Raw genomic sequence first — 56,943 nt, 5'->3', positions numbered from 1 at the left:
ATGACAGCAAACCGCATTAAAGCTGTAGCACTTTCTCATTTCGCACGCTACGGCTATGAAGGAACTTCATTGGCAAATATTGCTCAAGAAGTTGGGATTAAAAAACCATCGATTTACGCACACTTTAAAGGAAAAGAAGAGCTATATTTCATATGCTTAGAATCTGCTCTTCAAAAAGATTTGCAGAGCTTCACAGGCGATATCGAAAGCTTTTCCAATTCGTCCACTGAAGAATTGCTTTTAAAATTATTAAAAGGGTATGCAAAACGATTTGGTGAAAGTGAAGAATCAATGTTTTGGTTACGAACTTCTTATTTTCCGCCTGATGCATTTCGCGAACAAATTATTAATAAAGCAAATGTACACATTGAAAACGTCGGAAAACTTTTATTCCCTGTATTTAAAAGAGCAAGCGAACAAGATGAGCTGCATAACATTGAAGTAAAAGACGCCTTAGAGGCTTTTCTATGCTTACTCGACGGTCTTATGGTTGAACTATTATACGCAGGTTTAAATCGTTTTGAGACACGTTTAGACGCTTCTTGGAAAGTATTTTGGCGCGGACTTTCAAACTGACGGATTGCTCCTTTGCAATGCGTCGTTTTTAAGCCCTTTACCTAACGACTGGTAGGAAGGAGAAATGACATATGGCATGGATTTATGTAATCATCGCTGGTATTATTGAAATATTTTGGGTGATTGGACTAAAAAAAGCAGAGGCACCACTTGAATGGGCTGGTGTTGCTCTATTAATTACAATTAGTTTCGTCTTATTATTTAGAGCTTATAAAGATTTACCTGTCGGCACTGTATACGCAGTCTTTACAGGAATCGGAGCTGGTGGAATCGTTCTTACAGAGATTTTCATCTTCGGAGAACCTTTCTCTATCGTAAAAGTTTTATTAATCGGTTTAATCTTCTTCGGAGTAATTGGTTTAAAACGAGTAACAGAAGAAAAAGAAGCGAAGGAGGCCGCATAAAATGGCTTGGGTATTTTTAATTCTAGCTGGTATTTGTGAAATTATTGGTGTACTCTTTATGAAAGTAGCCACTGAAAAGAAAGGCTGGGCACCAAAAGTTATTTTAATCGCTAACTTCGGCGTAAGCTTCTTCTTCTTATCTCTTGCGATGAACACATTACCGATGGGAACTGCTTACGCAATTTGGACTGGAATCGGAACTGCTGGAAGTGCACTTCTAGGCATTCTCATTTTCCGAGAATCAGCGGATTGGCGTCGTCTTGCTTTCTTAAGCTGTATTCTATGCGGCGCTGTTGGCTTAAAACTATTAAGCTAACGTGAGGTGAATGTCATGTGGAAAGAACAAGGAAAGAAAATATTAGCATGGATCACACTTGGTATCGTCATTCTATTACAAATAAGTTTTCATATAATAGAATCATTGTTTCATAAAGTATTATCCATTCTCACATTCCTTCCTAACATGACACTTGAAATTATATCAATTGTTTGGTCCATTATCGCCTCCATTGCAATCGTCATTATATGGAGTATCGCCAAACTATGGAATAAGTTATTAAAAAAGGACAGTACTTCTGAAAAAGAGTAACTGTCCTTTTTTATATTCATTCAGACTTTCTGTAGAAGTTAGATGTGATAAGACAAAACAGACCAACTATGGCAATACTTATACCAACCCTTTTATGTAAACTTGGAAATAACGGTGGTATATCCGAGTAAACATTTGCTAATATGAGACCGATTGAAAATAAAAATATTCCTATTCTATATAACCATTTTCTTTTGTTCATCATTCTCCCCTCCTAACATTTTTCATACACTCCTTTCTTTTGGACATACTACCTAAAAAAGGAGTGGATAATATGCAAAATTCTATACATAAGCAAATTCTATTTTTATTTTTCCTCTTTCTTATTCTCGTTATCGTTTTCAGCTTTATATTACATACTCCAAAAGATGTACCAAATAGCGTTTCTTTTTATAAACTACTGCTCTCGTATTGTCGTTATTGAAGAAGGTGCCTTTTTTAAGGCACCTTTTAAAATTCTCTTTTTTCATATATTTTTACTGAAACAAAGGTAGATGCTATGAACATGCACATGGAACTAATGAATAACAAGCTGTTGTATAGTTGAATTTGTTCTAAGTTAATTTGAAACAAAGCTTCTAAAACAACTATCGGTGCCCTGAATATTACTATCGTAATGAAAATGGTTTTCTTATACCCTAGCCAAAAGGATATTGGTATAACAAAACTTAAATACAATAAAATAAAGCTAATACTAGCAACCATTGTCGTTTCAATAAATTCAAATAAGTTAACCCCACTCTTCATTCCCATCGTGAAACAACCGACCGTTACACTTATAAAAAGAATAATAATTGCTACTATATATTTCGCATACACAATTTGTTTTCTCAATATTGGTAAACTATTTACTATAACTTCACTCTCATTTTTACTATCTGCTTCAAATGTTTTTACTGTTGCCCCAATTGTAATAATTACTGACATAATTATGAACAGATTTTCCGTATCTGTTAAGGCCATATAAAAGAAAACAGGATACAGTATGTACCAAATTAAAAATTTCCATTGAATGATGAAATCTTTTAAAATTAGTTACTTGATCATGTATTACCCCTCCTAATATGAAAATGCCCCTTCTATAACTCTGCCTCCTGAAACATTTTCATTGAGAGAAACATTGATATGACTATACTTACTAACACTCCAATACCAAGAACACCCATTGCTAGTGTAGCCTCTTGAGAGTGGAGTACTTTTAGCATAATTGTTTTATCACCAAAAATATTGCACATAAGACCAATCATACCCATTAAAGGAAAAAGCATACTCAAATTTAAGACAGTAATAACTTTATATCCCCCAATGTAATTAGTCGGTATCGTTACTGCACAATAAATCAAAGTTGCTACTATTGCTGAAAATATTGCATACCCAGGCATAACTATATCTCTGTTCAATAAAATATTTCCTAATATTACGACTATAAAAGTTACACTCAAACCAGCCATAATAAATAATGAACTTGCAATATATTTAGCTATAACTATCTCTGTTCTCGTTATAGGCAAACTCACTAACACTTTTTCTGCTTTACTTTTCTCGTCATAATAAAAAGAAATATATATAATCGTACTACATGTTATAAATACTCCTATTGCAATCCCCATTGGTTCGACGGAATCCTTAAAAATAGATAAAATGGGTATTAAAAAATAGAAAGGAAACATCTTCTTCTGTAAGAAAAACTCCTTCAAAATCAATTGTTGCATATAAATTCTCCTCTCTATAAATCACGCGTTTCATAAATTTTAATTGTAAGAAACATAGAAACGATATAGACACTAGCTAATATCATTCCTCCAACTATAAATACACCAATATGTACTGAATTCATAATCCACTCACTGAATGAAGATGTTGTTTCATACAGCCCATCACTAATAAATATCCAAAGAATTACACCCACTCCTATTGATGCTGCTGATCCTATACTTCTTACTACCTTCGATTTTGTACCATAATAACTAGGGAAAAACGTGACAACAAAAAATGTGGCATAAACAGCTCCATTTATGACTTCATACCATGGAATTTCAATGTATAGATTAGGATGATATACACCGATATCACTAATAACCACAATACCCCTTATAAGAAAAACAACTAACATCGTAGAGAGAATGGCACCAACAATGAATATTGCACAGGAAATATATCTAGCAATTATGATATCCTTTCGACTTACCGGTAAACTATTTATAACAATGTCACTTTTATTTCTTTCATCCATAACGGTTAACGTCATAACCGATGAAAAGGTTATAAATAGACAACTCATTGGAAATAACAATTCACCACTTGCATCTAACATAAAGAACAAAAGGGGCATAACAAGATTCACTAACCAAATTACCCGAAAAAAGAACAAATCTTTATATACGAGCTGACGCATAGGCACCTCTCCCTTTCGCAGTGTAAACGATAATGTCATCTAATGTAGGCTTTTCTAGTACAACCTCATTTCCAAACCAATCGATAATTGTTTGTTTATCCTTCGCTAAACCTTCAAAACCAAATTTATTTTTTCGTAATCCAACAAATAGTTCTTTTCCTTCTCGGTCTAATAAATCATTACTTCCTTTTACGATTACGTAGTTCTCCATTAAGTCTTCTTTTTCACCAGTAAATATAATTTCTCCATCGTTGATAAACGTAATATAATCTGCAATGCGCTCTAAATCTGTTGTAATGTGCGTTGAGAATAATACGGATACTTCATCTTCCATTACAATTTCTTGCAACATATCAAGTAATTCACTTCGAACAACTGGATCTAACCCTGCTGTCGGTTCGTCCATAATAATAAACTCTGCGTGGTGCGAAAGTGCGATGGCAATCGCAAACTTCATTTTCATCCCTTTAGATAGCTCTTTAATTTTTTTATACTTTGGAACTTGCAATCTATGCATATACGATTGATACTGCTCTTCGTCCCACTTTTTATATAACGGTGCAATAATACGCTTCATTTGTTCACACGTTAAATCTTCGTAATAATGATTTTCATCATATACAAAACCAATATTTTGTTTTATGTCCTTTTCGGCTTTCTTATTGTCTTTGCCAAAAATTTTTATATCGCCGCTATCTTTTCTAATTAAATTCATAATCATTTTGATCGTTGTACTTTTCCCAGCACCATTTGGTCCGACAAACCCCATAATATATCCTCGTGGTAATGCAAAACTTATATTTTTCACTGCAAAATCTTGATAACTTTTACAAACATTTTTTAGCTCTAACATCTCTTATTCCCCCTTATATAAACACGCAATCATCTGCTGCAATTCTTCAAGTGAAAGCTGCAACACTTTACTTTCTTTTACGATTTCTTCAGCTTTACTTTCCAATAGGCGAAGCCTTTGTTCTTTTAATAGTTCATTATTTTTACGTGAAACATAAGTCCCCTTCCCAGCAACAGTTTCTATATATCCTTCTTTTTCAAGCTCCTCGTATGCACGCTTCGTTGTAATGACACTAATTTGTAATTCCTTCGCTAAGCTACGAATAGACGGTAATTGATCTCCACCCTTTAAACCGCCATTTAAAATAAGCTGGCTTAATTGTTTTCTTATTTGCACATAAATAGGGTCTTGGGAAGAATTCGAAATAATAATATTCATGTTTTCCTCCAGTGTGTGTATATACTGTGTATACCTTATATACACAGTATATACACACCATCCTATTTTTGGCAAGAAAAAAAGACCAACATTTTCCTGTTGGTCTTTCGTATATGTATCACTTTTCAAAGCGATCTAACATCTCGTCTCTCATTCCGAAACTTACTACTGCAATTCCTATATACATAAACAGAAGGAATGCCGGATGAACTGTGTTGTACCAGCTGCTGTCAACAATTAAGTAAATCGTTAATGCCACAACAAGAACAAACGCTAAGATAAACATATAAAAGTGTCTTGTACTACCCATGATAAACTCCTCTCTTCTCACTTCACCATTCAACAGTTTATTTTATCGAATAATTCGATATGACTCAAGGTTAACTTTCTGTTATGTAATCAAGTTCTACCTTTACAATGTCCTCACATGCTATTGAAATGATTGTTCCTTGTTTATCAATCGCCGTCACTTCTCTATTATCCATTACACGATTTGCTACTCTTTCTAACACTTTTCCTTGGTCTCGATAGCAAAATTCTTTTACATCTTTAATTGTTTCTCCATTTTCTAAATGGTATACCATTCTATAACATCGATATCCCACACTTTCACCCCCGTCTTGTTCGTTTTTTCACATATACATAAAAATGAGTAATCTTTGCCTCATCACATCTTCTTAATTTCAATAAAATTCTAACAAAAATAAATACTTTTATCAAACCGACTTTTTCAACAAAACTACCTATAAAACTACACCTTTACACCATTAGGAAACAAAAAATATATTTTTTTAACATTTTCTTCACTATTTCTGCATAAAGTGAAACTTTAATCAGTGGGGATTTTTGTTCATCCCCACTGATTATTAGTTGAACCAATCGGGCATTTACGGACAGTTTATCTCCCACCTGACTTCTTTGCACCAGCTAAGTTTTGAGTTGGAAGTTTACTGTCCGTTAATGCGGGACAAATTATCCATACAAAAAAAGAACCCGCCTCAGCGAGTTCTTCTTTTGTTATTCTAATCAAACTTGTACAGGAGCTGGCTTTGCATAACGTAAAACTGGTTTACGTGCAGCCATCGTTTCGTCTAAACGTTTAATGACTGTCGTATGCGGTGCTTCTTGTACAACTTCTGGATTTTCTTCTACTTCTTTAGCGATTTGAATCATCTTATCAATGAAACCATCTAATGTTTCTTTTGATTCTGTTTCTGTCGGCTCAATCATAATACATTCTTCCACATTTAATGGGAAGTAAATTGTTGGTGGATGGTAACCAAAATCAAGCAGACGTTTTGCAATATCTAATGTACGTACACCAAGTTTCTTTTGACGACGACCTGATAATACAAATTCATGCTTACAATGTCTATCGAATGGAAGATCATAGAATGGCGCTAATCTTCTCATCATATAGTTCGCATTTAATACAGCATACTCCGTTACTGCACGCAAACCATCTGGACCCATAGAGCGAATATACGTGTATGCACGAACGTTAATTCCGAAGTTACCATAGAATGGTTTCACACGACCAATTGCTTCTGGGCGGTCGTAGTTGAAGTGATAACCACTTTCCGTTTTCTCTAAAATCGGTTTTGGTAAGTACGGAATTAAATCAGCTTTCACACCTACTGGACCAGAACCTGGGCCACCACCGCCGTGAGGACCTGTAAATGTTTTATGAAGGTTTAAATGCACAACGTCAAATCCCATATCTCCTGGGCGTGCTTGGCTTAATACCGCATTTAAGTTTGCACCATCATAGTATAATTTACCGCCTGCATTATGGACGATTTCTGCCATTTCTAAAATATTTTCTTCGAATAGACCTAATGTATTAGGATTTGTTAACATAAGTGCTGCTGTTTCTTCGTTTACAACACGTTTTAAGTCTTCTAAGTCAACAAGGCCATTTTCATTTGATTTTACTGTAATTGTTTCAAAACCAGCTACAGTTGCAGATGCTGGGTTCGTTCCGTGAGCAGAGTCAGGTACAATTACTTTCGTACGGTTAAAGTCACCATTCGCTTCATGGTATGCACGAATTAACATTAAACCTGTCCATTCTCCGTGTGCACCAGCTGCTGGTTGTAAAGTAACAGTATCCATACCTGTAATTTCAATTAAATGCTCTTGTAAGTCGTACATTAATTCCATTGCACCTTGTACTGTCTTTTCATCTTGCAGTGGATGAATATTTGCAAATCCTGCGAAACGAGCTACACTCTCATTAATTTTCGGATTATATTTCATCGTACAAGATCCAAGTGGATAGAATCCAGAATCAACACCGTGGTTACGGTTTGAAAGTGCTGTATAGTGGCGCATAATATCAAGTTCAGATACTTCTGGTAGCTCTGCATCTTCTACTCGAATATAATCGCTCTCAAACACATCTTCTAGTTTCACTTCTTCTACATCTAATTTGGGTAAGCTATATCCTATGCGTCCTTCTTTACTCACTTCAAAGATAAGTGCTTGGTCTTGGTTCTTCATTGGATAGCCCCCATTTCGTTTACAAGTGTGTCAATTTCCTCTTTTGTACGAAGCTCAGTTACTGCTACAAGCATATGGTTTTCATGCTCTTTATAATCACGGCCTAGATCGTAACCACCGATAATATTCTTTTGTAATAATGCATCGTTTACTTCTTTCACTGGACGTTTGCAATCTACAACAAACTCATTGAAGAATGGTCCAGCAAATGTTACTGTGAAGCCTTTCGCTTCAAATTGACGTTTTGCATACTGTGCTTTAGAAATGTTTTGACGTGCCATTTCTTTCACACCTTGTTTGCCAAGTGCCGTCATTGCAACAGAAGCTGCTAATGCATTTAACGCTTGGTTTGAACAAATGTTAGATGTCGCTTTATCACGACGAATATGCTGTTCACGTGCTTGTAACGTTAATACAAATCCACGTTTACCATCTGAATCTACAGTTTGTCCAACAAGACGTCCTGGAATTTTACGCATAAATGCTTTCGTTGTTGCAAAGTAACCACAGTGCGGTCCACCAAACTGCGTTGGAATACCGAATGGTTGTGCATCACCGATTACAATATCAGCACCAAATTTCCCTGGTGGTGTTAATGCGCCTAATGATAATGGATTTGAAGAAACGATAAATAATGATTTTTGTTGATGAACGATTTTTTCAATATCAGCTAATTTTTCAACTTGTCCGAAGAAGTTTGGATATTGAACGATTACACAAGCAACTGTATCATCTACTTCACTTTGTAATACGTCTAAATCTGTTACACCATCTTTATGATTAATTTCAACAACTTCAAGATTTTGACCTTTTGCATACGTTTCAAGTACTGCTCTTGATTCTGGATGAACCGCGCTAGATACAAGAATTTTCTTTTTGCGAGTATGGCCAGCTGCTAACATTGCCGCTTCAGCTAAAGCTGTACCCCCGTCATACATAGAAGAGTTTGCTACATCCATTCCTGTTAATTCACAAATCATTGTTTGGAATTCAAAGATTGCTTGTAATTCCCCTTGTGAAATTTCCGGTTGGTATGGTGTATAAGCTGTATAAAATTCTGAGCGAGAAATAACATGATCTACAATTACTGGAGCATAATGATCGTATACGCCTGCTCCTAAGAAAGAAGCGTATTCTTTTAAGTTAGCATTTTTATTAGCCATTTGAGATAGCTCTTTTAAAAGCTCTGGCTCTGATTTTGCTTCTTTAATTTTTAAATCCCCTTTAAAACGAACACTCTCTGGAATATCAGAGAATAATTCATCGATCGTTTGAACGCCGATCGTTTGTAACATTTCTTTTTTGTCTTCTTCTGTCATTGGAAGATAACGATGCAACATGAAATCTACCCCTCTCCCCGTTACTTTGAACGTTTGTAAAATGGTGTTGGAACAACTACTGCTTTGACGCGTTTATTACGAATTTCAATTTCTACTTCTGTATCAACTGCTGCGTATTTTACATCAATTAGTGCTAAACCAATGCTTTTCTTTAACGTTGGAGATTGTGTACCACTTGTTACTTCCCCAATTTTTTCTTCACCAATAAATACAGGGTAATGCGTACGAGGAATTCCACGTTCGATTACTTCGATGCCGACTAATTTACGAGGCGCACCGTTTTCTTTTTGCTCTTTTAACGTTGCTTTTCCAAAGAAGTCTGCTTCTTTATTTGTTTTTACCGCAAAGCCAATTCCAGCCTCAATCGGTGTAATATCTTTTGATAATTCTTGTCCATAAAGTGGTAATGTTGCTTCGAATCGAAGTGTATCACGAGCACCTAAACCACATGCTTTTAAGCCCTCTTCTGCTCCAACTTCAAGAAGTTTCTCCCAAAGTTTTGCAGCATCTTCACTCTTACAGTAAATTTCGAATCCATCTTCACCTGTATAACCTGTACGAGATACAAGTGCTGGAATTCCATCTACAAGAATATCGTTTTTAAATTTAAAGAACTTAATTTCTTTCAAATCTTCTGACACAACTTTTTGTAAAATGCCTTCTGCTTTTGGTCCTTGAATTGCAAGCTGTGCAACTTCACTAGAAACATTGACTACTGTCGCATCGCCAATTACATGACTTGCTAACCATTCGTAATCTTTCTCGATATTTGATGCATTGATTACTAATAAATAGTCTTCTTCACCACGTTTGTAGATTAATAAATCATCTACTGTACCACCATTTTCGTAGCACATAGCTGTATATTGTGCGCCCCCTACCTTTAAGGTAGATACGTCATTTGTAACAACACGTTGTAAAAATGCTAAACTATCTACACCTTTTACTTCAACTTCTCCCATATGAGACACATCGAACAAACCTGCAGCTGTACGTACAGCTTCGTGTTCTTCTTTAATGCTTGAAAATTGAACTGGTAATTCCCAACCACCGAAGTCGATTGTTTTCCCACCATACTTCGCGTATACATCAAATAACGGTGTACGTTGTAATGTAATCATGCTCTCTCCCCCTTATGCTTTGACAAATCAATAAAAGTTGCTTCCCTTTTCTAAACATTTTCATTCTGAAAAGATAGGATATACGGAATCTCATTATATTTTTTTATGAAAGCGTAAATAAAAAATCACTTTCTTGGATAAAATACGAAAGATTCCACACATTTCACACCATTATCCTAACATCATTCGCTATATTTCATCAATATTCTAGCATAAAAAATAATTTAGAATTTTTTATGTTAAAACACAATAAATACAGCTTTTGAGATTTAATACTTTATTATTGTCTATCATATAGCCTTTAATAACGATAATTATGCCTTCTTTTAAGGCAAATCATCATACATTAAAAAATAATTACTTTAGTTTATAAAAGGTGGGAGAGTCGTAATGAATGTCGATATTTCAGTAGATCGGACGTGGCAAAACAATTTTTTAAATAGAATTGATGAAGATGGTCCTTGGACAAACTGGGATTTATATCACTTAGCTTATGAAACAGAAAAATCGTTACTTGTTCCTACTTTTGATGGACTACAAGCACCGAAACATTTATCCCATTTCACACCGCTTCCGCATCAATTAGAAGTCGCTCAAAATGTAATTGAACAAATGAATGGTAAAGCGATTCTAGCAGATGAAGTAGGTCTTGGAAAAACAATCGAAGCTGGACTTATTTTGAAAGAATACATGGTCCGCGGGCTTGTGAAAAAGGTACTTATACTTGTCCCAGCTTCTCTCGTATCACAATGGGCATACGAGCTGAATACAAAGTTTTTCATTCCCGCTGTAGCACAAAAGAAAAGCTACTCGTGGGAACAAGCTGACGTAATCGTATCATCAATTGATACTGCGAAACGTTCACCACATCGCGATATCGTGTTGAACTTAGAATATGACCTTATTATTATCGATGAAGCACATAAACTGAAAAATAATAAAACAAAAAACTATGAATTTGCACAACGATTAAAAAAGAAGTTTTGTTTATTACTAACCGCTACTCCTGTTCAAAATAAGATTGATGAAATTTTTAACCTTGTTTCTTTATTAAAGCCAGGACATCTAGGCAATCAATCCAACTTTGAAGAATATTACGCTTCCAAAAATCGTTCAGCCGAATCAGATGAAGACTTAAAAGCTCTCATTAACAAAGTAATGGTGCGAAATAGACGACATAATACCGGTATCGATTGGCCGAAGAGACATGTACGTACAATTTTTGTTGAGTTTAATGAACAAGAACAAGCTCTATATAATGATATCGAAAATTGGCGAGGACAAGACGCCTTCACATCTGCTTTCTCATCGTTAACGTTAAAACGGGAAGCGTGTAGTAGTCGTGAGGCTGTTTACTATTCATTGAAAAAGCATGTAGAAAAAAGACAGAAAGAAAATGAACATTATATAAAAGATCCACATATCGATGTGCTAATGGACAAAATTAATCATATTCCTTTCAACTCGAAAGCAACTAAAGCTCTAGAGCTTATAAAAGAAATTGACGATAAAGTCGTCATTTTCACGGAATACCGAGCATCACAGATGTACTTACAATGGTTTTTACAACAACACGGTATTTCTTCTGTCCCATTCCGCGGCGGATTTAAACGCGGGAAGAAAGATTGGATGAAGGAACTTTTCCAAAATCGTGCCCAAGTGTTAATTGCAACGGAAGCTGGCGGAGAAGGCATTAACTTACAGTTTTGTAGCCATATGATCAATTATGATTTGCCATGGAATCCAATGCGTCTTGAGCAAAGAATCGGACGTATTCACCGTCTCGGTCAAAAGAATGATGTTCATATTTATAACTTAGCTACAAAGCATACTGTTGAAGAACATATTCTGAAACTGTTATATGAAAAAATTAACTTATTCGAGCGTGTTATCGGTGAACTCGATGAAATTTTAACGAGAATTAATATGAAAAACATCGACGCGCACATTCAAGAAATTTTCGCGCAATCAAAAAGCGAAGGTGAAATTAGAATTAAGATGGAAAACTTAACATCTATTATCGACTTTGCGAAACGAAATGAAGCTGAGGTGCAAGGCTATGCAGCAACATGAAATTCATAATTACTTATACAATTTCTTTGAGGCGAATAACTGTGAAATTTTAGAACGTTCTCCTCATTTATTAGATGTACAGTTAACAATTGAGATGGATAAATTATTAATGAATCGCCCTTTTTATTGGCACTACCTTGAGAAAACAGGAGGCGTACCGAATCCGATGCGCCTTACTCTTATTACAAATCCAGAAAATGAAGAAAATGATGGTGAGCTTATTCACTACGGTTCACCACGTCTACATCAAATTTTCCAAACGACAAAAGAATTAGGCTCATACATACGTTTATATGAGGATGTAAGACATAATGGAGCAACACATACACCGCTCCACCCTTGGCTCGGTATTAATATAAAAGTTTCCTATCAATGTGATCGAAAAAAAGACATCCTTCACTCGATTGGTATTCATCTCATTTCTGGAACAATGATGGCAAACTTTCATGAAACATTAACAAACATTAAACTTACACCAAAAATACCTGATTTTTGTTTTACGCTCTCGCCCATCATTAAACCTCAAAGCGGTTTACAACGCATAGAAGACGCTTTAAAAAATATAATTGCAGAAGATGACCATACGTGGGCAAAAGAAGCAAGAGTGCGTTGGAATCATGATTTAGACCTTTTAAACCGTTTTTATGAAGAAAGTGACGAACTTCCTGAGAGCTATGAAATTGAAAAACAAGCTCTGCAAGAACAGTATGAACCACGTATTACAGTGCAAATTATTAACGGTGGACTCTTTTATGTTACCGCGAATCATTTTCTATCAAAATAAAGCTCCTTCTGCTTTAGAAGGAGCTTTATTTCGAGTTACTCTCTATCCTCATTACGCTCTTGTTGTTTTTGCTTTGCCATGCGTTTTTGATACGCACGATCCTTCGCGCTCACATGATTTGCATCAGTTGGAAGATTTTCTTTCGAACGTCCAATTCCATTGCTCATCTTTCCCACTCCTTTTTACGTTTTTCAGAATACATGTTTATTTTCAGCTAGAGTTACAATCCTTATACAAAAAAATAAGAGCAGCCATTGGCCACTCTTACTCGCTCACATATTTTTGAAACATATCATGGATGCCTTTATTTACTAGGTTCGAGATCTGCTCGTCAGATTTATTCGGATAACGATCACGCAATCTGATAGATGCCTTCACCATTAAATTTTCTAATACAGAACGGCCACCTTCTCCATAAATAATTTCAGCATATTTAACAAGCCTTCCATCCTCTACTGTTGCTGGATTATGATTGAAGAAAAATTTACTCATTGTCTCCACCTCTCTCTTTTGATAACGTTTACATTTATATAGATTATTTATGTTATTTATTTCACAATATTGTATGCATGTATATTTAATTAGTTTCATTATAAAGCAACATATCGATAGTAAATATATGATTTTCCGTCCATTTTGTGAACAAACTAGAAATGAAAGCGTTTCCTTTATTATATACTAAAAAAACTTACTACGCTAGGGGCAATTTTTTTCAATCTACTAATCATATACTTTTTCTTTTTTCAATAAACCTTATACAATTTTCAGAAATTATATTATAAAATATATGTATGACTTAAGGAGGCTGTATATGAATCAAAATAAAAAAGCTATATTAGATCTTGTCTTTTATCTCGTAATCCCATTCCTCATTTGGAAATTCGCAAAACCTTATATCGATCCTTATTACGCGATGTTACTTTCCTCTGTTCCGGGAATTATTTATACACTGTATACCTTTAAAAAAGAAAAGCAGTTTAACGTGACAGGGTTCTTTATTTTAATTACACTCATTTCTAATACAACGGTAGATTTATTATCCGGATCAGCTGAACGAATGTTGTGGAACGATGCGTATTATCACATCGTACTCGGCATTATCGTTATATGTACAATTTTTATAAAAAAACCACTTATGTTATATTTCGCAGCAGATATTGCAGCACTGCAAGGCCATGACCGTGATAAAAGTCGTGAACTGTATCGTGATAGTCGTATCTATCCAGCATTGCAATACTTAACGCTATTTTTCGGGCTACAATTCATATTAAAAAGCTTCTTAAAAATTTATTTCATCTCTGTTTTCGGTGTAGATGGCTACGGTGAAATGAGAGCGATTATGACGGCTGTTGGATGGGGGATTTCCATTTGTATCGGAATTGGATTTGTCTGGGTCAACAATAAAATACATGCCGTTACAGAAGAGAAAGAGTCTATGCAGTAAATGAAAATCCCCTAGTAGTATGATGCTACTAGGGGATTTTCATTTTGCTACACATATTACGAAAGAATTAACTTGATTTTTTTCTTTTATTTTTTACGTTTCGATAAAACAAAGCAGCACTTAGCGGCATAACACCAAACCACTTATTCATAAATGGCTCTTTTTCTGCACGGCGTTGTTCTTTCTTTTGTTTTCGATCTTCTTTTGGAGCATCCATATACGACACAAACTGTTGTGTCACAAAGCGAACATAATCATTAGTAGACATATTATCATCACCTCTACTTGATTAGTATGTCCACTTTCTTATTCATTAATCTTTTCTTTTAATTCATTCATAATTTGCTTTACAGACTTATTCGTCGTATCGATATGAATATGAGCCTCTTCATAATAAGCTCGGCGCGATTCGAATTTCGTTACAAATGCATCTATATCTTTCTTCTGAAATAGTGGACGTGTCGTATCTTCACGAAGCCTTTCTGCAATTACATGTGGATCACAATATAAATACACGACAGTTCCATTTTCCTTCATCCATTTCCGGTTTTCCTCTCGCTCAACGATTCCGCCGCCAGTTGTAATGATTACATTACAGCTGGGTAGTACACGCAACATTTCACTTTCATATTCCCGAAAAGCCATTTCACCTTCTTCGGCAAAAATATCACGAATTACTTTTCCCTGCTTCTCTTCAATTTTTTGATCTGTATCTACAACATCCATATGAAGTTCTTTACTTAATGCTTTTCCAATTGTTGTTTTCCCAGCTCCCATATAACCGGTTATGTATATAGATTTCATGTTCGTTCCTCTCAATCATCCGTTATTATTTGTTATTATAACGAAAGATTACATTATTGAATAAAAAAACGTCTTGTTCTCATTATGCAATGAAGAACAAAACGTCACATACACGCTTTTACTTGTAAGTACCTCTTCTCACCCACTGCGTTGCAATCCATTTCTCGCCTTTCGTTACAGGGGCCCCTCCATGTAGCGTAAGCTCATTTAATGATTGGTCTTGATAGAAATACTCAAAGTATACTGCCATTCCCTTTCTAGGGTGCACAGAAAGATTTAATTTCGGAAAGAACGTTTCTCCGCCTTCTTCTACATCATTTAAGTACATGACAAGCGTACTAATACGATTATTAGCAGCTGATCTACTATGTTCTGCAAAATAATCATAGTGCGCTTTATATTGTTGATCCACCTCATAATTTAAAATGTGTAATCCTTCTCCGTGCGACGCAGGAACATTCATGATAGATGAAATTCGTTTTTCAATCTTCTCAGTAAGTTCATTATCGTCTAAAAATGCACCCTTACTCGTTCGAATATCATTTACATCACGTGATGAACCAACTTTAGAACGTGCTAACTTATTTTTAGACAATTCAATTAATTCATCACACTCTTCATCACTTAATACATTTCCTAACACGACAATAAGAGGTTCTTCGAATTTTGAAATAATTTGTATTTCCCTATCTTCTGTCATAATTGCATTTCCTTTATGATCAAAAATAGTTTGTTCCTTATTTTCACCTATTTGATTGTTGTTTGTCATTTCCCTATTCTCCCTAAAAATAATGATTGGATAGCATGAATATATCATATTCTTTCTACCTTTCTCTTTTTTAAGAAAATTTAAACTTTTAATCATTATATTTATCCATTTCTTCTAAAAAATCAATTTAATTTACAATAGGAAACCTTGGTTTATTTACATATATTTTATACATTATCCTTCTATCCAATCGACTATTTTCCCATCCTTTTTTCTATACCGAAAACCTACCGTATAGAAAGCTTCCTGTTTGAGTGTGCACTGCAACGTAACGAGAATTAAATCATTTTCAAAGACATAATTTCCACTCGCTTCTCCCTTTTCATACTGAAAGAAAAATGTACCTTCTTTTTCTTTTTGCTGTAAATCTTTTTTTATATCTGTAATAGATCGGTTAAGTAATTCATCCAATAAAAACTTTTGTTCTATTTCTATATAAAAATTTTTATCTGTAAACAACATATTTGTTTCGTATATAAAAAAAGAAGTTAATAAAATAAGAAAGATAATCGTTCCAGGCATTGTAAATCCATTTTGCTTTCTCATACGTTTATTCCTATTTCGCTATATCGCATAACTACACCTTCATATATTTTCCCACTAGTATCTTTCACATTTATAATGAGTACATGAGGTGTTAGTTTGTAAGAAACCGTTCCAATATTTTGTAAAACAACTTCCCTCCCGCGCCTATTTACCTTTCTTATAAGACGACTATTCTCTTTTTCATACGATACTTCACTCCCATTACGCGATCGGAATCGTAAAATACTTTCTCCATTTTCAAATGCTAGCTGTTCTCCAGATGATACTTCACGAAACTCCAATTGCATTTGCCCTAAATACACATCCCACTCCCAATCATTTAACCCTTTCGACTGTTTATTTTCCATTTCAATGAAATGTAGGCGGGGAAAGAGCAAAAAAAATATTGATAATAGAAACAGACATACAATCATTTCTATTAATGAAAAACCAAATTCTAATTTATTTTTTCTCCTACATAAAAGCATTGTTCCATCATTCTGTCTTTCACATCTCTCCACACAGTACAAACTTCATTGCCTCCCCAATATGTGTAATACACAATTCCATTTATATTCTTTTCTATTATTCGCTTGTCTTCATTTCCATACATATATATAGCTGCTTCTTTTTTTAATAATCCAGTTGCCTTATAACGAATTTGTATATTTTTTCTTTCTTGCATAACTAATACTGTTTGCGGTAGTAGTAACGATACAGCCATCATTAAAACACTTAACGATACAATCATTTCAGCCATTATGGATCCTTTTTGACATTTCACGATACGTAAATCTCCCTCTTCCAAGCTGAAATACAATTTCATATTTATAATTTCGATACGAAATTATAATCGTACCACCTCTATTAATATTTCCACTTGGATTATATGTCATCGGATTTGGAAACGTATGCAAATCAATTTGTATATCTTCTTCATACTCTCGCTTGACGATATAATACTTTGTACCTGACTCTTTTATAGCATACATATTTCTATCTTTATGCCAACGTAATGTATAGTGCTTTTGACGGTTTATCGCTAATTGCTGCATATACAAAATATCATTTGAAAACTGTCTCAAAAATTGTTCAACTTTTTGTCGCTCGTATAAGGAATGAACACTAAAATACGTAACTATACTTAATACAGAAATAGCAAATAAAACGAGTAACATTTCTAAAAAAGTAAACCCCTGTTGTTTCACAATGCCCTAATTGATACTGCGCCATCATCTGAAATATGAATAGATTCGCCATTCGGGCACTTATCAGTTGTAATATACTTTTCATCTGTCAGTTCTTTTAACGATGGAATTTTATTATGTTGTAATTGATATACTTGTATTTGCGCTTCTATAGATTTCACGTAAGCTGCACAACCTTTTCCTTGGACCGATGAGCGCTGTGTAACTACATTCGGAATAATTAATAGTAATAATATAGTTATGACAACCATTACTAATAGCATCTCTAACAGAGTAAACCCTTCCTCATTCTGCATACAAATGCCCCCTAAATAGAATTCATCATTTGAAACATCGGCATAATCATCGCTAAGTACATAAGGACAACGATTCCTCCAATACATGTAAATAAAATAGGCTGAATGATAACTAACATATGTTTAATTTTCCGTTCCATCTTTTCCATAATAAGATCGCTATAGTCACCTAATTCAATCCCTAAATTGCCGTTTGCTTGTCCATGCGTAATAACATAAGAAAGTTCTTTCTCGTAATACCCACTTTTAGCAATGATAGATTGTAACTGTTCTCCTCCAATTAATTGTCTTTCAATCCGGCTCGCTTCATATTTAAAGAACGGATGATATCTTTGCTCCATCATTATTGTTAAAGCTTCACATACTGATAGTCCACCATTTAATAAACCACTCAACTGAGTAGCAAAATAATGTGAATGCTTTAAAATAAGAAATGTTTTGATGAGGGGAATACGAAGCATAATTTTTACCTGTCTAATATGTGGAAGTTTCCTAAAATACAACATGTATAAAATACCTCCAATAATAACAGTTAAAATAGCGGTTAAAATAATGTAAGGTAGCAGTTTTATTGCACTTAAAATTTGTTCTGTAAGTAGTGGTGTATTAGAACCGAACGAACTATAAACCATTTCAACCTGAGGTAATAAAATGAGTTTAAAAATAAAGAGCATGATTAGTAGAAAAAACATCAAAAACATAGGATACTGCATTATTTTCATCATGTCTCTCCTATACTTATCTTTCTTATAAAGAAGTGCACTTCCTTGTTGCAAAGCAAAAGAAATATCACCATGTTGCTCGGCATAAAATAAATAACTTAACATGTCCTGATGAAACTTTAACTGATGAAAAGAATCGTGTAGACTTTTCCCATCTTTTAACCCCTCAATCATGCGCTGCAATTGTACTTTCTTTTCTACAGGTAATTGAAACTGTAAAAATTCTAATGCTTGTAAAAGAGAGTAGCCTTTTTCTAATAATTCTCCTAAACGTTTCAACAATACTACTTGATCACTTAAACTCCATGTTTTCTTAAACATAAACATCTTCTTCTAAAAAACCTAAAGCATATCCTTTTCGTATTGACGATTCTAAAGTCTCATGTTTGTAAGTAACACATTCTCCACCAGCTTCTTTAAGCGCTTGTTTTAACTCATATCCATATAGTAGCTCATATATGCTAGCCTGCCTTACTTGCCTCATTGATTTACATAAAGTTGAGCACTTTCCTCTGCAAAACGGACACTTCAATTCGACAAGTCGCTGTGCAGCTACAGCCAATAAAGACTGTTCAATCTCTTGCCTCGTTATACCATAATCCATGAAGCGAATGATTGCTCCTTTCGCATCATTCGTATGCAGTGTTGTCATTACTAAATGTCCTGTCAAACTTGCTCTTATAGCTATTTTTGCTGTTTCTTCATCACGGATTTCACCGACTAAAATAATATCTGGATCATGACGTAAAATAGCCTTTAATCCTGTTTCATATGTGAGACCCGCTTTTTCATTTATTTGAATTTGTAATACATCGTCACTTCTTTTTTCAACCGGATCTTCAAGTGTAATGATGCGACGTGTTTTCTTTTTTCTAATTACCTCTAATAATGCATACATTGTCGTCGTCTTCCCAGATCCAGTCGGTCCAGTAAACACAAGTAGCCCCTGTGAATAGCGTAAAAACGAGAGTAGTTTTGCTGCCGTACTTGGAAATAACGAAAGATGTGATAAGGGCTGAACAGATGCTTGTAAATGAAGGCGAATAACGAGACTTTCTTGATATACTGTTGGAAGTGTTGAAAGGCGTAAATACACTTCTTGTCCATCAATTTGCAAATACAACGAACCATTCTGTGGCTTCCGTTTCTCGCCTATGTCCATAGATGCTAAAAATTTGAAATGTGAGACAAGTTTTTCTCCAAATTCCTTTTCAATACACTGTCTCGTCATTAAATCTTTTCCTATACGTAGTTGAACCGCTACATCCTTCTGCCGGGGCACAATATGTAAATCTGACGCTTGTACCCTACACGCTTCTTTTAAAATTGCATTCGCAAAAATTTCAATCCCATTCATCACTTTTCCCTCCTCACTATGTATATAGCATGAAAACATGCGCAATAAAAATTTGGACTTTTGTATTTTCAATAGAGGAAAAAGGAAAAATATGTTTGTGAAATTATGAACAATTTCCGAATTATTGTCTGAAATTACCTATACTCATGTTTATCTGTATTATAATGTTATTATCTTGGATAAAGTGATAAAGGTGGAGATCCTCATGGAACAAGCTTTAAAAATTACAGGTGTATTATCTGACCCAACTCGTTATTACATTTATAAATATATTTCGCAAAAACATAGTTACGTAACGGTACAAGAAATTGCAGATGAGTTTGACATTCATCCAAACGTAGCGCGTTTACATTTATCTAAATTAGAAGATGTTCATATGCTAAAATCGGAAACGAAGAAAACTGGAAAAGGCGGACGACCGAGCAGATTGTATGTCTTATCTGAAGATGTTATCCAATTACAATTTCCATTCCGTGATTATCAATTGTTAGCAAGAATCGCATTTAATTCTTTACTTAGTCTTGGTGCTGCTGGTGAGAAAGCGCTATACGAAACAGGAAAACAATTCGGAGCTGAATTAATGCAACAACATATGCAACGTTTAAATGTGAGTGAAGATGCTTTAACAGTGGAACAAAAAGTTCAAATTGCAAAAGAAGCTTTCTCAACAGCTGGCTTATCACCTGCATTTGAATTAAGTGCAGATGGAACAAAAATTTTCTATGATGTACACAATTGTCCATTTAAAGAAGTTGCTGTTCATCATCCAACTGAAATTTGTAACATGCACGGAGATATGATGAAAGGGATTTTTGAAATCCTATTCCCTAACATGGAATTAACTCGAAATGATAGTCTATTAGATGGATGTAAATCTTGTAATTATAAACTAACAATTTAATTTTTCATATAAAAAGAAGCCAATAATAATTGGCTTCTTTTTATATGAACGAATATTTACAATAGTAAGAAAAATAAACTATAATGAGGTGAGGTTTACTTTTTTTAGAAAAGGAGGGAGATGGCATGGAGCGCATGTTTCGCGTTCTCGGCTTTTGGACTGGAATTTTCTCGGTTATGTTTTACGTAGGGGATATGCAACCGGCCGCACTACTATTTTTAGGACAAACAGGTTTCTTCGTACTTTTAAGCTATTTAAAATTAACAGAGCGTATGTATATATACGTATTTGGGGCATATTTAACTGTTTTCTTCATAGGATTTACATACTACACGACATTCTTACTTGTGCCTGGGGCTGGACATTAAAAGATGGCATTTTGCCATCTTTTTTTAATTCCGGAATTTCCTAGTTGACTTATAGGTTTTATTACCTTATATTCTATATAACAGATTGGAATTAGGGGGAATCAACATGAATACACTGCTTGTCGGAATTAACGTTGCAGTCATGCTCATCTTAGTTGGCGTATTATATTATATGCAACGTAAGCATGTATCTTTTAATAAACGTGTATTTACCGCTTTAGGAGTCGGAATTTTATTCGGTCTTATATTACAATTTATTTATGAGCCAACTTCTAAAGTAATTATTGAATCAAATACTTGGTTTGGCTTAATCGGTAACGGTTATGTAAAATTACTTCAAATGATCGTTATGCCACTTATTTTAGTATCTATTATTTCAGCATTTACAAAATTACAGTTAACGAAAAACCTTGGTAAAATTAGTGGCCTTATTATCGGTATTTTAATTCTTACTACAGGAATCGCTGCAGCTGTCGGTATCGCTGCAAGTGCAGGATTTGATGTATCTGCAACCGGCCTACAACAAGGTGATGCAGAATCTGCTCGTCTGAAACTAGTTGAAGAAAGATTTACTTCTATTGAAAAGACAACAATTCCAGATAAATTATTAGAGCTATTACCTACAAATCCGTTTCTTGATTTAACAGGCGCTCGTCCAACATCAACAATTTCTGTCGTAATATTTGCAGCCTTTATCGGCATTGCCTTTATAGGTGTAAAACGAAAATATCCAGAACAAGCAGAGCTATTTAAGAAGATGCTTGATGCTGTATATGCAATCGTAATGCGTATGGTAACATTAATTTTACGCCTTACTCCATACGGCGTATTAGCTCTTATGGCAAAAACAGTTGCTGGTAGCGACATAAATGCTATTTTAAAACTTGGCAACTTCGTGTTAGCGTCTTACGTAGCACTTATCGTAATGTTCGTTATCCACTTATTATTAATTGCGCTATCTGGTTTAAATCCAATTCAATATTTAAAAAAGGTGTTCCCTGTATTAACATTTGCATTCACATCTCGCTCTAGTGCTGGTGCGATGCCATTAAATATTGAAGCGCAAAAAGAAAAGCTTGGTATTTCCGAAGGAATTGCAAACTTCGCAGCTTCATTTGGGGTATCTATCGGACAAAACGGTTGCGCAGGTATTTATCCAGCAATGCTTGCAATGATGGTCGCTCCAACTGTAGGAATTGATCCATTACAACCACAATTTATTTTAACTTTAATCGCTGTTGTTGCTATTAGCTCATTCGGTGTTGCCGGAGTTGGTGGCGGCGCAACATTCGCAGCTTTAATCGTACTATCTACAATGAACTTACCAATCGGTATTGTTGCTCTAGTTATCTCGGTTGAGCCATTAATCGATATGGGGCGTACAGCTCTTAACGTAAGTGGCTCTATGACAGCAGGTCTTATTTCAAGTAAATGGCTTGGTGAATTAGATCAAGATACGTACAATCAAGATGATACAAAAACTGGTGAAATTGCTTCATAATGAAAAAAGACGCTAACATACAATTGTTAGCGTCTTTTTTATTCCGTCCCCTCTTTATAGATTTTATCTTGAGAATTATCACTCTAAGTATTCTTCTAGTTGCTCTTTTAACTCCTCCTCAATCTCATAACAAGATTCATCAGCGAGTTCTCCTACTTTCTTACTCCCCAAAATGTTTGATTGAATTGGCATTCCTAAAAAGATTCTTTCACATTTCCAAATTGGAATATTATGAAATCCAATCAGCTCTTTTTCTTCATCTAATATAGCTATAGCAACTGATGAATAATAACCCACCTCAAAGGGATTCTCTTTTTCTCTTGCAAATCCCATATCTAATTCCATGTGTTTTTCTATGTATAAATGTGAATACTCTTTATGCAGTTTAAGTGATATTCGATCTATTTCCTTCTCCATACATTGAATGTTCTCTTTTAACTCCAACGTAAACTCCTGTTCTTTATATTTCATTTTCGCCTCCTTAAACATAGAAAAAGAGAATACAATAACATATCCTCTTTCCTCAAATATATTTCATTATCTCACAGCCCGTCCTTTTCACAAATAACCATTTTGTTCGCACCATTTATGAAATTGTCCTACGTCTACTCCAACTAACACGATATCCTTTAGCTCTACATCAATGACTTGTTCTCCAATTACAATAGCAAACTGCGATGCTAATTTTGTCTCATTTTTCTTTACAATTCCAATTCGGTTCCGATGCGGTCCATCTTTTATATATGCTTTTTGTCCTACAATATCAAAGTTCAAAATTCTCACCTCTTTTACTGCGCTCAAATTGGAAATACGATCTCCACCTCGGAAAATTTCCTTTCATTGCACTATTTCTCTATATATATGACGAAACAATAAAAGAGTCCTTCCTTCTTTACAATTATTTTTTCTTTGTTTCATTTTTGTGATTGAAACGTAAAGTTTATAATAAAATACACTTGGAAGCGCTTTCTATGTAATTTTTTATGTTATAATATATAAGTAGAACTTCGTAAAGAGGGTTAAAAAATGAATACAAAAATGATTAAAAAAGTAATTGAAGCATTAAAAGTATATGGCTTTCAGGATGTATCATTCTGTGACAAAACGAAGCAATTTTTATTTCATAACGAAACCGATATTATGAGCGGCTATGCAGAAATAACATATAGTAGTCAATTTGAAAAATTCAACGTACAAATTCATCCAATTGAAACGCATCACCAAGCAGAGTTACAAGAGATTGAAAGACATATACAAGCTTGTATAAGAAAAGTGGAATATTTAAACGCACTTCTTACCGGGCAGACAAAACTAGATGATAAAATTATTATTATGTAAAAAAAGAACGTGATCCAATCACGTTCTTTTTTCATTATACGTTCATCTTTTCCTTTAGTTGTAATCCTGTAACAGATTCTAATACATCCATCGATTCTCCAAATGTCATATCAAAAATTGTCTTGTCCTCTATGTATGGAAACTGTCTGAAACGCTTTTCTAACACCTTCACAGCATCTGATGTAAAGTTTGCACTATCAATGCCAAATTCTGTTTCAAGAAGAACGATCCAATCTAACACATGAAAACCTAATCCATTGACGAATGAAATCAATTTTTCTTCTGGATTTGAAGATAAGAATACTTGGCGTTCCATCTCACTAAAAAGTTCTTCTCCTAAGATTTCAGCTAACTCATCATCATGTTCACGTTCAACAAGTTCTTCGTAGCCGTAATCATCCACAAGCTCTTCTACTTCTTCACTATCCTGACAAAGCAATTGACTAAGAAGTGCCTCTTTCTTAAATTCACTATTTTGTACGACTTCTAAAAAGCTCGTTTCCCATCCATTTTCTAATTTCATATTATGTACTCCTTTATATACGTTTCTTATCCTCACTGTACCCAAAAGATCACTTTTATAACCTTTTAGGTAGTTACTATTATTTCATATGATTCATAACATAAGATGCAAACTCAGCTACATCTCCTTCAAAAATATTTATTTCTGGCAAGTGATAGAACGTTGTTTGGAGCGGGTTTCCTGCATGATATACATATATCGTTTTCTCTAGTGCAATCGCCATTCCAAACTCTGTATGGCTCCCGTTTCCGCCATCTAATATAAGTAAAAATACATCCGCTTCTTTTACAGCATTTTGTTCTGCCTGACCAATTTCTCTTAATTGTTCTTCATTTGCTGCTTTTTCGTTTTTGGTCCAATCATATGTATGGTGCCATCCTGCATGTTTCAGTTCATTTGCTACGGAACGTACAAGATGTTTATTTTGGAAACCTGAGGCGATATAAAAATTCATTTATATACACTCCTTCATTATGTATGGGGAAACTCCTTTTTAGCGTTATTTGTTATAGCTACAATAAAGAACAACTTCAAAAAAAATCCCCATCTTTAAAACTTATTTGCGTTTAAATGATGGGATGCTTCATGGTCTTCTTTTATTTTTTGTTTTTTATAACTTTCATCAGCTAACATTTCTAGTTCAGCTGTTATCTCTGACTTTTCAAGCTCTCTTTCTTGCGAAAATTTCCTTGAAATATAAACAATAACACTACCAACGTACAACACAAAGCATATAATAAGTGCAGTATTTTCATAGAGACTTAGCTCCAACACAGTCACTCCTAATCCATTCGTATTTTCACGCCTCATTAATTGGAATTTCCCTATTAATCCATTTGTTATCCCGCTATTTGAGGGCAGTAAGACTCCCTCCTCAAAATTCAGTAACAGTAAAGAAGTTAGATGTGGGATGCACCCAACTGATTAAAGTTTCACTTTATTGTAACATAAAAATATCAATTCTTGGAATCTTTCACCCTACTAAAATAGGCATGATTGTTTCATCATGCCTCTGAAATATTTTGAATGATTGTTTTAATTGCTTCTTTTCCATTATATTTTTTTAGTGCTGTTTTATACTTCTCATTATTTTGATTTAATTCTTCGACATACTTTATAAGAGATTTTACATTTACATCTTCTTCATATAATACGGAGGCATATCCTTGTCTTTCAAAGGACTCTGCATTTAATATTTGATCTCCACGGCTTGCAAATTTCGATAATGGAATTAAAACCATCGGCTTTTGTAATGTTAAAAATTCAAAAATTGCGTTGGAGCCCGCGCGTGAAATAACAAAATCTGTTACCGCTAATATATCTGGCAGTTCTCCATGTACATATTCAAATTGTCTATATCCTTCTTTATTTTGTAAACTTTCATCAAGGTTACCTTTTCCGCAAAGGTGAACAATTTGATACTTTTTAAGAAGTTCTGGTAATGCTTCTCGAGCCGTATCATTAATTTTTTTCGCGCCCAAGCTGCCTCCCATAATCGTAATAACTGGCTTTTTACGTGAAAAACCTAAAAACGCTAAACCTTTTTCACGATTTCCCTTCAGCACTTCTTCACGTACAGGAGACCCCGTATATATTACTTTTTCTTTCGGTAAATGTTTCGCTGCTTCTTCAAATGTAACAAATATTTTCGAAGCAAAACGAAGCGCAATTTTATTTGCTAGTCCTGGCGTCATATCAGATTCATGTAATAAAACTGGTACTCTATTTAGCCATCCGCCAATTACGACTGGTACAGATACGAAACCGCCTTTTGAAAAAATCACATCTGGTTTTAGTTTTCGAATTCTTACATACGCATCCATAACACCCTTCATTACAAGAAAAGGATCTTTTATATTTTTTAAATCAAAATAACGACGTAGCTTTCCACTCGAAATACTATAGTAGGGAATGCCTTCCTTTTCTATAATCGTTTTCTCAATACCTTGGTGAGAACCAATATAAGAGATATCCCAGTTGTCTTCCTGTAAATATGGGATAATGGCTAAATTAGGTGTTACATGTCCTGCCGAACCGCCACCTGTAAAGACTATTTTCTTCATACGTCTCCCCCTTCTAGACTATAATACACTAAAATATCTTGCCTCAGGGTGAGAAAATACCATAGCCGTTACGGACGCTTCTGGCTCCATCATGAATCCTTCTGTTAATGAAATACCTATTTCCTCTGGATGAATTAAGCGAAATAGCTTTTCTTGATCTGCAAGTTCTGGACACGCCGGATAACCAAATGACACTCGTATTCCTCTATATTTCGTACGGAAACGTTCTTCCATCGTCAGTTCAGGTGAGTCCGGAATGCCCCAGCGGTCACGAATGAGCATATGTGTTTTTTCAGCAAGTCCTTCCGCTAATTCAAGCGCTAACGATTGAATGGCATGACTACGTAGGTAATCACCTTTCGCCTTCCACTCTTCAGCAATATCCCGAACTCCTTCCCCAACCGTAACAGATAAGAAAGCAACATAGTCCATCTCATCTCCTATTGGGCGCAAATAATCACCTAAAGTACGATAGGGAGCCTTTCCTTGTCTAGGGAATGTGAAACGCTCTATAACACGCGTATGATCTTCTGGATCATATATTACAATGTTTTGTCCGTCGCTTTGCGCTGGGAAAAATTGATACACTGCTTTCGGCTTTAACCAAGATTGTCCTTCCTGCAATAATTCATCTATTAAATCATTTAATTCATGTGCTCTCTTATCTCCCTCTTTCAAAAGCTTCTTCACATTTCCTTTTAATCCAAGGTGATGCCCAAGTAGCATTTGTCTATTCAGAAATGGTGCGAGATGAAGGGCGGGAACATCTCGTAATACAATTCGTTTTGTTGAATCAGGCACCATAACCTCTGATTTTGGTAATGGCTCAATTACTGCTGGAATTTCTACTTTCTTCTCCTCTTTTTTTACGATATGAAGATGACGTTCTTTTTTATCCTGCTTCATCTTCTCACGCTCTTCTTCTTTTTGAAGCTTATTAATAATATCGAGCCCCGTCATCGCATCACTCGCATAACAAACGAGTCCTTTATATGATGGTGAAATCCGATTATCTGTAAACTTTCTCGTTAACGCTGCACCACCTACAACAATGGGCACATCAATATTTGCCGCTTTTAAATCTTCAGCAGTCGTTACCATTTGTTGAGCTGATTTTACTAATAAACCTGAAAGGCCTATAATGTCCGGCTTCTTTTCTTGTACTTCTTGAACAATTCGATCCGAACGTACATTAATTCCTAAATTAATAATCTCATATCCGTTATTCGCTAAAATAATTTCAACGAGATTTTTCCCAATATCATGCACATCACCTTTTACTGTTGCTAACAATACTTTCCCTTTTTTCGCACTATCACTAGATTCCATATGTGGCTCTAAATAGCTTACAGCGGCTTTCATACTTTCGGCACTTTGCAATACTTCAGCAACAATAAGTTCATTATTATTAAATAGTCGTCCTACCTCGTCCATCCCTGTCATAAGCGGACCGTTAATAATATCAAGAGGTTTTCTTCCTTCTTCAAGTGCAAGACTTAAATCCTCGTGTAATCCTTGTTTCGTACCTTCTACAATATAATTTGCTAGTCTTTCATCAAGCGTTAACGTTTCTTGCACAACGACATCTTTCTTTTTAGCAACTCGGTAAAAGTTTGTAAATTCTTCTAACGTCTCTTTCGTCGTTTCAAACAGTAATGCATCTGCAAGGCGTTTTTCTTCCTCTGGAATCGACGCATAGCGTTCTAATTTTTCCGTATTCACAATCGCGTAATCTAATCCTGCTTTCGTAGCATGATATAAAAAGACTGAATTTAATACTTCACGTCCAGCCGGTGGTAAACCAAATGATATGTTACTTACACCTAAAATCGTTAAACACTCTGGTAACGCTTCTTTAATAAGGCGAATTCCTTCTATAGTCGCTGCCGCTGAGCCAATATATTCTTCATCACCTGTCCCTACTGGAAACACAAGTGCATCAAAAATAATATCTGACGGGCGTATCCCATACTTCTTTGTAAGTAATTCATAGCTTCTTTTCGCAATTTCTATCTTTCGTTCCGCACTAACCGCCATACCGTCTTCATCAATTGTTCCTACAACTATAGCGGCACCATACTTTTGAAGAAGCGGTGTCACTTTTTTAAATCGTTCTTCTCCATCTTCTAAATTAATTGAATTAATAACAGCTTTTCCTTGAATATAAGTAAGAGCTCGCTCCATCACATTTTCATCTGTTGAATCAATCATAATCGGTACTTTTAAAACTTTCGTAACTTCTGCTAAGAAGTTTTCCATATCTTCTATTTCATCGCGATCAGGATCTGCCATACAAATGTCAATAATATGAGCATTTTTCTTCACTTGCGCTCTTGCCACTTCAGCAGCCTCTTCAAATTTCCCTTCTGCTACTAAGCGTTTAAATTTACGTGACCCAATAACATTCGTTCTTTCACCTACAAATAACGGTCTCATAGACTCATCATATTGCAGTGCTTCTAATCCACTAATTCCATGTCCTTCTCTCTCATGATGGTCACGAGGCCTAAGAGATGCTAGCGCGGATTTCATTGCTTTTATATGTTCTGGTGTCGTGCCACAACAACCACCAATAATATTAACCCATCCTTCTTCAGCAAATCGCTTCACCTTTTCAGCAAGAGAAGATGGAGATTCATGGTAATGTCCATCTTCATCAGGAAGACCTGCATTTGGATAACAAGAAATGTAACACTCCGATAAATCAGATAGTGAACGAATATGGTCCCTCATAAACTCCGGACCAGTCGCACAGTTTAGCCCAACAGATAATGGTTTCATATGTTCTACTGATAAATAAAAAGCTTCAATTGTTTGCCCAGCCAGAGTCGTTCCCATTGGCTCAATCGTTCCTGAAATCATAATAGGAACCGTTTTTTTCAGTTCTTCAAAAGCGGCTTGAATTCCAATATAAGCTGCTTTCACGTTACGCATATCTTGACTCGTCTCAACGAGTAATACATCAACTGCTCCTTTTAATAATCCTCGTGCCTGCCTTGTATAAGCCTCAATCAATTCTTCAAAAGTCACACCACCTGTAACACTAATTGCTTTCGTTGTTGGTCCCATCGCTCCCGCAACATATACTTCCTTCCCGCTTTCTTTAACAGCTTGCTTCGCCAAAAGTGCTGCCTTTTCATTTATTTCTTCATCTAAATGAGACAGATCATAATCACTTAGTACAATATTCGTTGCCCCAAATGTATTTGTTTCAATAATATCCGCTCCAGCTTCAATATAAGCTTTATGAATCTTTAAAATAACGTCTGGTCTTGTTTCCACTAAATATTCATTACAGCCCTCGTACTCTTCTCCTCCGAAATCTTCAGCAGTTAAATCCTCTTGCTGAATCATTGTCCCCATTGCACCATCTAATATTAAAATGCTATTTTTTAATTTTTCTTCTATACACTTCATCAATTAATACCTTCTTTCACTTCTTGCTTTTCTCTTACATATTTAACAAGATGTTCTGTAATTTCATACTTTAAAAATGGTGTAATAAGATAAATACCATTAAAATATTTCATCGCTGCGTCGACCAATTCTTGTGAAATGCGGATCCCTTCCTCAATTGCTGCCTCTTTCGTTTCATGTCCATCCATTCTCTCTCTTATTTCTTCAGGAAGAGTAATACCCGGCACCTCAAAATGAAGAAAATCTGCATTCCGCTTACTTACTAACGGCATAATTCCAATAAAAATAGGTTGTTCCAAATGCTTTGTCGCTTCATACACTTCTTCAATTAACTTGATATCGTAAATTGGCTGAGTTAAAAAATACTCCGCTCCAGCATCTATTTTTCGTTCCATTCGCTTAACCGCTGCTTTTAAGTGCCTCACGTGAGGATTAAATGCGCCGCCTACAGAAAACCTTGTCGCCGGTCCAATTGATTTCCCTAAAATTGAACGTCCATCGTTCATTTCTTTAATCATTTTAATAAGCTCAATAGAGGATAAATCATATACAGAAGTGGCACCGGGAAAATCACCAACGCGCGCTGGATCACCAGTTAAAGCTAACACTTCTTCCATCCCTAACGCCGATAAACCTAACAAATGAGATTGTAGTCCAATGACGTTATGATCTCTACACGTTAAATGCGTCAATACTGGGATATCATGCTTCGTTAATAACGCACCCATCGCCATATTAGAAACACGAGGCGATGCTAATGAATTATCTGCTAGAGTAATAGCATCTGCTCCCGCTCTTTTTAACGCTCTTGCTCCTTCAAAAAAACGCTGTGTATCTAACGTTTTCGGTGGATCTAATTCCACTACAACTGTCGTTTGTTTTTTCGCTTTCTCTGCTAGAGTGACGTGAGCCTTCGAACGTTTCTCATGCGTATGAACGACTTTCGGCCTTTGAATCGTGTCTTTTTCTATTACAGGGGTAATATTCGCAACAGCGCGCTTCATACTTTGAATATGTTCTGGAGTCGTACCACAACAACCACCCAATAACCGAATACCTTGCTCAATAAATCTCGGTGTCATCGCTTCAAAATAAGCTGGGCTTCCCTCATATACGTAACGTCCATCCACATAATTCGGGAGGCCTGCATTTGGGTATGCTGATAAATAGCCATTTTGAGGAATCGATATCATTTTGAAAGCTTCCGTCATATGAAGCGGCCCTAGTTGACAATTCAATCCAACAACATTTGCACCGTAATCTATAAGTTGCTTTAATATTTCATTGACATCATTTCCATTTTGAGTCGTACCTGCTTCATGTAACGCTAATTGCGCAACAATTGGAATATTCGTTTGCTTACGCAATACTTTAACGGCATGAAGTAATTCAAATTCATCGTAAAAAGTTTCTAATAGTAATCCATCAACCTGTTCTTCTAGTAAAGCCCCTGCCTGTTCAAGTAACATAAACTCTCTTTCCATATCAGTCGTTGTAACAGCTCCGATATGTTTCATACCACCAATTGTTCCTAAAATTGCATTTTTATCTGTCACAGATGCTTTCGCTAGTTTTACTGCCGCTCTATTAATTTCTGTAACTTGATTTTCTAAACCATACATACGTAATTTCGCCTCATTTGCTCCATACGTATTCGTTTGAATTACATCTGCTCCAGCAGCTACATATTGTTTATGAATCGATATAATTAAGTCTGGATCAGATACATTCAATTCTTCAAAGCTACTTTGCAAACCATGTGAATGCAATAACGTCCCAACCGCACCATCACCTATTACAATTCCTTTTGATAATAAATCTAGTAATTTCACGACTCTCCCTCATTTCTATCAATATAAAAACCCCCTCTTCACTTTGAAGAGGGGGACATAATCGTTCCTCCTCTTATTATGCAAAACATTCGTTTTGCAGGTATTAGCACCGTTTCAAACATTTCGTTTGAAGGTTGCCGGGTTTCACAGGGCCTTTCCCTCCACCGCTCTCAATAAGAGTTGTCTTTATTATTTTATTTATGTAGCTAAAAGGAAATGCGTTCCCCTTTTAACAATGTTTGTTAATTTTTTAATAAATTTAGCATGCACAAAAGTAAAAGTCAATGACACTTGCGGGAAAATAAAAATTATTTAAAATAAAGTTGCAATTCAGTTATATTTTATTGTAAAGTTAAAAACATAATAAAAATTTCATACGAACATTCTTATCTAGAGAGGTAGAGGGACTGGCCCTGTGACGCCTCAGCAACCATTAACATTTTGTTAATAAGGTGCTAATTCCAGCAAATTGTGAAAGATTTGACAGATGAGAAGAAGACTCTATTCAAACCGAAAGCCTTCTTCTTAGAAGGCTTTTTTTATTTTATATTCACTTAATGTTTCAATTTAAAAAGGAGGAATTTTCATATGTCAACAATCGAAACAAAACTAGCACAAATCGGAAATCGCAGTGAAACTACAACCGGAACGGTTAATCCACCAGTTTATTTCTCAACCGCTTATCGTCACGAAGGAATTGGTAAATCTACTGGCTTTGACTATTCACGAACTGGCAATCCAACTCGAGGTCTTTTAGAACAGGCGATCGCAGACTTAGAATATGGCGAACAAGGTTATGCCTGTAGTTCAGGGATGGCGGCTGTTCTCCTCGTCCTTTCTCTATTCCGCTCTGGAGACGAACTTATTGTATCTGAAGATTTATACGGGGGAACGTATCGATTATTTTCTGAGCATGAAAAAAAGTGGAATGTTCGATGTAGATACGTAAATACACAGTCTATTAAACAAATTGAGCAAGCTATCACAACTGAAACGAAGGCTATTTTCATAGAAACTCCAACTAATCCATTAATGCAAGTTACTGATATTGCTGCTGTCGCAACTGTAGCGAAAAGGAACGGACTACTCCTTATTGTAGACAACACTTTCTACACACCTTATATACAGCAACCATTAACAGAAGGTGCTGACATTGTACTTCATAGCGCAACGAAATATTTAGGGGGACATAACGATGTACTAAGCGGGCTTGTCGTTGCAAAAGGAAAGGAACTTTGCGAGGAAATCGCTCATTATCATAATGCATCAGGTGCAGTTTTAAGCCCATTTGACTCATGGTTATTAATTCGCGGTATGAAAACGTTAGCGCTTCGCATGAGGCAACATGAAGAAAATGCGAAAGCAGTTGTTGCGTATTTAAATGATGAAGACGGGGTGACAGATGTATTTTATCCAGGAAGAGGCGGCATGATCTCATTCCGCCTTAAAGATGAAGCTTGGATTAATCCATTCTTACAATCTTTATCCTTAATTACATTTGCCGAAAGTCTTGGTGGTGTAGAAAGTTTAATGACTTATCCAGCAACGCAAACACATGCTGATATTCCTGAAGAAATTAGAACAGCAAACGGCGTATGCAATCGTCTTCTTCGATTCTCAGTTGGCATTGAAAATAGTAACGATTTAATTCAAGACTTAAAGCAAGCAATTAAACTCGTAAAAGAAGGTGTAAGAATATGAGCTATTCTATAGATACACTCTTACTACACAACCAATATAAACACGACTCGCAAACAGGCGCTGTGAACGTTCCTATTTATAACACATCAACTTTTCACCAGTTTGATGTAGATACGTTCGGAAAATATGACTATAGCAGGTCAGGAAATCCAACTCGTGAAGCTCTTGAAGATATCATTGCTTTATTAGAAGGCGGAACAAAAGGATTCGCCTTTGCATCAGGCATTGCAGCGATTTCCACTGCATTCCTCCTTCTTTCACAAGGTGATCACGTACTCATTTCAGAAGATGTGTACGGAGGCACTTACCGAGTGATAACTGAGGTACTCTCCCGTTACGGTGTTTCACATACATTTGTTGATATGACCAATTTAGAAGAAATAAAACAAAACATTAAACCAAATACAAAGCTCTTTTATGTAGAAACACCTTCTAACCCACTTTTAAAAGTGACAGATATTCGCGAGGTTTCTAAACTCGCAAAATCTATTGGGGCTCTTACTTTTGTTGATAATACATTTTTGACACCACTATTCCAAAAACCACTTGAACTTGGAGCTGATGTCGTTCTTCATAGTGCTACAAAATTTATTGCTGGTCATAGTGATGTTACTGCCGGATTAGCAGTAGTAAAAGATTCAGAACTCGCTCAAAAGCTTGGATTTTTACAAAATGCATTCGGTGCTATTTTAGGACCTCAAGATTGTTCTCTCGTACTTCGCGGTCTAAAAACATTGCATGTACGCCTCGAACATTCAGCTAAAAATGCCAATAAAATCGCACATTATTTACAAGAGCACTCTAAAGTAAAAAATGTCTATTATCCGGGATTACAAACTCATCTCGGATTTGATATTCAACAATCTCAAGCAACATCAGCTGGAGCGGTCTTATCGTTTACTTTGCAGTCAGAAGATGCACTCCGCAAATTTTTATCAAAAGTAAAATTGCCTGTTTTTGCAGTTAGTTTAGGAGCTGTAGAGTCAATTCTTTCTTATCCAGCAAAAATGTCACATGCAGCACTGTCGCAAGAAGCTCGTGATAAAAGAGGAATCTCTAATTCATTACTTCGGTTATCAGTCGGTCTTGAAAATGTTAACGATTTAATATCCGATTTTGAAAATGCCCTTTCTTATGTAGAAGAACCTGTAAATGCATAGAGAAAAAGAAGATATGAGATTAGGTTTTCATATCTTCTTTTTATGCGGTTTAGCTATATTCATTTGAATTTCTTCTTTTCTTATAGTCCATAAAAAATAAAAGTATATCATCTATTTCTAAATAATGGATTAATTGATATATTAAGAAATAAAAAGGGGTGAAAATAATGGATACTTGTGCAGATATTTTAATCGTTATCGATTTACAAAATGGCGTATGTTATAGCGAGGAGCATTTATTTGATTTACAGAACTTACTAAAAAAAGTAAATAAAAGAATTTCTTCATATAGAAAATTAAATAAACCAATCCTTTTTGTTCAACATTGTGATGATGATTTAGTACCCGAGAAAGAACTTTGGGCTATTCATACCGATCTAGATGTTCAAGAACAAGATTTTTTTGTAAGAAAAACACATGCAAATTCATTTTATAAAACAAACTTAAAAGAAATTTTAGATCAATTATCTGTAAATCGCATTGAATTTTGTGGCGCCCAAACAGAGTACTGTATGGATGCAACGATTAAGTTTGCCCACGGACTAGGATACGAAAACTTTATGGGACAGAAAACAACCTCTACGTTGAATAATCCTTTTATGTCCGCAAAAGAGACAATTGATTTTTATGAGAACATATGGAATCACAGATTTTTAACGTTGCTAAAAGATGAATTTTAGAATAAATGACTAATGACTTGATCATCCTAAGATTTATCAGCCGTAATCAAATATTTCATTATCACCATAAAGAAGCGAATGACATTCAGCTTCTTTTCTTTTAACCTGTTTTATATTCTATATATATCATTATAATTCCTTTGTCATATTATTTTAAAAATTTCGTATATTCATTTGAAAGAATAAGAAAATCATGATAAAATTGTGTTACAAATATATCTATATCTTTCAATTTTTAAAACGCATCGAAATTTTCACCCAAAAATGTCATTTTACAAAAACATGCTAATTTACCTATTTTATTTACATCCGGGTCTCTTTTCTTACAATTTCTTTACTTTAGGACTTTTTTTCTGCAACAACTATTTTCTTTTCTTTAAATTTTTGGTATGTATAGTATGGTATAATAGCTCACACGGAGGTGGAAAAGAACATGTTAGAAACCTTTCAAAAAGAATTAGAACTATATGAAAGTAATGCAGAATTATTAAAAGTGCTAGCTCATCCTGTTCGTTTATGTATCGTAAAAGGATTAATCGAGCGCGGTCCAAGCAACGTTTCTACAATGTATACTGGCTTAAACATGCCACAATCTACAATTTCACAGCATTTAGCAAAATTAAAAAGCGCTAAAATCGTTTCTAGTGAAAGAAAAGGATTGGAAATTTATTACAAAGTAGAGAATGAAACAATCATTCAACTCGTTCGCGTATTATTAGGTTAGGGACTAATAATCGCAGAAAAAGAACGTATTCTATATTTTTTATCTCATATCTTTAATATAAATATATATCATGAGAGGAAATATATAATACTACATAAGTCGTATTAAAAAACAAGACACAGTATATACTGTGTCTTGTTTTTTATATTGTTACATACCGATCCAAATGTAAATGTTGCATATCTTTTGTATGTATAACAACATCAAACGAACTCCCTACTCCTCCATTTAAAATCATAGAACGAACTGCTCGATTTTGTTTTTGCGTTTCAGAAAAAGGATTCGTATCTTGATGGCTCGTAAGCTGTTCTAATATCCCTGCAGCTAACAAGAACTCAGATTGTTTCTTATGCCATACTGCACTCATTCCTTGCATACTAAAGATCTCCTTTAGCTCGTCCCAATGAACATGAGTAGTAAGATCCATTTCACCTGGATGCGCTAGTGGGTTACGCATTAGCTTATGCTGATAATATCCTCGCAAACTTCCTTCGCGGTGTGCTGGATGCATCCATTCTTCTTTTGTGTATCCGTAATCAACTGTGATACATATACCTTTTTGAAACCATTTCGAAATTTCTTTTATATACTCCTCCATAACAATTGGTACTTCAAAACGTTGCCCTTCAGCAATATAAATATTATATTTCAATAAATAGCGACCAATTCTTTTATTTAACGGCCTACATACTTCTGAAAGGTTTCCTTCTTCTGTATATGTAATACGTACTTCATACAATATACCATTTCTTTTCTCAATTACTTCAACAGGAAATGCATCAAACAACTCATTCGAAAAAAGAATTCCCTCGAAAGAATCTCCCATTTCACTATAGGAGGTATAGTACGATACATTAGAAAATGAGCCAAGTTGCTCCTGCTGTAATTTCCTATGAAAAGGGCTCACTTCAATCATTGAATAGTTTAAATTAATAAAGGTGTTTGGAGATAATTGCTTCCATTCTTGTAAAACATCATAGGCAAACTTCCCTGTTCCCCCACCAACCTCACAAATATTCGAAGCAACTTCACCATTTTCAACAAGACGAATAAAAAGTTTAGCAAAAGTTTTTGCAAAAACAGAGGATACATTGCTACTTGTAAAAAAATCCCCTTGTCTTCCAATCTTTTCACGTTCTTTCATATAATATCCATGACCCTCCGTATACAATACAAGGTTCATATACGTACTATATGAAATTGAATAATCCTTTTCTTTCCCCATCCATTCTCTTAAAATGAGCTCCATTCCCATAATGACTCCTTATTGTAAAAACGGATTATTTTCTTTTTCAAAGCCAATGCTTGTTTCTGGACCATGTCCACATAACACCGCTGTTTCATCTGGTAATACAAATAATTTCTCTTCAATACTTCCAATTAATTCAGCAAAACTTCCACCAGGCAAATCTGTTCTTCCAATGCTCATTTGGAACAATACATCTCCTGAGAATACAGCATTCGCTTCTTTACTATAATAAGAAATACTTCCTGGAGAATGTCCTGGTGTCTCAAAAACTTCAAAATTAAATGATCCAATTGTTAATGTACCTTCTGCATCAATAATATGATCCGCTGGTTTTGCTGTAATACTGCGGTTCATCATAAAAATTTGAGAGCCGTTTACAGTTGCATCTCCTAACCAATCTGCTTCTTCTTTATGTACGTACACAGGAATATAAAAAGCGTCTCTTACGGCATCAACAGCACCGATATGATCAAAGTGAGCATGTGTTAATAAAACAGCCAATGGTTTTAATTGTTCTTCTTGTAAATATGTAACGAGCTTTTCACCTTCATGACCAGGGTCAAAGATAATGCACTCTTTTTGATCGTTCATTAAAATATAAGCATTTGTTTGTAATGGGCCTAACGGCATTTGTATCCATTTCATATAAAAATCTCCTCCAGTTATTAAAAACTTACTTTTAATGATACAACATTTCTTTCTCTGAGGAAAAGAAAGGATGCTATCTCGACAATCATTTTTAAAACATGTACAATATAAAAGAGTAAATATTCCAAAAACTCATAATAAGAAATGGGTAGACAGAGGAGGATATTGTATGGGCCTTGTTATTATTTTTACACTTGTCACTCTGTTAGCTGTATTTGCTACGCTTAGAACACTTCGTGAAAAAAACTTTTTCGCGAGCTGCTTTGCAATTGCAACTGTACTCGTTTTCGGATGGTTTACGATCATGACTGTTCTATATAACGGGTATCCACCAGCAGCTTAATTCGTTTACACTTTATTCTTCATCGAGATTTTACACAAAAAGAGGAAGGGTTCCCCCTTCCTCTTTTCATATTTCACAACTTATATCATCTTCGCTTCGTATTTGTGCTTTTTTACAAGCCAAGCTCCTCCGATAACACCTGCATCATTACCAAGTGTTGCAATAGCTAACTTCGTGCTCTTTACAGCACGTGAGAAAGCGTATTGCTCGAAATAGCGTTGAATTGGTTCTAATAGCGCATCTCCAGCTTTAGACACGCCTCCACCAATAACAATTTTCTCTGGGTTCAATGTACTAGAAAGGTTCGCTACAGCTAATCCTAAATAAGAAGCTACTTTTTCTACTACTTCACCTGCTAATTCATCACCTTGTCCAAGTGCTTCAAAGACATCTTTTGATGTAATACGTCCTTCTTCAGCTAACATAGAACGCAACACGCTCTCTTTATTAGTCTCTTGTATTTTTTGCATAGCAACACGTACAATACCTGTCGCAGATGCTACTGTTTCTAAGCAACCAGACTTCCCGCAATTACATGGGAAAGCATTTTCTGTAACGACTGTAATATGTCCAATCTCACCAGCAGCACCACTCACGCCGTGTACAATCTCACCATTGGCGATTACACCACCACCAACGCCCGTACCAAGTGTCATACAGATTAAATCTTTTGCACCTTCACCAGCACCTTTCCACATTTCACCAAGCGCTGCTAAGTTCGCATCATTATCAATAACAACAGGTAATCCTGTTTCTACTTCTAATAAATCTTTTAGCGGATAGTTTTTCCATCCTAAATTAACCGCTTCATAAATCATTCCAGACGCCACATGTACAGGACCAGGAGCTCCCATACCAATACCAATTAATTTGCTCTTCAATTCGCCTAATTCTTCTAGCTTTTTATCAATTGCTTTCGCAACATCAAGTGTAATATGTTTTCCTTGCTCACCTGTATTCGTAGGGATTTCCCACTTATGTAAAATTTCACCGTATACATTAATAAATGCTAATTTAATCGTTGTACCACCAAGGTCAACACCAACTAACCATTTCTCTTCCATGTTGCTTACCTACCTTTATCTAATTCTTATTTAGCTCTTTTTGAATTTCTTGCTTCAATAAAAATAAAGCTGTTTGATAGTCTTGTGGATCGATTAGCTGTGATTGATTTAATTCACGCAATTCATCTTGCATTAATTGTAAATCTGCAATTCGATCTCCCGTATAAATAATCGTACCAAATTTCTTTAGCAATTGCTGAATATCATAAATAGATACCATTTCATCACCCTCTATGCTCACTTACTATAAAAAATTATAATAAGAAAACGTTCACATATTTTATTATAATCAAGAAGAAAAAGTCTCGTCAATTTTTATTTGTCTATACAAGCTTATTTATAAGCAGTGTTCCTTTTTCTGTAATAATTTTTTCTATGCTTTTATCAAATGGCTCTACTGGAATGTGTTTTACCATTTGAAAATCATACGCTAATGACAGCGTTTTCCCTTTATAATGCACGAGATAACGATCATAATAGCCACCGCCGTACCCAATTCGCTCTCCTCGTTCTGTATAAGCTACGCCTGGGACAATTTGAAGATCAATTTCATCCATATTCACTTCTTCCGTAAGTCCGGGAATCGGTTCACGTAAATTCATATACACCGTTTCTAATTGATCAAAATCATTAATTTGCCGGAAGGACATCGTTCTAGTTCCTTTATTACACTTAGGAACTACAACTTTCTTTCCTTCTTCCCAAGCTTTTTCGATAATAGGATATGTATTCACTTCATTTTCCATTGAAAGAGTAATTCCAATTGTTTTAGCTTCAACCCACTCTTTTTGCGCATACAACGAAAATGCAATCTGTTCTGATAAAGTTGTATACTGTTCTTCTGATAAAGAATTCATGTGTTCTATTATTTGTTTACGTAAACGTACTTTCTCTGCTTTCACACATTCTCCCCCTTACAGTGACACTTTACTCTATGCTGATAGTGTATCACTTTTAACATAGGAATCGAATAAAAAAAGAAACAGTAGGAAAATATTCCTACTGCTTACTTTGTTTCACGGTGTAACGTAGACTTCTTGTCACGCTTGCAATACTTTTTAAGCTCGATACGCTCAGCGTTGTTACGTTTATTTTTCTTTGAGATATAGTTACGATCTCCGCATTCTGTACATGCTAGAGTAATATTCACACGCATTCTTATTTCCCTCCAGTACTAATAACTTAAATCAGACTATACTATAATACCACTTTTAAAATAAAAATTCTACACCTTTTGATATTGTCTAATTTTTTCTATAAGATTTTTCATATTTTCCCTTGCTATTACTGGGTTTCTAGCATGTGAATACACCAAAAATTTTGGTTGTTTTGTGTCAGAAACGATATAAGACCACTCTTTTTCAGTATATTTGAACTGTACTCCTTCAAATATACCTTCTCCCTTCCTTTCTATATCATCCAATAATTTCCTCATAATTTCCCCTTTTTCATTCCATGAACATACCACTTCATCATAAAGTAAATAGAGCGGAGGTGATTGCTCTACTATGCTGAGAAACGTTTTTCCTTGCAATGCTATTAGCTCGAATAATTTTCCAATCCGATATAAGATATCTCGCTTCCACCTTACTTGAAACGACTTTCTTTCATCCTGCGTATAAAATAGAAGATAACATTCTCCTAACTTCAAAGACATTGGGTAAATATTTCCTGTCGATTCGAGTAAGAAATCTGGAATATCGACCTCTTCCAAATCTGTACCTTGGTAAATATTACTATGTTTATCGTATAACTCGAAATGATTTCCTTGCTCAGAAAACATAAGAGCCATATTCGCTTTACTTGATTTCATCAAAGCTTTCACATGATCTTTTTGTTCGCTTGCATAAATCCATGTAACTGTACAACCAAGTCTTTGTAGAAAGAGCATAAGTAAATGTTGCAACGTATCATTTCTCTTATTAATAAGAAGATGAAACTTCTGCATCTGTATTTTCTCGATATCAATATGCCCCAATATAACTTCTATATACTCATTCATAGAAACATGAACCAGCTTATTTCGCCCCATCTCTTTCTCATGCACGTAATAAAACAATTCGGACATATATACTTGTTCTATCTCTTTTTGCTGCTTATACGTTAACGGCATGCCAGCTTGACCATACAACTTTATAACAATCTCATTCTCATTCTCCACTTGAATGAAAACCCCACCTGCACATTGCAAATGATGAACACTATATTGAAAAAGTGACTCGTTCATTTCTTTACATTCCATCGTATGAATCCCTATACCATGAATAGCATGTAAAAATAAATTTTTATAAGAGGTTGTTTCTATATTTTCTTGACTTCCAATTAATATACTTTCTCCTTTTTTAAAAAGAGAACCATACGCCATCGCAATCTTCACGATAAACTGGGGAGTAATTTCAACATTCCCTCTTCCTACAATGCGGCTTTTTTGTAACCACCCTGCACTCATTTCACTCTCTTGAATACCAGCCGCTCCTACTATCGAATGACTATCAATCGCCTTATAAGGCCATAGTTTTCCTTTTTGCTTAATTACCGTACTTCTTCCGATGTGACAGTGATCCGCTACAACACTTTTTTGAAACAGTGTAACATCATCTTCAACTATTGTACGCTCTCCTATTGTCGTTTCTAATAGTTCACAATACTTCCCAATGTGGGCATTTGCAAAAACAATACTTTTTTGAAGATGAGAATAATTTGAAACGATACTATTTTTCCCAATAATAGAATATGGCTCAATTACAGCTCCTGTACCAATCTTTGCTCCTTCTCCAATAAAAGAGGGGCCATGAATTTTCGTCCCTTTACCAATCGTCACCCCTTCTCCCATCCATACCATCGGTAATACTTCTGTATAAGGAATAGGTACTTGTAACTTTTTCGTTAACAAATCAAATTGTGCTTGTCGATATTGATTAAATGTGCCGATATCTAACCAATAACCTTCTGACAAATATGCGAATAACACATTTTTGTTTGCCAATAACGGAAACACATCATGACTGAAATCAAAAAATTGCCTAGGCGGTATGTAAGAAAAGACTTCTGGCTCCATAATATATATGCCTGTATTCACAACATTAGATACTACCTCATTCCAGCCCGGCTTTTCTATATATCGTGTAACCTCCTGGTCTTTATTCATTACAACCAATCCAAATGAGAGTGGATTTTCTACTTCTTTCACAAACATTGTTACCATTCTTTTCTTTTGTTCATGAAACCTAATTCCTTCTGATAATTGAAAGTCAGTTAATGCATCCCCGCTTATCACAACAAATGTTTCATCTAAAAATTGTTCTGCTTGTTTAATACTCCCTGCTGTGCCAAGCGGAGGAGAGTCTTCAAAATAATACAAGTTAACTCCCCATTTACTACCGTCACCAAAATATTGCTTAATGGTCGTACTCATATATTGAACAGTAATTGCAATTTCACGAATACCATGCTGGCGTAATAACTCAATATTATATTCTAAAACTGGTTTTTCTAATAATGGTAACATCGGCTTTGGAGTATTACATGTTAATGGTCTAAGGCGCCTTCCTTTTCCTCCAGCTAAAATAACCCCCTTCATATACTTCAGCCTCCACTTATATAATGTTCAGTAACTCCATATACCATATGTATATTCCCTATCCCACATGAACTAGCAGCATAAACTTGATTAGTTAAACACATCCTCATTTAGAAGACTATATAATTAAATTTCTAACCTATAAAAACGTACATTTCAAACAACAAGAAAGCGCTTACTATAAATTGGTAAATAATACTTATTAACGACAAACATATATACTAATTTTTCCATTACATTATGATACATCTTATCATCATAAACTAAAGGAAACAACGAGCTTTTTTTGTCATGTTTTGACTAAAAAAAGCAGGTGATTTCTCATCACCTACTTTCATTCCTACTCATTCAATAAATAATGCTTTCCTTTTACTAAATAAAAGACATTTTCAGCAATATTTGTAATATGATCTGCTACACGCTCAATATATCTCGCGACAAATGATAATTGTGTAATTTGCGTAATTGCTTCTGGTTGTTCCGGAACTGAAGATATAAACTCACGAATTGCTTTTCCATATATTTCATCAACGGAATCATCCATTTCAGCAATTTGTTTCGCAAAAGTTAAATTTTCTTGTTCATATGCTTCTAACGCTAAATGCAACATCTCATTTGCAACCGCAAACATTTCATCTAGGTTGTGCAAACTAACAGCCACTTCTTTTTCCCCAAGACGAATTGTAGCCTTTGCAATATTAACAGCATGATCTGCAATGCGCTCTAAATCTGTCGCTGTTTTAATTGAAATAAAAATCCTTCTTAAGTCACTTGCTACAGGTTGCTGCTTCGTAATGAGCATAAGCGCAAGATCGTTTATTTCCTCTTCTAAATTATCCATGCGGTAATCACCATCAATGACCTCTAACGCTTTCTCTACATCTCTTGTATGCAGACCTTCCATAGCAATCAATAAAGCCGCATTTGCTAATTCTCCAAGCTCAATCACCTTTTGCTGTAACGCTTTTAAATCACCTTGAAACTGTTCTCTTACCATTTTTCTTCCCCCTCAATATTATGTGCCATTATATAAAAGTGAAACTTTAATCAACCCTCATCAATCGGGATTTGATAGGCAGCAAGATCCCCTCCCTAACTTCTTTGCTTTCGCTAAATTTTAAGGTGGGGGTCTTACTGCCCGCAAATAGCGGGGTAAATCTCCTACATAGCCTCTTACGCTTGTAATAAAACTTAAGATAAGGAGAAGTATTACTTCTTTATTAACAGTAAGATAAAATAAGAAATGCCCTCTGTTAAGAGGGCATTTGCTCTTAGCTTTGAAACGATATCAACCAAAGCGACCTGTAATATAATCTTCTGTACGCTTATCTGAAGGAGTCGTAAATAATTTGTTTGTATCTGTATACTCCACAACTTCCCCGCTTAAGAAGAAAGCTGTTTTGTCTGAAATACGCGCTGCTTGTTGCATATTATGCGTTACGATAACAATACTAAAATCTTTCTTTAGCTCTTGAATTAATTCTTCTACTTTTAATGTTGAAATTGGGTCTAATGCCGATGTTGGCTCATCCATTAAAATAACGTCTGGCTCAATAGCTAAGCAGCGTGCGATGCATAGACGCTGTTGCTGTCCACCAGATAAACCGTATGCATTATCGTGCAAACGATCTTTTAACTCATCCCAAATCGCTGCTCCACGTAAACTTTTTTCAACAATTTCATCTAATGTCTTTTTGTCACGAATACCATGGATTTTTGGACCGTATGTTACATTCTCATAAATAGATTTTGGAAATGGATTTGGCTTTTGGAACACCATTCCTACATGCGTTCTTAATTCTTCAACTGGATATGATTTATCAAATATATTGCGTTCTCTATACTCAATTACACCTGTAGTTCGAACGATCGGTACTAACTCTACCATGCGATTTAATGTTTTTAAGTACGTTGATTTACCACAGCCACTTGGACCGATAATGGCTGTAACTTCATTCTCATGAATACTTAAATTAATATCTTTTAAAGCATGGTCTTCCCCGTACCATAAATTTAAATTTTTCGTATCAAATACTACCTTCTTTGGCGCAGTCTCGATTTTCTCTTCGTTTTTCACCTGTACATTTACTACTGTTGCTACCATTTGAATTCCCCTTTCATCCACTTCCAACTTATTTTCGATTTCGTAACCATAAAACAAATATATTGATAAATAGCAACAAACCTAACAAAACAATCATCCCAGCTGCTGCTACATACTGAAATTCTTCTTGTGGCCTACTCATCCAATTAAAAATTTGAATTGGTAGAACTGTAAATCTATCAAACATACTAAATGGAACATAATTTGCAAACGCAAGTGCCCCAATAACTAATAGTGGTGCAGCCTCTCCAATTGCTCTTGATATCGCTAACGTACAGCCCGTTATAATCCCTGGGAAAGCATATGGCAATACAATTTGATACATCGTTTGCCACTTCGTAGCACCTAATCCGTAAGAACCCTCTAATAAAACACTTGGTACTGATCGAATTGCTTCTTGACTCGCCACAACAACTGTTGGTAAAACGAGTAGACTCATCGTCAATGCTGCTGCAACTATACTCTCTCCTAAATGAAGAGCATATACAAAAATAGTTAAACCAAGCAATCCAAATACAACGGATGGTACTCCTGCTAACGTTTGATTATTAATCTCTATTATTTTTTTAAATATAGATTCCTTCGCATATTGCTCTAAATAAAGTGCTGTTCCAACTCCAAATATAAAAGAAACAGGTATAACAATACTCATAAATAATATTGTCCCTGACAAAGCTGCAGCAATACCAGCTTCTTTCGGATTACGTGAAGCGAAATTTGTAAAGAAATCTATTGAAAGATAACTTATACCTTTTTCAACAATTTGAAACAGTAACAAAAACAAAATTACGATTGAAAATAAAATTGCTATATAAAATAACAATTTGTAAATTCGATCTTTTAAAAAGCGTGATGCCATATTTTTTTGTATTTTTTTATGATTCAACATTCGCATATTATGTCATCCTCCTAAAACGGCGCATAATTGACTGCGAAATGATGTTCATAATAAAGGTAAACAAAAATAATGTTGCACCTACAGCATACATGCTGTAATACGTAATCGTTCCATGCGGAGCATCACCTAAACTTACTTGCACAATATAGGCTGTTAACGTTTGAATAGAATGTGTCGGATCAAGCGATACATTTGGTGTGGATCCTGCTGCAATTACAACGATCATCGTTTCACCAATCGCACGAGAAGCTGCTAATATAATTGCTGCCATAATCCCTGTAAAAGCGGACGGAAACACCACTTGTTTTACCATTTCAAACCGCGTCGCTCCGAGTGCTAATGAAGCTTCTTTCGTCCCTTTCGCCACAGCTCTCATCGCATCTTCAGATAGAGATGCAATTGTAGGCATCATCATAAATCCGATAACGATTCCTGGACTAATCGCATTAAAAAACTGTAAATCTGGTATAATCCTTTGTAAAAGCGGTGTAACAACTGTTAATGCAAAAAAACCATATACAATTGTCGGGATACCTGCTAATAGCTCTAACATCGGCTTTAATATTTTCCGTGCACTATTTGAAGCATATTCGCTTAAAAATACGGCACACGCTAAACCGATAGGAATTGCTACAAACATAGCAATTGCTGTTACAAGGAACGTTCCACATATAAGTGGTAATATACCGAATTTAGGGTCTTCAAAAAATGGTAACCATTCTTTCTCCGTCAAAAAGGAGTATAATGATATTTTTTGAAAAAACATGATTGTTTCATTAGAGAGCGTAAAAACAATGCCAAGTGTCGTCACAATAGAAACACTAGCAATTATTTTTAGTAATAAAGGTACTATTCGATTGATTCGCTGCGTTTTTTTTCTTTGTTTTGTATTTCTTTCAATCAAATGTTGTACAGAAAATGTAATTTGACTTTTGTCATTATGAGCCAAAGATGAAAACCCCTTTCCACCCTGACATTACCTTTTTATTTCTGTTAACATACGCAGCTGTTCATTGTATTTTTCTTTTCTTAATTTTACATATCCGACCTCTTCAGCGAGGTTACCGACATGCTGAATCATAAACTCAACATAGTTTGCTACATTCATTTTATTTCGGATAGATGCATTATTCACATAAGTAAGTAGCGGCCTAGATAACGGCTCATACTTACCTGATTGAATGGTCTCTTTCGTCGGAAATACACCATTTACTTTTATTGCTTTCACCTTATCTCGATTAGCCATATAATAAGCATATCCTACAAAAGCAATGGCATGTTTATCATTCATTACCCCTTGCATAATAACTTGATCATCTTCAGACAAAGAGACTTTTTTTACAATGCGATGATTTTGTAAGATGACATTTTGAAAATAATCATACGTACCAGAGTCTACGCCTGGTGCATAAAACTTCACTTGTTCACGTGGCCATGTTGAATGAATTTGTGACCATCGCTTCTCTCTTCCATCTTCACTCCAAAGTAGTCGTAACTCGTCTACTGACATATCGTCTACCCATGTATTATGGCGATTCACAACAATCGTAAGACCGTCGTTAGCAACCTCAAAAGGTTTGAACTGAATAGAGTTTTTCTTCATTTCATTTTTCTCGACTTGTTTCATTACTCTCGAAGCATTATTTATATCTACTTCTCCTTTACTGAAACGATTAAATCCTCCCCCAGTTCCAGAAATACTGATGGAAATTTTCACGTCTGGATGCACCTTTGTATATTCCTCCGCTACTGCTTCTATAATAGGAAAAACCGTTGAGGATCCATCAACTCTCACTTCTCCCGTATCATTTAAAGCAAATGCAGTAGACATTTCAAAACAGAGGAACCATATTGATAATACGAAAACTTTAATCGGTGTACGCATCCATTTCACGTGTTCTTCCTCCTAGAAGTAACCGAAAATAACAGGATTACAGATATAAGAATACTGCTAAACTATTAATTCGGTTTTAATTGTTTGTAAAAGTTTTGTAAAGTTCCACATAAATCAACATACGGTACAATTTCAATTCAGTAGTAGCTATTCATTTCCTCTGATGATTTCCCTATAAAATATTTATCCCCTATCCCACCATATACAAGTATCATTTATACGGCCGCGTTTTTTTCAATGTTGTATACTTGTCCACATTTATTACACGATATGCATAAACCATAAAAAAAAGCACACTATCTTTTCAGATAGTGTGCTTTTTTACAACTTTTTTATTCATCATCTTGCTCTTTATTTTTATTGTCTTTATCATCTTTTGGAGCTTCACCATTTACTTCTTTGTTTTTTAAATCAAAGTAAGCGTCCATAATTTCACGACCAATATATCCATTAATACCAGTCTTATCATCATGTACCCACGGAACGACAACAGAGAATGCTACTTCTGGATCTTCAAGTGGCGCATAACCTACTAATGTTAAGTTATATGTTTCCACACGTTCACCGTTTGCCTTTCTACCAATCTCTTTATCTCCGCCATACACAGTTTGCGCGGTACCTGTCTTCCCTGCCGCTTTATATTTTGCACCTGTAAAGTATTTTGTAGCTGTACCACCTGAATCATTATAAACTTGTCTAAATCCTTCTTGAACACGTTTAATTTGCGATTCTGGCATATCAACACGATTTAATACTTTGGGTTCCATAGATTGAACAACTTTCCCAACTTCATCCGGTTTCACTGCCGGTTGACGAATTTCTTTTACAACTTGTGGTTGCATACGATATCCGCCATTGGCAATCGTCGAAATATATTGCGCTAATTGAAGCGGTGTATACGTATCATACTGTCCAATTGATAAATCTAGTAAGAAACCTGGTTGACTACTTCTACCCATCTGACCAGCAGATTCATTCGGTAAATCAATTCCTGTTTTTACACCAAGTCCAAACTGTCCGAAATAATAACGCATCGTATCAAATGCTTTTTGAGGTATATCTAGCGTACCACCTCTCACATACTGAACACCGGCGATATTCATCGCTGTTTTAAACATATAAACGTTAGAAGACATTTTTAAAGCTGTAAGGTCATTAATGTATCCCATCGTTTTCCAAGACGACTTCGTAGGTGTACCTTTTAATTTAATTGGTTCATCCAATTGCACCGATCCTGGTTGAATCGCACCAGTTTGATATCCAGTAAGTACTGTTGCACCTTTTACAGTTGATCCCATCGGATAAGAACTTGTCATGGTACCTAATGCAAAGTCATTTACTTTCGTTTGACCATCTTCGTTAACTAATTGTTTCCCCGCCATAGATAAAACTTCGCCATTTTTTGGGTTCATCATTACAACGAATGCGCGATCTAAAAGAGGTTCGCTTCCTTTAAACCTCATTAAATTCTTCGCAAGAATATCTTCCACGCGCTTTTGTAATTCCATATCAATTGTTAAGTTCAGGTCATTACCACTTTGTCCTTTTGATACATTAATCGTTTCTAAAATATTACCGTTTTTATCTGTAACATTTCTAACTTCTGCTTTCGTACCGTGTAGGCTATCTTCATACTGTTGCTCAAGATAACTTTTTCCTACTCGGTCATTTCGATTATAATCACGAACAAGATAGTAATCTAGTCTTTCTCTAGGTAAGCCTTCATCAGATGTCGACACCCCACCAAGTACACTTCGGAATAAATCATCGTACGTATATTTTCGATCCCAATCAACATTCGTATCTACACCTGGTAATGCTGCTAAGTTTTCACTAATAATCGAATATTCCTTTTCTGTAGCATCCTTTTTAATAACTTGAGGTGTCATTGCATATCCGCCATCCATCTTACTCTTAATCGCTAGTATTTCTAGATCTTTTGCGGATAATTGATTAACCTCTTCTTCTGTTACACGACTTCGCTGGCGCTCGTCTAATTCTTTATCATCAATTTTTTTATCTTTAAACTCTTGACGATCTTTATTCGTAATTTTTTCTTTAGCTTCCTCTTTATGCATAGCAAGCCAATAATCCTTTTTATCGCGATCCGTTAATTTATCTGTCGGTACTTCAATCAAATCTGCTAGCTTTTTCGCTGTTTCTAAGCGATCTTCTGCAGTTGATCCTTTCATTTTTGTAAATGTAATAGTACGAATGGCTACATTATCTACTACAGCTCGCCCATAACGGTCAAATATTTTCCCACGCGGTACAGGATTACTTATCGTTGAGTTTTCTTTCTTCTCCACTTCATTCTTATATTCTTCACCACGAACAATTTGTACATATCCGAGCCTTACAATAACCGCGGAGAACATTAAAAACACGCAGAAAAACAGCACGTTTAACCGAAAAGGAACGTGGGTCTTTTTCTTATTTTGCTTCTGTTTCTTGCTCATACAAACCCCCTCTACCAACAGCTATGTAATGTGAAAGGGACACCTTCATACAGGTGTCCTCACTGCTGTCTTACATCTTTTTCTATTCTAGCATAAAACAAACGAGAAGTTAACCTTCTGGTTCAGTTTGGTTTTGCGCGTTCCCTTGCGTTACAACACTTGCTTTACTCGCATTTCCCTCATCATATTTGACATTTTTAACTGCAAAATAAATAAGAAAATGTCCAGCACCTAAAATACATAATAAGTAAGGTAAACTTTTTTCAGGTGGAAAGAATAGTACAGCACATAAAAAACTTAAAATGGAACAGATTCTTCCGGCGTTTAACCACAACTCCCGAACAACGACATATTCCACACGCCATTCTCTCGCATTTTTCGCTCTACCAATTACGTCATATGTCATTGATCCGTACGGAACAAGTAATATAGGATATGCAATTGCAATACATGCCGCATAAATAAGTAATTTCGTGTATGTAACATTGAAAATAACTAAAAAGACGACAGCATATAAAATAATGCCTCCAAGTAAAATTGCTTTTTTTCGCCACTCCTTCTTTAACATACGAGCAACTAAGTAGTAACATACAAAGGATACAGCAGAGTTCACTAAACTGTATTTCCCTAATGCAAACTCACTATTAGTTGCTAAATAAACATATACTGAAATGACAAAAATAAACGTTCCTTCTCTCAATCCTTGGAAAAAATGAGCTCGTGTAATCTTTCCCCAATTTTTATCAATCCGTCGTTCTTTCAATACTTGCACGATTTCATAACGCCCTTCACATTCTCTTTTAGATAAAAAGAAGCTTAAGACGACAGCAATTGCAAATAGAACTAATGAAAGAAAGAATATAACAGTATAGCCACTCCATTTCTCCATACGTGAAATTGTGTATCCTGCTGCTATTGGTCCAATCATTCCAGAGAAGGATGTAAGAAGTCCAAGAAACCCATTAAAGAAATCTCTTGTTTCTGGTTCTGTAATTTCAAATGTCAATAAGTTAAAAGCCAACCAGTAAAAACCGTATCCTACTCCTAAAAGAGCCCCCATTAATAAAATATACTGAGAAGCACTTTTCCCTGCTACTAAGACAACAATAAAAAAAATTGCGAGCGTCCCTACTCCTATTCGTAATAAAATCGAGCGATCGATACGTTTCGCTAATTTTCCCCCTACAAGAAATGTGAGAGGCTGTAATACCACGCTGGCTAAATTATACAAGCCAAGATTCACATAATTTTGTGTTTGTTTCCATAAATAAATATTTACAAACGTATTCGATAAAGAAATTGCGAGCGTGTATAAACCTCCTATAAGGAGCAATAACACTAAATCCCGATTCACTTCAACGTCACCAATTATATGTTTCCATTTCATACACAACTCTCCTTTACTTCATGTTCTAGTCTTCCAAAGACAAGCCCAATTATGTAAAAGGAAAGCATAGAAAAAAGCTAGGAGCTCTCCCCTAGCTTTTTCTATATTTATTACGATTATTTTGCTTCTTGGTAACGTTTTTCAGCAGCGTTCCAATCTACAACGTTCCAGAATGCGCCGATGTAGTCTGGACGACGGTTTTGGTAGTTTAAGTAGTAAGCATGCTCCCAAACATCTAAACCGATAACTGGAGTTTTACCTTCAGTTAAAGGAGAATCTTGGTTTGGAGTGCTTGTTACTTCTAACTCACCATTGTTTACTACTAACCAAGCCCAACCAGAACCGAAGCGAGTTGCGCCAGCTTTTGCGAATTCTTCTTTGAATGCATCGAAGCTACCGAATTTTGCTTCAATTGCAGTTGCAAGTTCACCTACAGGTTGTCCTCCGCCGTTTGGAGATAGGATTGTCCAGAAGAATGTATGGTTAGCATGTCCGCCACCATTGTTACGTACTGCTGTACGGATTGCTTCTGGTACTTCGTTTAAGTTTGCAACTAATTCTTCTACGCTTTTGTCAGCTAATTCTGCATGACCTTCTAAAGCAGCGTTTAAGTTTGTAATGTACGTGTTGTGATGTTTTGTATGATGGATGTTCATTGTTTCTTTGTCAAAGTGAGGCTCTAAAGCATCATACGCATAAGGTAAATTTGGTAATTCGTGTTTTGCCATTGTTATATTCCTCCCAGTTTATGTATTGCCACTTAAGTGACATACAACTTCATTCTACCCTAATTGCCATAGGGTGCAAACAAATAAATCACATTGTCTTGCTATCATTAAAGTAGCAAAATTCCCACTTCTTTTCAATTAAAATGCTCATATATTCCGTAAAAAAAGCTTCCTTCTACAAGGAAGCTTCCTGCTAACATAATAAACATGCGAAATGGATATGGACCCTGTAGGACTCGAACCTACGACCGGACGGTTATGAGCCGTCTGCTCTAACCAGCTGAGCTAAGGGTCCACAATTATGTATATAACAACATATCAAATAGAGGAATTCCTATCGGATATGCTCTTTAAGAAATGTAAGATAAATTTACCATATAGAAAAGAAAAGTGTCAATTGTATTTTTCTTATTTAAAAGAAGAAAGTTAATAAAAGAAATTTAGTTATCTCCACTATATGTAAATATAATATATCTTGAGATTCTCTAGATTCCTACGTTACAATGATTTTATACATACATAAAGGAAGTGAATCTATGTCCATATTTACCCAATTCGTAAAAAGCATATACTCGCCTAAAGATATGGCGCTATTCCGTTTTCAAAAAATCGGTAAAACCATTTTGTATATTATGCTACTTTGCTTAATTACTACTATTCCAAGAACTTTTTTGTACGGTAGTTTTATCCAGGATGGTGTTGGCATGGTAAATCAAGTCATCGATAAAGATTTACCTGATTTTAAAATCGAAAATGGCGAACTAAAAGCCGATATTGATCAACCTATTGAAAAAGAAGAAGGAAATACACTTTTCGTATTTGATCCAAATTCAACAGACCTAGAAAAATATCAAAATAAAACAGGTTTATTTGTTTTAAAAGATAAAGTAGTCTCTATGGGAAATGGTCAAACACAAACGTATTCTTATAACGATTTGTTAGGTGCATCTCTTGAGAAAAAAGATCTACAAGAATTTATTTCTTTATTCGATAATATTTATCCAATTTTATTATTTGTTATTGGATTCTTAGTGTACCTATTCCAATTATTCATAACTTTTGTAGGCGTGACTTTACTTGCGTTCATCGGTTCTGCTATGAGCGGTCAACGTAAACTATCCTATAAACAAGTTTGGACACTAACTGCATACAGCTACACGATCCCAACCATTTTCTTCATGATTATGGATTTATTCAAAATCGTCGTACCTGGAGCAACGTTCATTTATATCGCTGTTGTTTTAATCGTTCTATACTTAACGATTAAAGAGGTACCCAAACCGAAAGAAAAATAAAAAATGCCTAAATAGGCATTTTTTTTTTGGACAAGCATATATTCCTAGCAAAGGAGTGAAGAATATGAAGAGATTAGGTATATTCCTATTCGTGCTTGTTCTCGGTTATATATTTTATTACGATATAAAAATCGGTACTTTACCGATGTTAAGTTCATATAAAAAAACAACTGCTGCTCAAACAATTAAAAAAGAAAACACAGACAGTCAACAAAATAAAGCGAACAAAACAGAAAAAGAAACGGATGTATCTTATAAAACAATTGAAGTAAAAACTGGTGAGACAGTTCTTTCTATTACAGAACAAATTAACAAGAAAAAAATTCCTTCCATAGAAAAAGTCATTGACGACTTTAAACAATTAAACAAAAGTACATCTGCTACAAAAATACAAATTGGAAAGTCTTATAAATTCCCGTTATATCAATAAGCTATCACTTAATCCTTGTCAATTACATAAAGGCGCTGATACAATAGTAAAAGTGAAACCGAGTACTTCGGTTTCTATAGCCCTATATCACGTATACTATCATTGATATGAGGGACTAAATAAGAAACTTCTTTTATAAGGAGAGCGATCTATTCGTGAATGAAATGACTCATCGTACAAAAACACGTCCAGTTAAAGTCGGTAATTTAACAATCGGCGGTAATAATGAATTAATTATACAAAGTATGACAACAACAAAAACACATGATGTTGAAGCAACAGTTGCTGAAATCAAGCGTTTAGAAGAAGCCGGCTGTCAAGTCGTCCGCGTTGCCGTTCCAGATGAACGCGCAGCAGATGCTATTGCTGATATAAAAAAACAAATCAACATTCCACTTGTTGCTGATATTCATTTTGATTATCGCCTTGCTTTAAAAGCAATTGAAGGTGGCATCGATAAAGTACGTATCAATCCAGGTAATATTGGTCGTCGCCATAAAGTAGAAGCTGTTGTAAATGCAGCAAAAGAGCGCGGTATTCCCATCCGTATCGGTGTAAACGCTGGTTCATTAGAGCGACACATTTTAGAAAAGTACGGGTACCCAACTGCAGATGGTATGGTTGAGAGCGCGCTACATCATATTAAAATTTTAGAGGACTTAGATTTCCACGATATTATCGTATCTATGAAAGCCTCTGATGTTAACTTAGCAATCGAAGCATACGAGAAAGCTGCTCGTGCTTTTGATTATCCATTACATTTAGGTATTACAGAATCTGGAACATTGTTTGCCGGAACTGTAAAAAGTGCTGCTGGTCTTGGAGCAATCTTAAATAAAGGCATCGGAAATACACTACGTATTTCATTAAGTGCTGATCCAGTTGAAGAAGTAAAAGTTGCTCGCGAATTATTAAAATCATTCGGTCTTGCGTCTAATGCAGCAACACTTATCTCTTGTCCAACTTGTGGTCGTATTGAAATCGATTTAATTAGCATTGCTAACGAAGTGGAAGAATACATCTCTACACTTCAAGTACCAATTAAAGTTGCAGTACTTGGTTGCGCTGTAAATGGCCCTGGTGAAGCTCGTGAAGCTGATATCGGTATTGCCGGTGCACGTGGAGAGGGATTATTATTCCGTAAAGGGCAAGTCGTTCGTAAAGTACCAGAAGAAACAATGGTAGAAGAACTGAAAAAAGAAATCGACGTAATTGCTGCTGAAATGGCTGCTGAACGAGAAAAAGAAAAAGAGACACAAGAACAATAAAAAGAAGGTTGCCACAATATTTGTGAGCAACCTTCTTTTCTACGTAAAAAAGCTCGTCAGTTACATAACCGACGAGCTTTTACTTTGCACATTTTGGACAACGACCATATATTTCAAACTTATGACCCGTTACTTCATAACCAGTAAAATCTTTATTCATAAAATCCATTGGGCAGGAAGTAATCTCTTTCGTCCCCCCACAATCCAAACAAATAAAATGATGATGATGTTCCATAATAGAACAAGTAAAACGAAAATGTTTTTCGCCATTTAATTCCGTTTGTTCTAAAACACCAATCTCAGCAAAAACTGTTAAGTTACGATAAATCGTATCAAAACTAAGCCCTGGATAATCGTCTTTCATATGTTCTAAAACGTCTTTCGCAGTTAAATAACGATTATGTGCTGCAAATAATCTGAGCATCTCTTCTCTTTTTCCAGTATGTTTATATCCTTTTTCTTTCATTAGGCGTAAAGCTTCTGTTAGATTCATACCTATCCCTACTTTATGCAGTTTTTTTCTTCTTCCATAAAATCGCACCGATTAAAATAAGAACTGCTATCATAACAATTGTACCACCTGGCGCTAGATCAAGTTGATACGAAGCAAACATTCCACCAATTACTGCAATTTCACCAAATAAAATGGAAAAGAAAATTGTTTGTTTAAATCCTTTAGCAATACGAATACTTGCTGCAACTGGTAATGTCATTAATGATGATACGAGAAGAACCCCCACTACACGCATTGATACTGCAATGACAAGAGCAACTAATATAATGAAAATAAAGTGAATCCATTTCGCTCTTAAACCAGTTGATACTGCGTATTCCTCATCAAATGATAATAGAAACAGCTCTTTATATAATAAAATAATTGTCGCAACAACAACAATTGCTACAATCCCAATAATAATTAAATCTGTACTTGTTACAGCACTGACACTACCAAATAAATAACTAAATAAGTCTGTGTTAAATCCATTTGCAAGTGAAATGAAAATAACTCCAACCCCCATCCCTGCCGAAAGGATAATTGGAATTGCTAATTCTTGATAGTGCTTATATACAGTTCGTAACTTTTCGATTAGTAGCGCTCCACCAATCGAGAAAATCATCCCCATATATAAGGGGTTTAAAAATCCACCTGTAAAAATGGTTTTTTCAAGTAATAAACTTGCTGCAATACCCGATAACGTCACGTGACTTAATGCATCCGCAATAAGAGATAAACGACGAATAACAACA

68 protein-coding genes, 1 tRNA gene and 2 riboswitches (2 of these 71 running past the window's edge) are annotated in these 56,943 nt (G+C 35.2%); of the genes, 20 read left to right on the top strand and 49 right to left on the bottom strand.

Annotated elements, in window-relative coordinates; translation table 11 throughout:
* From MR112_RS06665 to MR112_RS06650, 4 genes are all read left to right on the top strand, one after another.
* Window positions 1-576 carry the 3' portion of a TetR/AcrR family transcriptional regulator gene (locus tag MR112_RS06665; RefSeq protein WP_002005730.1) on the top strand. It extends 6 nt beyond the left edge of the window, so only the last 576 of its 582 coding nucleotides appear in the window; the start codon falls outside the window, past its left edge; its stop codon occupies window positions 574-576.
* Between the two features lie 71 nt (window positions 577-647).
* On the top strand, window positions 648-980 hold the full coding sequence (locus MR112_RS06660) for a DMT family transporter (RefSeq protein ID WP_000312339.1): 333 nt from the start codon (window positions 648-650) through the stop codon (window positions 978-980).
* A 1-nt stretch (window position 981) separates the two neighbouring features.
* The gene (locus tag MR112_RS06655; protein ID WP_000312623.1) at window positions 982-1,296 is read left to right on the top strand and encodes a DMT family transporter; all 315 of its coding nucleotides are present in this window, start codon (window positions 982-984) and stop codon (window positions 1,294-1,296) included.
* Window positions 1,297-1,311: 15 nt separating this feature from the next.
* The gene (locus MR112_RS06650; RefSeq protein WP_000265430.1) at window positions 1,312-1,569 is read left to right on the top strand and encodes a DUF3975 family protein; all 258 of its coding nucleotides are present in this window, start codon (window positions 1,312-1,314) and stop codon (window positions 1,567-1,569) included.
* A 16-nt stretch (window positions 1,570-1,585) separates the two neighbouring features.
* Here the strand turns inward: MR112_RS06650 and MR112_RS06645 are convergent, their stop codons facing one another.
* The 11 genes from MR112_RS06645 to gcvT form a co-directional block, all read right to left on the bottom strand.
* On the bottom strand, window positions 1,586-1,774 hold the full coding sequence (locus tag MR112_RS06645) for a hypothetical protein (RefSeq protein WP_002164431.1): 189 nt from the start codon (window positions 1,772-1,774) through the stop codon (window positions 1,586-1,588).
* Between the two features lie 245 nt (window positions 1,775-2,019).
* Window positions 2,020-2,601, bottom strand: a complete 582-nt coding sequence (locus tag MR112_RS06640; RefSeq protein ID WP_242244896.1) for an ABC-2 transporter permease — start codon at window positions 2,599-2,601, stop codon at window positions 2,020-2,022.
* Between the two features lie 47 nt (window positions 2,602-2,648).
* Window positions 2,649-3,281 carry an ABC-2 transporter permease gene (locus MR112_RS06635; protein WP_001186551.1) on the bottom strand — a complete coding sequence of 211 codons (633 nt, stop codon included), beginning with the start codon at window positions 3,279-3,281 and terminating at the stop codon, window positions 2,649-2,651.
* Window positions 3,282-3,295: 14 nt separating this feature from the next.
* On the bottom strand, window positions 3,296-3,964 hold the full coding sequence (locus MR112_RS06630) for an ABC-2 transporter permease (RefSeq protein ID WP_242244869.1): 669 nt from the start codon (window positions 3,962-3,964) through the stop codon (window positions 3,296-3,298).
* The gene (locus MR112_RS06625; protein WP_000891311.1) at window positions 3,945-4,817 is read right to left on the bottom strand and encodes an ABC transporter ATP-binding protein; all 873 of its coding nucleotides are present in this window, start codon (window positions 4,815-4,817) and stop codon (window positions 3,945-3,947) included. The genes MR112_RS06630 and MR112_RS06625 overlap by 20 nt, the downstream gene beginning before the upstream one ends.
* 3 nt (window positions 4,818-4,820) lie before the next feature.
* Window positions 4,821-5,195, bottom strand: coding sequence for a GntR family transcriptional regulator (locus MR112_RS06620; RefSeq protein ID WP_001021349.1), 375 nt, complete (start codon window positions 5,193-5,195; stop codon window positions 4,821-4,823).
* A gap of 118 nt (window positions 5,196-5,313) precedes the next feature.
* The gene (locus MR112_RS06615; RefSeq protein ID WP_000535933.1) at window positions 5,314-5,505 is read right to left on the bottom strand and encodes a hypothetical protein; all 192 of its coding nucleotides are present in this window, start codon (window positions 5,503-5,505) and stop codon (window positions 5,314-5,316) included.
* A 70-nt stretch (window positions 5,506-5,575) separates the two neighbouring features.
* Window positions 5,576-5,779, bottom strand: a complete 204-nt coding sequence (locus MR112_RS06610) for a DUF3929 family protein (RefSeq protein ID WP_000262496.1) — start codon at window positions 5,777-5,779, stop codon at window positions 5,576-5,578.
* Window positions 5,780-6,221: 442 nt separating this feature from the next.
* The gene (gene gcvPB, locus MR112_RS06605) at window positions 6,222-7,697 is read right to left on the bottom strand and encodes an aminomethyl-transferring glycine dehydrogenase subunit 2 (RefSeq protein ID WP_000795703.1); all 1,476 of its coding nucleotides are present in this window, start codon (window positions 7,695-7,697) and stop codon (window positions 6,222-6,224) included.
* Window positions 7,694-9,037 (bottom strand): aminomethyl-transferring glycine dehydrogenase subunit 1, encoded by a 1,344-nt coding sequence (gene gcvPA, locus MR112_RS06600; protein ID WP_000903228.1) that lies wholly within the window; start codon window positions 9,035-9,037, stop codon window positions 7,694-7,696. Before gcvPA ends, gcvPB begins: the two co-directional genes overlap by 4 nt.
* A 20-nt stretch (window positions 9,038-9,057) precedes the next feature.
* Complete coding sequence (gene gcvT, locus MR112_RS06595; RefSeq protein WP_000631769.1) at window positions 9,058-10,158, bottom strand: glycine cleavage system aminomethyltransferase GcvT; 1,101 nt, start codon at window positions 10,156-10,158, stop codon at window positions 9,058-9,060.
* A 390-nt stretch (window positions 10,159-10,548) separates the two neighbouring features.
* Between gcvT and MR112_RS06590 the strand changes: the two genes are divergently transcribed.
* Both MR112_RS06590 and MR112_RS06585 read left to right on the top strand, forming a co-directional pair.
* The gene (locus tag MR112_RS06590; RefSeq protein ID WP_001100040.1) at window positions 10,549-12,231 is read left to right on the top strand and encodes a DEAD/DEAH box helicase; all 1,683 of its coding nucleotides are present in this window, start codon (window positions 10,549-10,551) and stop codon (window positions 12,229-12,231) included.
* Entirely contained in the window at window positions 12,218-13,015 is a 798-nt protein-coding gene (locus MR112_RS06585) for a YqhG family protein (protein WP_001183964.1), read from the top strand. Before MR112_RS06590 ends, MR112_RS06585 begins: the two co-directional genes overlap by 14 nt.
* 35 nt (window positions 13,016-13,050) lie before the next feature.
* Here MR112_RS06585 and MR112_RS28765 read toward each other — a convergent pair whose 3' ends face one another.
* Window positions 13,051-13,182 (bottom strand): hypothetical protein, encoded by a 132-nt coding sequence (locus MR112_RS28765; RefSeq protein ID WP_000064668.1) that lies wholly within the window; start codon window positions 13,180-13,182, stop codon window positions 13,051-13,053.
* Between the two features lie 97 nt (window positions 13,183-13,279).
* Window positions 13,280-13,507 (bottom strand): hypothetical protein, encoded by a 228-nt coding sequence (locus MR112_RS06580; protein ID WP_000032702.1) that lies wholly within the window; start codon window positions 13,505-13,507, stop codon window positions 13,280-13,282.
* Window positions 13,508-13,580: 73 nt separating this feature from the next.
* On the opposite strand from MR112_RS06580, the gene MR112_RS06575 reads away from it, so the two are divergent.
* The gene (locus MR112_RS06575; protein WP_002022367.1) at window positions 13,581-13,697 is read left to right on the top strand and encodes a hypothetical protein; all 117 of its coding nucleotides are present in this window, start codon (window positions 13,581-13,583) and stop codon (window positions 13,695-13,697) included.
* Window positions 13,698-13,826: 129 nt separating this feature from the next.
* Entirely contained in the window at window positions 13,827-14,459 is a 633-nt protein-coding gene (locus MR112_RS06570; RefSeq protein ID WP_001073109.1) for a VC0807 family protein, read from the top strand.
* Window positions 14,460-14,526: 67 nt separating this feature from the next.
* Here MR112_RS06570 and MR112_RS06565 read toward each other — a convergent pair whose 3' ends face one another.
* The 10 genes from MR112_RS06565 to comGA all read right to left on the bottom strand — a co-directional run bounded on the left by MR112_RS06565 (window position 14,527) and on the right by comGA (window position 20,140).
* Entirely contained in the window at window positions 14,527-14,727 is a 201-nt protein-coding gene (locus tag MR112_RS06565) for a YqzE family protein (RefSeq protein WP_000106081.1), read from the bottom strand.
* A gap of 38 nt (window positions 14,728-14,765) precedes the next feature.
* Window positions 14,766-15,263, bottom strand: coding sequence for a shikimate kinase AroK (aroK, locus tag MR112_RS06560; RefSeq protein ID WP_000836642.1), 498 nt, complete (start codon window positions 15,261-15,263; stop codon window positions 14,766-14,768).
* Between the two features lie 118 nt (window positions 15,264-15,381).
* Window positions 15,382-16,032, bottom strand: coding sequence for a 2OG-Fe(II) oxygenase (locus MR112_RS06555; RefSeq protein WP_000183845.1), 651 nt, complete (start codon window positions 16,030-16,032; stop codon window positions 15,382-15,384).
* Window positions 16,033-16,206: 174 nt separating this feature from the next.
* Window positions 16,207-16,578, bottom strand: a complete 372-nt coding sequence (gene comGG, locus MR112_RS06550; RefSeq protein WP_001231317.1) for a competence type IV pilus minor pilin ComGG — start codon at window positions 16,576-16,578, stop codon at window positions 16,207-16,209.
* Window positions 16,575-17,045, bottom strand: coding sequence for a competence type IV pilus minor pilin ComGF (gene comGF / locus MR112_RS06545; protein WP_000923101.1), 471 nt, complete (start codon window positions 17,043-17,045; stop codon window positions 16,575-16,577). Before comGF ends, comGG begins: the two co-directional genes overlap by 4 nt.
* Window positions 17,015-17,317 (bottom strand): hypothetical protein, encoded by a 303-nt coding sequence (locus MR112_RS06540; RefSeq protein ID WP_000829469.1) that lies wholly within the window; start codon window positions 17,315-17,317, stop codon window positions 17,015-17,017. The genes comGF and MR112_RS06540 overlap by 31 nt, the downstream gene beginning before the upstream one ends.
* Window positions 17,310-17,765: a competence type IV pilus minor pilin ComGD gene (gene comGD / locus MR112_RS06535; RefSeq protein ID WP_000813141.1), complete on the bottom strand. Its 456-nt coding sequence runs from the start codon at window positions 17,763-17,765 to the stop codon at window positions 17,310-17,312. Before comGD ends, MR112_RS06540 begins: the two co-directional genes overlap by 8 nt.
* Window positions 17,762-18,061: a competence type IV pilus major pilin ComGC gene (gene comGC, locus MR112_RS06530; RefSeq protein ID WP_001178687.1), complete on the bottom strand. Its 300-nt coding sequence runs from the start codon at window positions 18,059-18,061 to the stop codon at window positions 17,762-17,764. Before comGC ends, comGD begins: the two co-directional genes overlap by 4 nt.
* 11 nt (window positions 18,062-18,072) lie before the next feature.
* Window positions 18,073-19,104, bottom strand: a complete 1,032-nt coding sequence (gene comGB / locus MR112_RS06525) for a competence type IV pilus assembly protein ComGB (protein ID WP_000475187.1) — start codon at window positions 19,102-19,104, stop codon at window positions 18,073-18,075.
* On the bottom strand, window positions 19,097-20,140 hold the full coding sequence (comGA, locus tag MR112_RS06520; RefSeq protein WP_001013170.1) for a competence type IV pilus ATPase ComGA: 1,044 nt from the start codon (window positions 20,138-20,140) through the stop codon (window positions 19,097-19,099). Before comGA ends, comGB begins: the two co-directional genes overlap by 8 nt.
* Before the next feature lie 205 nt (window positions 20,141-20,345).
* Between comGA and MR112_RS06515 the strand changes: the two genes are divergently transcribed.
* The 3 genes from MR112_RS06515 to MR112_RS06505 all read left to right on the top strand — a co-directional run bounded on the left by MR112_RS06515 (window position 20,346) and on the right by MR112_RS06505 (window position 22,910).
* Window positions 20,346-21,041: a helix-turn-helix transcriptional regulator gene (locus MR112_RS06515; protein ID WP_000434125.1), complete on the top strand. Its 696-nt coding sequence runs from the start codon at window positions 20,346-20,348 to the stop codon at window positions 21,039-21,041.
* Between the two features lie 125 nt (window positions 21,042-21,166).
* Window positions 21,167-21,409, top strand: coding sequence for a DUF2626 domain-containing protein (locus MR112_RS06510; protein WP_000440716.1), 243 nt, complete (start codon window positions 21,167-21,169; stop codon window positions 21,407-21,409).
* 106 nt (window positions 21,410-21,515) lie between these two features.
* Window positions 21,516-22,910 (top strand): L-cystine transporter, encoded by a 1,395-nt coding sequence (locus MR112_RS06505; protein ID WP_001094345.1) that lies wholly within the window; start codon window positions 21,516-21,518, stop codon window positions 22,908-22,910.
* A 78-nt stretch (window positions 22,911-22,988) separates the two neighbouring features.
* On the opposite strand, the gene MR112_RS06500 is transcribed toward MR112_RS06505, so the two are convergent.
* Together MR112_RS06500 and MR112_RS06495 are read right to left on the bottom strand one after the other, a co-directional pair.
* The gene (locus tag MR112_RS06500; RefSeq protein ID WP_242244868.1) at window positions 22,989-23,381 is read right to left on the bottom strand and encodes a hypothetical protein; all 393 of its coding nucleotides are present in this window, start codon (window positions 23,379-23,381) and stop codon (window positions 22,989-22,991) included.
* Window positions 23,382-23,468: 87 nt separating this feature from the next.
* Window positions 23,469-23,684 carry a DUF3912 family protein gene (locus tag MR112_RS06495; protein ID WP_001008327.1) on the bottom strand — a complete coding sequence of 72 codons (216 nt, stop codon included), beginning with the start codon at window positions 23,682-23,684 and terminating at the stop codon, window positions 23,469-23,471.
* Window positions 23,685-23,936: 252 nt separating this feature from the next.
* Here MR112_RS06495 and MR112_RS06490 point away from each other — a divergent pair, with 252 nt between their 5' ends.
* Window positions 23,937-24,248 (top strand): hypothetical protein, encoded by a 312-nt coding sequence (locus tag MR112_RS06490; RefSeq protein WP_001093237.1) that lies wholly within the window; start codon window positions 23,937-23,939, stop codon window positions 24,246-24,248.
* A gap of 34 nt (window positions 24,249-24,282) precedes the next feature.
* On the opposite strand, the gene MR112_RS06485 is transcribed toward MR112_RS06490, so the two are convergent.
* The 6 genes from MR112_RS06485 to MR112_RS06460 form a co-directional block, all read right to left on the bottom strand.
* Window positions 24,283-24,771 carry a hypothetical protein gene (locus tag MR112_RS06485; RefSeq protein WP_000764267.1) on the bottom strand — a complete coding sequence of 163 codons (489 nt, stop codon included), beginning with the start codon at window positions 24,769-24,771 and terminating at the stop codon, window positions 24,283-24,285.
* 79 nt (window positions 24,772-24,850) lie between these two features.
* Window positions 24,851-25,225, bottom strand: a complete 375-nt coding sequence (locus MR112_RS06480; RefSeq protein WP_001012341.1) for a nucleoside 2-deoxyribosyltransferase — start codon at window positions 25,223-25,225, stop codon at window positions 24,851-24,853.
* A gap of 95 nt (window positions 25,226-25,320) precedes the next feature.
* Window positions 25,321-25,581 (bottom strand): DUF3966 domain-containing protein, encoded by a 261-nt coding sequence (locus MR112_RS06475; protein WP_001250699.1) that lies wholly within the window; start codon window positions 25,579-25,581, stop codon window positions 25,321-25,323.
* 194 nt (window positions 25,582-25,775) lie between these two features.
* Window positions 25,776-26,834: an undecaprenyldiphospho-muramoylpentapeptide beta-N-acetylglucosaminyltransferase gene (murG, locus tag MR112_RS06470; RefSeq protein WP_000724776.1), complete on the bottom strand. Its 1,059-nt coding sequence runs from the start codon at window positions 26,832-26,834 to the stop codon at window positions 25,776-25,778.
* 18 nt (window positions 26,835-26,852) lie between these two features.
* Window positions 26,853-30,251, bottom strand: coding sequence for a methionine synthase (gene metH / locus MR112_RS06465; protein ID WP_074554861.1), 3,399 nt, complete (start codon window positions 30,249-30,251; stop codon window positions 26,853-26,855).
* Entirely contained in the window at window positions 30,251-32,083 is a 1,833-nt protein-coding gene (locus MR112_RS06460; RefSeq protein WP_000770352.1) for a bifunctional homocysteine S-methyltransferase/methylenetetrahydrofolate reductase, read from the bottom strand. The genes metH and MR112_RS06460 overlap by 1 nt, the downstream gene beginning before the upstream one ends.
* Before the next feature lie 70 nt (window positions 32,084-32,153).
* Window positions 32,154-32,263: riboswitch (SAM riboswitch) on the bottom strand.
* A 203-nt stretch (window positions 32,264-32,466) separates the two neighbouring features.
* A riboswitch (SAM riboswitch) is annotated at window positions 32,467-32,577 on the top strand.
* Window positions 32,578-32,671: 94 nt separating this feature from the next.
* On the opposite strand from MR112_RS06460, the gene metI reads away from it, so the two are divergent.
* From metI to MR112_RS06440, 4 genes are all read left to right on the top strand, one after another.
* A complete protein-coding gene (gene metI, locus MR112_RS06455) occupies window positions 32,672-33,784 on the top strand; it encodes a cystathionine gamma-synthase/O-acetylhomoserine thiolyase (RefSeq protein ID WP_000103897.1) in 1,113 nt (370 codons plus the stop codon).
* Window positions 33,781-34,944 (top strand): cystathionine beta-lyase, encoded by a 1,164-nt coding sequence (metC, locus tag MR112_RS06450; RefSeq protein WP_000122299.1) that lies wholly within the window; start codon window positions 33,781-33,783, stop codon window positions 34,942-34,944. Before metI ends, metC begins: the two co-directional genes overlap by 4 nt.
* A gap of 167 nt (window positions 34,945-35,111) precedes the next feature.
* Complete coding sequence (locus MR112_RS06445) at window positions 35,112-35,624, top strand: cysteine hydrolase family protein (protein WP_000379155.1); 513 nt, start codon at window positions 35,112-35,114, stop codon at window positions 35,622-35,624.
* Between the two features lie 433 nt (window positions 35,625-36,057).
* A complete protein-coding gene (locus MR112_RS06440) occupies window positions 36,058-36,348 on the top strand; it encodes an ArsR/SmtB family transcription factor (RefSeq protein ID WP_000894377.1) in 291 nt (96 codons plus the stop codon).
* A gap of 142 nt (window positions 36,349-36,490) precedes the next feature.
* Here MR112_RS06440 and MR112_RS06435 read toward each other — a convergent pair whose 3' ends face one another.
* Together MR112_RS06435 and MR112_RS06430 are read right to left on the bottom strand one after the other, a co-directional pair.
* A complete protein-coding gene (locus MR112_RS06435) occupies window positions 36,491-37,603 on the bottom strand; it encodes a class I SAM-dependent methyltransferase (RefSeq protein ID WP_226368598.1) in 1,113 nt (370 codons plus the stop codon).
* Window positions 37,604-37,612: 9 nt separating this feature from the next.
* The gene (locus MR112_RS06430; RefSeq protein ID WP_000871231.1) at window positions 37,613-38,242 is read right to left on the bottom strand and encodes an MBL fold metallo-hydrolase; all 630 of its coding nucleotides are present in this window, start codon (window positions 38,240-38,242) and stop codon (window positions 37,613-37,615) included.
* Between the two features lie 172 nt (window positions 38,243-38,414).
* On the opposite strand from MR112_RS06430, the gene MR112_RS06425 reads away from it, so the two are divergent.
* Complete coding sequence (locus MR112_RS06425) at window positions 38,415-38,588, top strand: DUF2759 domain-containing protein (protein WP_242244867.1); 174 nt, start codon at window positions 38,415-38,417, stop codon at window positions 38,586-38,588.
* An 80-nt stretch (window positions 38,589-38,668) separates the two neighbouring features.
* Here the strand turns inward: MR112_RS06425 and glcK are convergent, their stop codons facing one another.
* The 14 genes from glcK to MR112_RS06355 form a co-directional block, all read right to left on the bottom strand.
* A complete protein-coding gene (gene glcK, locus MR112_RS06420; RefSeq protein ID WP_000391704.1) occupies window positions 38,669-39,652 on the bottom strand; it encodes a glucokinase in 984 nt (327 codons plus the stop codon).
* Window positions 39,653-39,671: 19 nt separating this feature from the next.
* A complete protein-coding gene (locus tag MR112_RS06415; RefSeq protein ID WP_000253699.1) occupies window positions 39,672-39,872 on the bottom strand; it encodes a YqgQ family protein in 201 nt (66 codons plus the stop codon).
* A gap of 103 nt (window positions 39,873-39,975) precedes the next feature.
* A complete protein-coding gene (locus MR112_RS06410) occupies window positions 39,976-40,554 on the bottom strand; it encodes a 5-formyltetrahydrofolate cyclo-ligase (RefSeq protein ID WP_242244866.1) in 579 nt (192 codons plus the stop codon).
* Between the two features lie 104 nt (window positions 40,555-40,658).
* A complete protein-coding gene (rpmG, locus tag MR112_RS06405; RefSeq protein WP_001265616.1) occupies window positions 40,659-40,808 on the bottom strand; it encodes a 50S ribosomal protein L33 in 150 nt (49 codons plus the stop codon).
* A 69-nt stretch (window positions 40,809-40,877) separates the two neighbouring features.
* The gene (locus tag MR112_RS06400) at window positions 40,878-43,232 is read right to left on the bottom strand and encodes a sugar phosphate nucleotidyltransferase (RefSeq protein ID WP_000679342.1); all 2,355 of its coding nucleotides are present in this window, start codon (window positions 43,230-43,232) and stop codon (window positions 40,878-40,880) included.
* 340 nt (window positions 43,233-43,572) lie between these two features.
* Window positions 43,573-44,229 (bottom strand): phosphate signaling complex protein PhoU, encoded by a 657-nt coding sequence (gene phoU / locus MR112_RS06395; protein ID WP_000251240.1) that lies wholly within the window; start codon window positions 44,227-44,229, stop codon window positions 43,573-43,575.
* Window positions 44,230-44,520: 291 nt separating this feature from the next.
* Window positions 44,521-45,336, bottom strand: coding sequence for a phosphate ABC transporter ATP-binding protein (pstB, locus tag MR112_RS06390; RefSeq protein WP_000226686.1), 816 nt, complete (start codon window positions 45,334-45,336; stop codon window positions 44,521-44,523).
* A 28-nt stretch (window positions 45,337-45,364) separates the two neighbouring features.
* A complete protein-coding gene (pstA, locus tag MR112_RS06385) occupies window positions 45,365-46,231 on the bottom strand; it encodes a phosphate ABC transporter permease PstA (RefSeq protein WP_001242555.1) in 867 nt (288 codons plus the stop codon).
* A 1-nt stretch (window position 46,232) separates the two neighbouring features.
* Complete coding sequence (gene pstC, locus MR112_RS06380; RefSeq protein WP_000940918.1) at window positions 46,233-47,183, bottom strand: phosphate ABC transporter permease subunit PstC; 951 nt, start codon at window positions 47,181-47,183, stop codon at window positions 46,233-46,235.
* A 27-nt stretch (window positions 47,184-47,210) separates the two neighbouring features.
* A complete protein-coding gene (locus tag MR112_RS06375; protein ID WP_242244865.1) occupies window positions 47,211-48,128 on the bottom strand; it encodes a PstS family phosphate ABC transporter substrate-binding protein in 918 nt (305 codons plus the stop codon).
* Between the two features lie 332 nt (window positions 48,129-48,460).
* On the bottom strand, window positions 48,461-50,587 hold the full coding sequence (locus MR112_RS06370; RefSeq protein WP_000038977.1) for a peptidoglycan D,D-transpeptidase FtsI family protein: 2,127 nt from the start codon (window positions 50,585-50,587) through the stop codon (window positions 48,461-48,463).
* Between the two features lie 109 nt (window positions 50,588-50,696).
* Window positions 50,697-51,974: an MFS transporter gene (locus tag MR112_RS06365; protein WP_000871384.1), complete on the bottom strand. Its 1,278-nt coding sequence runs from the start codon at window positions 51,972-51,974 to the stop codon at window positions 50,697-50,699.
* A 116-nt stretch (window positions 51,975-52,090) separates the two neighbouring features.
* Window positions 52,091-52,702: a superoxide dismutase [Mn] gene (gene sodA / locus MR112_RS06360; protein ID WP_001052031.1), complete on the bottom strand. Its 612-nt coding sequence runs from the start codon at window positions 52,700-52,702 to the stop codon at window positions 52,091-52,093.
* Between the two features lie 221 nt (window positions 52,703-52,923).
* Window positions 52,924-52,997 (bottom strand) — tRNA-Ile (locus MR112_RS06355).
* A gap of 241 nt (window positions 52,998-53,238) precedes the next feature.
* On the opposite strand from MR112_RS06355, the gene yqgB reads away from it, so the two are divergent.
* The 3 genes from yqgB (at window position 53,239) to ispG (ending at window position 55,695) form a co-directional block, all read left to right on the top strand.
* Window positions 53,239-53,997 carry a protein YqgB gene (yqgB, locus tag MR112_RS06350; protein WP_000021898.1) on the top strand — a complete coding sequence of 253 codons (759 nt, stop codon included), beginning with the start codon at window positions 53,239-53,241 and terminating at the stop codon, window positions 53,995-53,997.
* Between the two features lie 64 nt (window positions 53,998-54,061).
* Complete coding sequence (gene yqfZ, locus MR112_RS06345; protein WP_000825414.1) at window positions 54,062-54,427, top strand: protein YqfZ; 366 nt, start codon at window positions 54,062-54,064, stop codon at window positions 54,425-54,427.
* 164 nt (window positions 54,428-54,591) lie between these two features.
* Complete coding sequence (gene ispG, locus MR112_RS06340) at window positions 54,592-55,695, top strand: flavodoxin-dependent (E)-4-hydroxy-3-methylbut-2-enyl-diphosphate synthase (RefSeq protein WP_153577907.1); 1,104 nt, start codon at window positions 54,592-54,594, stop codon at window positions 55,693-55,695.
* 79 nt (window positions 55,696-55,774) lie between these two features.
* Here ispG and MR112_RS06335 read toward each other — a convergent pair whose 3' ends face one another.
* Window positions 55,775-56,188, bottom strand: a complete 414-nt coding sequence (locus tag MR112_RS06335) for a Fur family transcriptional regulator (protein WP_001054516.1) — start codon at window positions 56,186-56,188, stop codon at window positions 55,775-55,777.
* A 13-nt stretch (window positions 56,189-56,201) separates the two neighbouring features.
* On the bottom strand, window positions 56,202-56,943 hold the 3' portion of the coding sequence (locus MR112_RS06330) for a metal ABC transporter permease (protein WP_000613815.1). The gene runs 92 nt beyond the window's last position; 742 of the gene's 834 nt are visible here — the last part of the coding sequence; its start codon lies beyond the right edge, outside the window; it ends in the stop codon at window positions 56,202-56,204.

Origin of the sequence: Bacillus cereus group sp. BfR-BA-01330, from assembly GCF_022663885.1 — a bacterium.
Lineage (GTDB): Bacteria > Bacillota > Bacilli > Bacillales > Bacillaceae_G > Bacillus_A > Bacillus_A cereus.
The sequence above is the reverse complement of the archived record's forward strand: the minus strand, read 5'-3'. Positions and strand labels throughout refer to the sequence as shown.

Excerpts from the sequence above, each read along its gene's own strand:
- MR112_RS06660 (WP_000312339.1), top strand. The coding sequence starts at position 648 with ATGGCATGGATTTATGTAATCATCGCTGGTATTATTGAAATATTTTGG.
- MR112_RS06655 (WP_000312623.1), top strand. The coding sequence starts at position 982 with ATGGCTTGGGTATTTTTAATTCTAGCTGGTATTTGTGAAATTATTGGT.
- MR112_RS06650 (WP_000265430.1), top strand. The coding sequence starts at position 1,312 with ATGTGGAAAGAACAAGGAAAGAAAATATTAGCATGGATCACACTTGGT.
- MR112_RS06645 (WP_002164431.1), bottom strand. The coding sequence starts at position 1,774 with ATGATGAACAAAAGAAAATGGTTATATAGAATAGGAATATTTTTATTT.
- MR112_RS06635 (WP_001186551.1), bottom strand. The coding sequence starts at position 3,281 with ATGCAACAATTGATTTTGAAGGAGTTTTTCTTACAGAAGAAGATGTTT.
- MR112_RS06630 (WP_242244869.1), bottom strand. The coding sequence starts at position 3,964 with ATGCGTCAGCTCGTATATAAAGATTTGTTCTTTTTTCGGGTAATTTGG.
- MR112_RS06625 (WP_000891311.1), bottom strand. The coding sequence starts at position 4,817 with ATGTTAGAGCTAAAAAATGTTTGTAAAAGTTATCAAGATTTTGCAGTG.
- MR112_RS06620 (WP_001021349.1), bottom strand. The coding sequence starts at position 5,195 with ATGAATATTATTATTTCGAATTCTTCCCAAGACCCTATTTATGTGCAA.
- MR112_RS06615 (WP_000535933.1), bottom strand. The coding sequence starts at position 5,505 with ATGGGTAGTACAAGACACTTTTATATGTTTATCTTAGCGTTTGTTCTT.
- MR112_RS06610 (WP_000262496.1), bottom strand. The coding sequence starts at position 5,779 with ATGGTATACCATTTAGAAAATGGAGAAACAATTAAAGATGTAAAAGAA.
- gcvPB (WP_000795703.1), bottom strand. The coding sequence starts at position 7,697 with ATGAAGAACCAAGACCAAGCACTTATCTTTGAAGTGAGTAAAGAAGGA.
- gcvPA (WP_000903228.1), bottom strand. The coding sequence starts at position 9,037 with ATGTTGCATCGTTATCTTCCAATGACAGAAGAAGACAAAAAAGAAATG.
- gcvT (WP_000631769.1), bottom strand. The coding sequence starts at position 10,158 with ATGATTACATTACAACGTACACCGTTATTTGATGTATACGCGAAGTAT.
- MR112_RS06590 (WP_001100040.1), top strand. The coding sequence starts at position 10,549 with ATGAATGTCGATATTTCAGTAGATCGGACGTGGCAAAACAATTTTTTA.
- MR112_RS06585 (WP_001183964.1), top strand. The coding sequence starts at position 12,218 with ATGCAGCAACATGAAATTCATAATTACTTATACAATTTCTTTGAGGCG.
- MR112_RS28765 (WP_000064668.1), bottom strand. The coding sequence starts at position 13,182 with ATGAGCAATGGAATTGGACGTTCGAAAGAAAATCTTCCAACTGATGCA.
- MR112_RS06580 (WP_000032702.1), bottom strand. The coding sequence starts at position 13,507 with ATGAGTAAATTTTTCTTCAATCATAATCCAGCAACAGTAGAGGATGGA.
- MR112_RS06575 (WP_002022367.1), top strand. The coding sequence starts at position 13,581 with ATGCATGTATATTTAATTAGTTTCATTATAAAGCAACATATCGATAGT.
- MR112_RS06570 (WP_001073109.1), top strand. The coding sequence starts at position 13,827 with ATGAATCAAAATAAAAAAGCTATATTAGATCTTGTCTTTTATCTCGTA.
- MR112_RS06565 (WP_000106081.1), bottom strand. The coding sequence starts at position 14,727 with ATGTCTACTAATGATTATGTTCGCTTTGTGACACAACAGTTTGTGTCG.
- aroK (WP_000836642.1), bottom strand. The coding sequence starts at position 15,263 with ATGAAATCTATATACATAACCGGTTATATGGGAGCTGGGAAAACAACA.
- MR112_RS06555 (WP_000183845.1), bottom strand. The coding sequence starts at position 16,032 with ATGACAAACAACAATCAAATAGGTGAAAATAAGGAACAAACTATTTTT.
- comGG (WP_001231317.1), bottom strand. The coding sequence starts at position 16,578 with ATGAGAAAGCAAAATGGATTTACAATGCCTGGAACGATTATCTTTCTT.
- comGF (WP_000923101.1), bottom strand. The coding sequence starts at position 17,045 with ATGCTTTTATGTAGGAGAAAAAATAAATTAGAATTTGGTTTTTCATTA.
- MR112_RS06540 (WP_000829469.1), bottom strand. The coding sequence starts at position 17,317 with ATGGCTGAAATGATTGTATCGTTAAGTGTTTTAATGATGGCTGTATCG.
- comGC (WP_001178687.1), bottom strand. The coding sequence starts at position 18,061 with ATGCAGAATGAGGAAGGGTTTACTCTGTTAGAGATGCTATTAGTAATG.
- comGB (WP_000475187.1), bottom strand. The coding sequence starts at position 19,104 with ATGTTTAAGAAAACATGGAGTTTAAGTGATCAAGTAGTATTGTTGAAA.
- comGA (WP_001013170.1), bottom strand. The coding sequence starts at position 20,140 with ATGAATGGGATTGAAATTTTTGCGAATGCAATTTTAAAAGAAGCGTGT.
- MR112_RS06515 (WP_000434125.1), top strand. The coding sequence starts at position 20,346 with ATGGAACAAGCTTTAAAAATTACAGGTGTATTATCTGACCCAACTCGT.
- MR112_RS06510 (WP_000440716.1), top strand. The coding sequence starts at position 21,167 with ATGGAGCGCATGTTTCGCGTTCTCGGCTTTTGGACTGGAATTTTCTCG.
- MR112_RS06505 (WP_001094345.1), top strand. The coding sequence starts at position 21,516 with ATGAATACACTGCTTGTCGGAATTAACGTTGCAGTCATGCTCATCTTA.
- MR112_RS06500 (WP_242244868.1), bottom strand. The coding sequence starts at position 23,381 with ATGAAATATAAAGAACAGGAGTTTACGTTGGAGTTAAAAGAGAACATT.
- MR112_RS06490 (WP_001093237.1), top strand. The coding sequence starts at position 23,937 with ATGAATACAAAAATGATTAAAAAAGTAATTGAAGCATTAAAAGTATAT.
- MR112_RS06485 (WP_000764267.1), bottom strand. The coding sequence starts at position 24,771 with ATGAAATTAGAAAATGGATGGGAAACGAGCTTTTTAGAAGTCGTACAA.
- MR112_RS06480 (WP_001012341.1), bottom strand. The coding sequence starts at position 25,225 with ATGAATTTTTATATCGCCTCAGGTTTCCAAAATAAACATCTTGTACGT.
- MR112_RS06475 (WP_001250699.1), bottom strand. The coding sequence starts at position 25,581 with ATGAGGCGTGAAAATACGAATGGATTAGGAGTGACTGTGTTGGAGCTA.
- murG (WP_000724776.1), bottom strand. The coding sequence starts at position 26,834 with ATGAAGAAAATAGTCTTTACAGGTGGCGGTTCGGCAGGACATGTAACA.
- metH (WP_074554861.1), bottom strand. The coding sequence starts at position 30,251 with ATGAAGTGTATAGAAGAAAAATTAAAAAATAGCATTTTAATATTAGAT.
- metI (WP_000103897.1), top strand. The coding sequence starts at position 32,672 with ATGTCAACAATCGAAACAAAACTAGCACAAATCGGAAATCGCAGTGAA.
- metC (WP_000122299.1), top strand. The coding sequence starts at position 33,781 with ATGAGCTATTCTATAGATACACTCTTACTACACAACCAATATAAACAC.
- MR112_RS06445 (WP_000379155.1), top strand. The coding sequence starts at position 35,112 with ATGGATACTTGTGCAGATATTTTAATCGTTATCGATTTACAAAATGGC.
- MR112_RS06440 (WP_000894377.1), top strand. The coding sequence starts at position 36,058 with ATGTTAGAAACCTTTCAAAAAGAATTAGAACTATATGAAAGTAATGCA.
- MR112_RS06435 (WP_226368598.1), bottom strand. The coding sequence starts at position 37,603 with ATGGGAATGGAGCTCATTTTAAGAGAATGGATGGGGAAAGAAAAGGAT.
- MR112_RS06430 (WP_000871231.1), bottom strand. The coding sequence starts at position 38,242 with ATGAAATGGATACAAATGCCGTTAGGCCCATTACAAACAAATGCTTAT.
- MR112_RS06425 (WP_242244867.1), top strand. The coding sequence starts at position 38,415 with ATGGGCCTTGTTATTATTTTTACACTTGTCACTCTGTTAGCTGTATTT.
- glcK (WP_000391704.1), bottom strand. The coding sequence starts at position 39,652 with ATGGAAGAGAAATGGTTAGTTGGTGTTGACCTTGGTGGTACAACGATT.
- MR112_RS06415 (WP_000253699.1), bottom strand. The coding sequence starts at position 39,872 with ATGGTATCTATTTATGATATTCAGCAATTGCTAAAGAAATTTGGTACG.
- rpmG (WP_001265616.1), bottom strand. The coding sequence starts at position 40,808 with ATGCGTGTGAATATTACTCTAGCATGTACAGAATGCGGAGATCGTAAC.
- MR112_RS06400 (WP_000679342.1), bottom strand. The coding sequence starts at position 43,232 with ATGAAGGGGGTTATTTTAGCTGGAGGAAAAGGAAGGCGCCTTAGACCA.
- phoU (WP_000251240.1), bottom strand. The coding sequence starts at position 44,229 with ATGGTAAGAGAACAGTTTCAAGGTGATTTAAAAGCGTTACAGCAAAAG.
- pstB (WP_000226686.1), bottom strand. The coding sequence starts at position 45,336 with ATGGTAGCAACAGTAGTAAATGTACAGGTGAAAAACGAAGAGAAAATC.
- pstA (WP_001242555.1), bottom strand. The coding sequence starts at position 46,231 with ATGCGAATGTTGAATCATAAAAAAATACAAAAAAATATGGCATCACGC.
- MR112_RS06370 (WP_000038977.1), bottom strand. The coding sequence starts at position 50,587 with ATGAGCAAGAAACAGAAGCAAAATAAGAAAAAGACCCACGTTCCTTTT.
- MR112_RS06365 (WP_000871384.1), bottom strand. The coding sequence starts at position 51,974 with ATGAAATGGAAACATATAATTGGTGACGTTGAAGTGAATCGGGATTTA.
- sodA (WP_001052031.1), bottom strand. The coding sequence starts at position 52,702 with ATGGCAAAACACGAATTACCAAATTTACCTTATGCGTATGATGCTTTA.
- yqgB (WP_000021898.1), top strand. The coding sequence starts at position 53,239 with ATGTCCATATTTACCCAATTCGTAAAAAGCATATACTCGCCTAAAGAT.
- yqfZ (WP_000825414.1), top strand. The coding sequence starts at position 54,062 with ATGAAGAGATTAGGTATATTCCTATTCGTGCTTGTTCTCGGTTATATA.
- ispG (WP_153577907.1), top strand. The coding sequence starts at position 54,592 with ATGACTCATCGTACAAAAACACGTCCAGTTAAAGTCGGTAATTTAACA.
- MR112_RS06335 (WP_001054516.1), bottom strand. The coding sequence starts at position 56,188 with ATGAATCTAACAGAAGCTTTACGCCTAATGAAAGAAAAAGGATATAAA.